This window comes from Streptomyces sp. DvalAA-14 (assembly GCF_900091855.1).
Classification (GTDB): domain Bacteria; phylum Actinomycetota; class Actinomycetes; order Streptomycetales; family Streptomycetaceae; genus Actinacidiphila.
In genome coordinates this window covers 1-50,457 of record NZ_FMCH01000185.1, presented here as the reverse complement: position 1 = coordinate 50,457, position 50,457 = coordinate 1, and the positions used below count along the sequence as shown (strand labels likewise).

At 71.8% G+C, this 50,457-nt stretch carries 44 protein-coding genes and 2 pseudogenes; 12 read left to right on the top strand and 34 right to left on the bottom strand.

Annotation, left to right across the window (positions count from 1 at the left end; genetic code table 11):
• Window positions 1-179: 179 nt before the first annotated feature.
• The 10 genes and pseudogenes from tatC to GA0115240_RS09270 form a co-directional block, all read right to left on the bottom strand.
• The gene (gene tatC, locus GA0115240_RS09315) at window positions 180-1,112 is read right to left on the bottom strand and encodes a twin-arginine translocase subunit TatC (RefSeq protein ID WP_093736185.1); all 933 of its coding nucleotides are present in this window, start codon (window positions 1,110-1,112) and stop codon (window positions 180-182) included.
• A gap of 110 nt (window positions 1,113-1,222) precedes the next feature.
• Complete coding sequence (gene tatA / locus GA0115240_RS09310; protein ID WP_093736184.1) at window positions 1,223-1,507, bottom strand: Sec-independent protein translocase subunit TatA; 285 nt, start codon at window positions 1,505-1,507, stop codon at window positions 1,223-1,225.
• Window positions 1,508-1,722: 215 nt separating this feature from the next.
• On the bottom strand, window positions 1,723-1,926 hold the full coding sequence (locus GA0115240_RS09305; RefSeq protein ID WP_093736183.1) for a hypothetical protein: 204 nt from the start codon (window positions 1,924-1,926) through the stop codon (window positions 1,723-1,725).
• Between the two features lie 18 nt (window positions 1,927-1,944).
• On the bottom strand, window positions 1,945-2,205 hold the full coding sequence (locus tag GA0115240_RS09300; protein ID WP_093736182.1) for a hypothetical protein: 261 nt from the start codon (window positions 2,203-2,205) through the stop codon (window positions 1,945-1,947).
• A gap of 10 nt (window positions 2,206-2,215) precedes the next feature.
• Window positions 2,216-3,142 (bottom strand): helix-turn-helix transcriptional regulator, encoded by a 927-nt coding sequence (locus tag GA0115240_RS09295; protein ID WP_093736189.1) that lies wholly within the window; start codon window positions 3,140-3,142, stop codon window positions 2,216-2,218.
• Window positions 3,143-3,184: 42 nt separating this feature from the next.
• Window positions 3,185-4,126, bottom strand: coding sequence for a helix-turn-helix transcriptional regulator (locus tag GA0115240_RS09290; RefSeq protein ID WP_093736181.1), 942 nt, complete (start codon window positions 4,124-4,126; stop codon window positions 3,185-3,187).
• Window positions 4,127-4,266: 140 nt separating this feature from the next.
• Complete coding sequence (locus GA0115240_RS09285) at window positions 4,267-4,638, bottom strand: FKBP-type peptidyl-prolyl cis-trans isomerase (RefSeq protein WP_093736180.1); 372 nt, start codon at window positions 4,636-4,638, stop codon at window positions 4,267-4,269.
• Between the two features lie 49 nt (window positions 4,639-4,687).
• A complete protein-coding gene (locus tag GA0115240_RS09280; RefSeq protein ID WP_093736179.1) occupies window positions 4,688-5,704 on the bottom strand; it encodes an FKBP-type peptidyl-prolyl cis-trans isomerase in 1,017 nt (338 codons plus the stop codon).
• An 84-nt stretch (window positions 5,705-5,788) separates the two neighbouring features.
• Window positions 5,789-7,150, bottom strand: a complete 1,362-nt coding sequence (gene pafA / locus GA0115240_RS09275) for a Pup--protein ligase (RefSeq protein WP_093736178.1) — start codon at window positions 7,148-7,150, stop codon at window positions 5,789-5,791.
• A 9-nt stretch (window positions 7,151-7,159) separates the two neighbouring features.
• Window positions 7,160-8,411 (bottom strand): annotated as a pseudogene (locus GA0115240_RS09270) (MFS transporter).
• Between the two features lie 175 nt (window positions 8,412-8,586).
• On the opposite strand from GA0115240_RS09270, the gene GA0115240_RS09265 reads away from it, so the two are divergent.
• The gene (locus tag GA0115240_RS09265) at window positions 8,587-9,750 is read left to right on the top strand and encodes a LacI family DNA-binding transcriptional regulator (protein ID WP_256069628.1); all 1,164 of its coding nucleotides are present in this window, start codon (window positions 8,587-8,589) and stop codon (window positions 9,748-9,750) included.
• A gap of 155 nt (window positions 9,751-9,905) precedes the next feature.
• On the opposite strand, the gene prcA is transcribed toward GA0115240_RS09265, so the two are convergent.
• The 5 genes from prcA to arc all read right to left on the bottom strand — a co-directional run bounded on the left by prcA (window position 9,906) and on the right by arc (window position 15,467).
• A complete protein-coding gene (gene prcA, locus GA0115240_RS09260) occupies window positions 9,906-10,652 on the bottom strand; it encodes a proteasome subunit alpha (protein WP_093736176.1) in 747 nt (248 codons plus the stop codon).
• A gap of 110 nt (window positions 10,653-10,762) precedes the next feature.
• Window positions 10,763-11,608 carry a proteasome subunit beta gene (gene prcB / locus GA0115240_RS09255; protein ID WP_093736175.1) on the bottom strand — a complete coding sequence of 282 codons (846 nt, stop codon included), beginning with the start codon at window positions 11,606-11,608 and terminating at the stop codon, window positions 10,763-10,765.
• A 107-nt stretch (window positions 11,609-11,715) separates the two neighbouring features.
• On the bottom strand, window positions 11,716-11,934 hold the full coding sequence (locus tag GA0115240_RS09250; protein WP_093736188.1) for a ubiquitin-like protein Pup: 219 nt from the start codon (window positions 11,932-11,934) through the stop codon (window positions 11,716-11,718).
• 161 nt (window positions 11,935-12,095) lie between these two features.
• Entirely contained in the window at window positions 12,096-13,607 is a 1,512-nt protein-coding gene (gene dop / locus GA0115240_RS09245; protein WP_093736174.1) for a depupylase/deamidase Dop, read from the bottom strand.
• 93 nt (window positions 13,608-13,700) lie between these two features.
• Window positions 13,701-15,467 (bottom strand): proteasome ATPase, encoded by a 1,767-nt coding sequence (gene arc / locus GA0115240_RS09240; protein WP_093736173.1) that lies wholly within the window; start codon window positions 15,465-15,467, stop codon window positions 13,701-13,703.
• Between the two features lie 241 nt (window positions 15,468-15,708).
• On the opposite strand from arc, the gene GA0115240_RS09235 reads away from it, so the two are divergent.
• Window positions 15,709-15,999, top strand: coding sequence for a ferredoxin (locus GA0115240_RS09235; RefSeq protein WP_093736172.1), 291 nt, complete (start codon window positions 15,709-15,711; stop codon window positions 15,997-15,999).
• Window positions 16,000-16,077: 78 nt separating this feature from the next.
• Here the strand turns inward: GA0115240_RS09235 and GA0115240_RS09230 are convergent, their stop codons facing one another.
• The 3 genes from GA0115240_RS09230 to GA0115240_RS09220 form a co-directional block, all read right to left on the bottom strand.
• The gene (locus GA0115240_RS09230) at window positions 16,078-16,662 is read right to left on the bottom strand and encodes a hypothetical protein (protein WP_093736171.1); all 585 of its coding nucleotides are present in this window, start codon (window positions 16,660-16,662) and stop codon (window positions 16,078-16,080) included.
• Between the two features lie 280 nt (window positions 16,663-16,942).
• Window positions 16,943-17,854 carry a tRNA (adenine-N1)-methyltransferase gene (locus GA0115240_RS09225; protein ID WP_093736170.1) on the bottom strand — a complete coding sequence of 304 codons (912 nt, stop codon included), beginning with the start codon at window positions 17,852-17,854 and terminating at the stop codon, window positions 16,943-16,945.
• Between the two features lie 61 nt (window positions 17,855-17,915).
• Window positions 17,916-19,151 (bottom strand): site-2 protease family protein, encoded by a 1,236-nt coding sequence (locus tag GA0115240_RS09220; RefSeq protein WP_093736169.1) that lies wholly within the window; start codon window positions 19,149-19,151, stop codon window positions 17,916-17,918.
• A 131-nt stretch (window positions 19,152-19,282) separates the two neighbouring features.
• On the opposite strand from GA0115240_RS09220, the pseudogene GA0115240_RS09215 reads away from it, so the two are divergent.
• Together GA0115240_RS09215 and GA0115240_RS09210 are read left to right on the top strand one after the other, a co-directional pair.
• A pseudogene (locus tag GA0115240_RS09215) lies at window positions 19,283-20,205 on the top strand (RecB family exonuclease).
• A 13-nt stretch (window positions 20,206-20,218) separates the two neighbouring features.
• Window positions 20,219-20,890: a response regulator gene (locus tag GA0115240_RS09210; RefSeq protein ID WP_093736168.1), complete on the top strand. Its 672-nt coding sequence runs from the start codon at window positions 20,219-20,221 to the stop codon at window positions 20,888-20,890.
• Window positions 20,891-20,939: 49 nt separating this feature from the next.
• Here GA0115240_RS09210 and GA0115240_RS09205 read toward each other — a convergent pair whose 3' ends face one another.
• The 3 genes from GA0115240_RS09205 to metH all read right to left on the bottom strand — a co-directional run bounded on the left by GA0115240_RS09205 (window position 20,940) and on the right by metH (window position 27,369).
• Window positions 20,940-22,538, bottom strand: coding sequence for an ABC transporter substrate-binding protein (locus GA0115240_RS09205; protein ID WP_093736167.1), 1,599 nt, complete (start codon window positions 22,536-22,538; stop codon window positions 20,940-20,942).
• Between the two features lie 286 nt (window positions 22,539-22,824).
• Entirely contained in the window at window positions 22,825-23,526 is a 702-nt protein-coding gene (locus tag GA0115240_RS09200; protein ID WP_093736166.1) for an HAD family hydrolase, read from the bottom strand.
• A gap of 303 nt (window positions 23,527-23,829) precedes the next feature.
• A complete protein-coding gene (gene metH / locus GA0115240_RS09195) occupies window positions 23,830-27,369 on the bottom strand; it encodes a methionine synthase (protein WP_093736165.1) in 3,540 nt (1,179 codons plus the stop codon).
• A 242-nt stretch (window positions 27,370-27,611) separates the two neighbouring features.
• Here metH and GA0115240_RS09190 point away from each other — a divergent pair, with 242 nt between their 5' ends.
• The 4 genes from GA0115240_RS09190 to GA0115240_RS09175 all read left to right on the top strand — a co-directional run bounded on the left by GA0115240_RS09190 (window position 27,612) and on the right by GA0115240_RS09175 (window position 32,564).
• Entirely contained in the window at window positions 27,612-28,376 is a 765-nt protein-coding gene (locus GA0115240_RS09190) for an IclR family transcriptional regulator (RefSeq protein WP_093736187.1), read from the top strand.
• Window positions 28,377-28,523: 147 nt separating this feature from the next.
• Entirely contained in the window at window positions 28,524-29,312 is a 789-nt protein-coding gene (locus tag GA0115240_RS09185) for an MIP/aquaporin family protein (RefSeq protein WP_093736164.1), read from the top strand.
• Between the two features lie 80 nt (window positions 29,313-29,392).
• On the top strand, window positions 29,393-30,946 hold the full coding sequence (glpK, locus tag GA0115240_RS09180) for a glycerol kinase GlpK (protein ID WP_093736163.1): 1,554 nt from the start codon (window positions 29,393-29,395) through the stop codon (window positions 30,944-30,946).
• A 7-nt stretch (window positions 30,947-30,953) separates the two neighbouring features.
• Complete coding sequence (locus GA0115240_RS09175) at window positions 30,954-32,564, top strand: glycerol-3-phosphate dehydrogenase/oxidase (RefSeq protein ID WP_093736162.1); 1,611 nt, start codon at window positions 30,954-30,956, stop codon at window positions 32,562-32,564.
• A gap of 29 nt (window positions 32,565-32,593) precedes the next feature.
• Here GA0115240_RS09175 and GA0115240_RS09170 read toward each other — a convergent pair whose 3' ends face one another.
• Window positions 32,594-33,355, bottom strand: coding sequence for a hypothetical protein (locus tag GA0115240_RS09170; RefSeq protein ID WP_141708785.1), 762 nt, complete (start codon window positions 33,353-33,355; stop codon window positions 32,594-32,596).
• A gap of 231 nt (window positions 33,356-33,586) precedes the next feature.
• Here GA0115240_RS09170 and GA0115240_RS09165 point away from each other — a divergent pair, with 231 nt between their 5' ends.
• The gene (locus GA0115240_RS09165; RefSeq protein WP_093736160.1) at window positions 33,587-34,258 is read left to right on the top strand and encodes a FadR/GntR family transcriptional regulator; all 672 of its coding nucleotides are present in this window, start codon (window positions 33,587-33,589) and stop codon (window positions 34,256-34,258) included.
• A gap of 67 nt (window positions 34,259-34,325) precedes the next feature.
• Here the strand turns inward: GA0115240_RS09165 and GA0115240_RS09160 are convergent, their stop codons facing one another.
• The 7 genes from GA0115240_RS09160 to GA0115240_RS09130 all read right to left on the bottom strand — a co-directional run bounded on the left by GA0115240_RS09160 (window position 34,326) and on the right by GA0115240_RS09130 (window position 42,122).
• Window positions 34,326-35,168: an amidohydrolase family protein gene (locus GA0115240_RS09160; protein ID WP_093736159.1), complete on the bottom strand. Its 843-nt coding sequence runs from the start codon at window positions 35,166-35,168 to the stop codon at window positions 34,326-34,328.
• A 2-nt stretch (window positions 35,169-35,170) separates the two neighbouring features.
• A complete protein-coding gene (locus GA0115240_RS09155) occupies window positions 35,171-36,196 on the bottom strand; it encodes an aldo/keto reductase (protein ID WP_093736158.1) in 1,026 nt (341 codons plus the stop codon).
• An 82-nt stretch (window positions 36,197-36,278) separates the two neighbouring features.
• Window positions 36,279-37,316 carry an ABC transporter permease gene (locus tag GA0115240_RS09150; protein WP_093736157.1) on the bottom strand — a complete coding sequence of 346 codons (1,038 nt, stop codon included), beginning with the start codon at window positions 37,314-37,316 and terminating at the stop codon, window positions 36,279-36,281.
• Window positions 37,313-38,839, bottom strand: coding sequence for a sugar ABC transporter ATP-binding protein (locus GA0115240_RS09145; protein WP_093736156.1), 1,527 nt, complete (start codon window positions 38,837-38,839; stop codon window positions 37,313-37,315). The genes GA0115240_RS09150 and GA0115240_RS09145 overlap by 4 nt, the downstream gene beginning before the upstream one ends.
• A gap of 3 nt (window positions 38,840-38,842) precedes the next feature.
• Window positions 38,843-39,880 carry a sugar ABC transporter substrate-binding protein gene (locus tag GA0115240_RS09140; RefSeq protein WP_093736155.1) on the bottom strand — a complete coding sequence of 346 codons (1,038 nt, stop codon included), beginning with the start codon at window positions 39,878-39,880 and terminating at the stop codon, window positions 38,843-38,845.
• Window positions 39,881-39,990: 110 nt separating this feature from the next.
• Window positions 39,991-40,809: an SDR family NAD(P)-dependent oxidoreductase gene (locus tag GA0115240_RS09135; RefSeq protein ID WP_093736154.1), complete on the bottom strand. Its 819-nt coding sequence runs from the start codon at window positions 40,807-40,809 to the stop codon at window positions 39,991-39,993.
• Window positions 40,806-42,122 carry an L-fuconate dehydratase gene (locus GA0115240_RS09130; RefSeq protein WP_093736153.1) on the bottom strand — a complete coding sequence of 439 codons (1,317 nt, stop codon included), beginning with the start codon at window positions 42,120-42,122 and terminating at the stop codon, window positions 40,806-40,808. Before GA0115240_RS09130 ends, GA0115240_RS09135 begins: the two co-directional genes overlap by 4 nt.
• 486 nt (window positions 42,123-42,608) lie before the next feature.
• Here GA0115240_RS09130 and GA0115240_RS09125 point away from each other — a divergent pair, with 486 nt between their 5' ends.
• Window positions 42,609-43,742: a PAC2 family protein gene (locus GA0115240_RS09125; protein WP_093736152.1), complete on the top strand. Its 1,134-nt coding sequence runs from the start codon at window positions 42,609-42,611 to the stop codon at window positions 43,740-43,742.
• A gap of 48 nt (window positions 43,743-43,790) precedes the next feature.
• On the opposite strand, the gene mshC is transcribed toward GA0115240_RS09125, so the two are convergent.
• The 4 genes from mshC to GA0115240_RS09105 all read right to left on the bottom strand — a co-directional run bounded on the left by mshC (window position 43,791) and on the right by GA0115240_RS09105 (window position 47,336).
• The gene (gene mshC, locus GA0115240_RS09120; protein ID WP_093736151.1) at window positions 43,791-45,020 is read right to left on the bottom strand and encodes a cysteine--1-D-myo-inosityl 2-amino-2-deoxy-alpha-D-glucopyranoside ligase; all 1,230 of its coding nucleotides are present in this window, start codon (window positions 45,018-45,020) and stop codon (window positions 43,791-43,793) included.
• A 95-nt stretch (window positions 45,021-45,115) separates the two neighbouring features.
• On the bottom strand, window positions 45,116-46,000 hold the full coding sequence (locus GA0115240_RS09115; protein WP_093736150.1) for an SCO1664 family protein: 885 nt from the start codon (window positions 45,998-46,000) through the stop codon (window positions 45,116-45,118).
• Window positions 45,964-46,554 (bottom strand): DUF3090 domain-containing protein, encoded by a 591-nt coding sequence (locus tag GA0115240_RS09110; protein ID WP_093736149.1) that lies wholly within the window; start codon window positions 46,552-46,554, stop codon window positions 45,964-45,966. Before GA0115240_RS09110 ends, GA0115240_RS09115 begins: the two co-directional genes overlap by 37 nt.
• Before the next feature lie 77 nt (window positions 46,555-46,631).
• A complete protein-coding gene (locus GA0115240_RS09105; protein ID WP_093736148.1) occupies window positions 46,632-47,336 on the bottom strand; it encodes a histidine phosphatase family protein in 705 nt (234 codons plus the stop codon).
• Window positions 47,337-47,522: 186 nt separating this feature from the next.
• Between GA0115240_RS09105 and GA0115240_RS09100 the strand changes: the two genes are divergently transcribed.
• Window positions 47,523-48,152, top strand: a complete 630-nt coding sequence (locus GA0115240_RS09100; RefSeq protein WP_256069627.1) for a hypothetical protein — start codon at window positions 47,523-47,525, stop codon at window positions 48,150-48,152.
• Window positions 48,153-48,241: 89 nt separating this feature from the next.
• Here GA0115240_RS09100 and GA0115240_RS09095 read toward each other — a convergent pair whose 3' ends face one another.
• On the bottom strand, window positions 48,242-49,291 hold the full coding sequence (locus GA0115240_RS09095) for an LLM class F420-dependent oxidoreductase (RefSeq protein ID WP_093736147.1): 1,050 nt from the start codon (window positions 49,289-49,291) through the stop codon (window positions 48,242-48,244).
• A gap of 166 nt (window positions 49,292-49,457) precedes the next feature.
• Here GA0115240_RS09095 and GA0115240_RS09090 point away from each other — a divergent pair, with 166 nt between their 5' ends.
• Entirely contained in the window at window positions 49,458-50,438 is a 981-nt protein-coding gene (locus GA0115240_RS09090) for an aldo/keto reductase (RefSeq protein ID WP_093736146.1), read from the top strand.
• The last annotated feature ends 19 nt before the right edge of the window (window positions 50,439-50,457 follow it).

Genomic DNA, 50,457 nt, shown 5'->3' with positions numbered 1-50,457 from the left:
GCCCCGGCCGCGGCCGGCGGTGGGGTTGACGAAGAGGGTGATCTCGCTGGGCACGCGCGGACCTTATCCCGGATTCGGCCGATCGAGTGAGGGCCGCGCGGAGCAGCGCGGGGGCGGCCCGGTCGGGCACCGGCGGCCCCGGGCGCCCGGCCCGGGGTCAGCCCGCCGTGGCGGCCCGGTCAGGTCGCGTCGTCGTAGCCGTCGTCGCCGTGTCGCTCGCCCTCGTCGAAGGGCTGGGTGGAGATCTGCTCGGGGATGTGGCTCAGCGCGGACGCCTCGTCCGGGTCCAGTCCGAAGTCCGGGTCGGCCGCGCGGCGGCGCAGCTTGCGGGAGTCGTTGAAGAAGCAGATCCCCATCGCCATGAAGTACAGGAAGACGATCGGCGCGGCCAGCAGGCACATCGTCAGCGGGTCGCCGGTGGGGGTGGCGACCGCGGCGAAGACGGTGATGCCGATCACCATGCCGCGCCACCAGCCGAGCATGCGGCGGCCGGTGACGATGCCGGTGAAGTTCAGCAGCACCAGCACCAGCGGCAGTTCGAAGGCGAGGCCGAAGACGACGATCAGGCGGACGACGAGGTCCAGGAAGTCGTCCAGCGGCAGCAGGTTGGTGGTGTCGTTCGGCACGAAGCCGATCATGATCTTGGCGGTCTGCGGCAGGATCTCGTACGCCAGCCAGGCACCGGCCAGGAACAGCGGCACCCCGGCGCCGACGAAGCCGAGCGTGTAGCGCTTCTCGTTCTTGTGCAGACCCGGGGCGAGGAAACCCCACAGCTGGTACAGCCAGACCGGTGACGAGACGACCACGCCGGCCATCAGCGAGACCTTCAGCGCGATCGAGAAACCGCCCAGCAGACCGCTGACCGTCATCTGGGCACAGGACGCGTCGGCGTCGTGCGGCTGGTGGTCGGCGCCGTTGACACAGCGGACGTTGGTCGGAATCCGGTGTTGGAGCAGCTCGATGATGTTCTTGTAGAAGAACGCGGCCACGATGGTCACGACGATGATCGCCAGGACCGATTTGAACAGCCGGTTGCGCAGCTCACGCAGGTGGTCCGCGAGAGGCATCCGCCCCTCGGGGTCCCTTTCCTGCTTGCGGGCAGTCTTGAGCACCCACGTCCTCGTCTCGTACGGCAGCCTCAGCGACGCGCGCCGGCTTCGTCCTTCACCAGGGGGCGGCCGTCACACCGGGGGTGGCAGGCCGGTCTGGATCGCGGTCTGGGTCAGGCCTGCGTCGTGGTGCGGTCGGCCGGCTCCGCGACCGGGCGGGCGCTGGCGGTGTCGCCGGGCGCGGCCTGGATCGTACGGGCCGCGACCTGCTCCTGCGCGGGCTGTTCGGCGGGGGCGGGGGTGCCGCCGTCGTTCTTCATCGCCTTGGCCTCGCTCTTGAGGATGCGGGCCGACTTGCCGAGCGAGCGGGCGACGTCCGGGAGCTTCTTGGCACCGAAGAGAACAACGATGACGAGAAGGATGAGGACGATCTCGAGGGGCTTGAGATTGCCGAGCATAAAAGGTCTACCTTCTCACCTGGGGGCGGCGTGGTCCTTGCGTCTTCGGCTGCCCGGCGCCGGACCGGTGTCCGGCGGCCACGCAGGCTGTGATCGTAGCGTGCACCGGTGAACACCGGGGAATGCTCCGGAATCCACCCGGTTGCGGCCCCCGCCGCGCTCCGTGGTCGGGCCGCCCGGCCAGACTACCCTCCTGCCGCGCCGGCGCGGCAGGCTCAGCGGCGGGAGATCTCGCCGGCCCGCTCGGCCATCGGGGTCGCGGCCCGGCTCAGCCGCTCGCCCGCCCGGGTCAGCGCCTCGGTGCCGAGCGCGACCTGACGGGACAGTTCGCCCACCGCCAGGAAGACCCGGACCGCCAGCACTCCCAGCACCAGGAGCCCCGCGGTCGACAGGCCGACGTACAGAAAAAGCCACCACATGGCGCGTGAGCCTACCGTTCAGCGGGCGGCGTGCAGCCGCATCGTCCGGACGCCGCCGGTGGTGAGGAGTTCCACGATCCGATCGCCGGCCGGCTTGCGGACCGCCTCGCCGCACGCGGGGCAGCTGAAGGAGTAGAAGGTGGTGCGGGCCGAGCCGCCGATGGCCAGCCGCAGGGCGCCCGCGGTGAGTTCGAAGTTCTCCCGGCAGTGCGGGCAGCCGGCCCGGAACAGCACCGGACCCGGTGCGGACTGCGGCGGGCAGGCGGTGGTGATCGTCATCGTCGCTCCCTCACTCCCCGTAGGCGGCCAGGGCCTTGACCGCCGCGTCACGCGCGTCACCGGCCAGGTCGGCGGGCGAGACAATCCGGCCGTCGCGGCCCAGGCGCAGCGCGAGGCGGCGCAGCGAGCCGGGATCGGGGGTGCGCAGCGTGATCCGCAGGCCGCCGTCGGGCAGCTCGTCGGCGCTGTCGTGCGGATAGTATTCGGCGACCCACCGGCCGCCGGGCCCGACCTCGATCACCACTTCCGGGTCGTCGCCGGCCGGCTGCACCAGGCCCTGCGACAGGTCCCGGGGCTCCAGGCGCGGCGGGTCGGACGGCTCGTCGAGCAGCTCGATCTCGGCCACCCGGTCCAGCCGGAAGGTGCGGTGGTCCTCGGAGAGCCGGCACCAGCCCTCGAAGTAGGTGTGGCCGACGGTGAACAGCCGGATCGGGTCCACCCGGCGCTCGGTCAGGGTGTCGCGGGCCGGCGAGTAGTAGCGCATCCACAGCAGCCGGCGCTCGGTGATGGCCCGGTCCACGGTGGCGAAGACACTGCCCTCGGACTCGAAGGTCACCGACAGCTGGGCGCTGGAGTCGGCCACCTCGCCGGCCGCGGTCTCCAGCTTGGCGCCGGCCCGCAGCAGCGCCTGCCGGTCGCGGTCCCGCAGGCCGGGCAGGTTGGCCACCGCGCGGGCGGCGACCAGCAGCGCGGTGGCCTCGTCGGCGGCCAGCCGCAGCGGCTGCGCCACGTCGTCGGCGGTGCCCGGGTTGTGCCACCAGATGCGTTCGCCGTCGGTGTCGATGTCCAGCAGGTCGCCGCCGCGGAAGCTGGTGCCGCACAGCGGCAGCACGTTGAGGTCCCCGATCAGCTCCGCCTCGGTCACCCCGAACGCCTGCGCCACTTCGCTGACCCGCGCCCCGGGCCGCTCCCGCAGATACGTCACCAGGGACAGCATCCGGCGGGTCTGATCGATCGCGTTGCTCACAGCGAATCCCCCTCAGCCCTTCGCCACCGCGCGCAGCCGTTCCAGGACCTCGCCGCGCAGCTCTTCGGGGGCCAGCACGACCACGTCCGGTCCGAACTCGGCGAGCCAGGCGTCGAGGCCGTGGCCGTACGGGATCTCCAGTTCGTCCCATTCGGCGTCGACCGGGGTGGTGGTGACCGCCCGGGAGCGCAGCGGGTAGCCGCTGTCGCGGCGCAGCCGGATCCGGGCGGTGGCCGCGGTGACCCCCTCGCCGGCCCAGCGGGCGACGGCCTCGCGGACATCGACGTGGTCGGGCACCTCGGCGGTGAAGGCGCCGCGGCCGCGGACCTTGCCGCTGATCCGGGACAGCCGGAAGACCCGCACCGCGCCGCGGTCTCGGTCGTGCCCGGCGACGTACCAGTGGCCGCGCCAGCACTCCAGCGCCCAGGGCTCGACCACCCGGGGTTCGGGGCGGACCGCGTTGGCCTTGCGGTAGTCGAAGGCGACGGCCCGCCGCTCGCGGGTGGCCAGCATCAGCGCCTCGAAGGCCGGCTCGGGGGCGGGGATCCGGGGTTCGAGCACGCTGCTGGTGGCCTCGTAGGGCACTCCGGCGGCGCGCAGCTTCTGCAGGGCGCCGCTGGCGGCCTCGGCGAGCCGGGCCTGCTGCCAGACCTTGGCGGCCAGGCCGAGGGCGGCGGCCTCCTCGGGGTCCAGCGCGATGTCGGGCAGCCGGTTGCGGTCGCTGCGGGCGAGGTAGCCGTAGTCGCCGTCCAGGCTCTCCACGGTGTCGATGACCAGGCCGAGTTCCCGCAGGTCGTCCTTGTCCCGTTCGAACATCCGATTGAACGAGTCGTCCGAGGTCACCTCGTGGTAGGCCTCGATGGAGGCGCGCAGCTCACGCTTGCTCACCGGGCGCCGGGTGTTCATCAGGCACAGCGCGAGATTCATCAGCCGCTCCGCCTTGGCGATCGCCATCCCGCACCCTGCACCCTTCGGTCGCCCTGCCTCGATCGCTGAACCTACCGCTACCGGCTGCGCGGGCCCAAGCCGAGCACGCGGGCCGAAGCCGAGGGCCCCGCCGGTCGGCGGGGCCCTCGGTCGCGCTCAGCCGCCGCTCAGACCGCGACCAGGTCGCAGACGAAGATCAGCGTCTCGCCGGGCTTGATCGCCGCTCCGGCGCCGCTGTCGCCGTACGCGAGGTGGGCGGGGATGGTCAGCTGGCGGCGCCCGCCGACCTTCATGCCCTGCACGCCCTGGTCCCAGCCGGGGATGACCTGGCCGACCCCGAGCTGGAAGCGCAGCGGGGTGCCGCGGTTCCAGCTGGCGTCGAACTCCTCGCCGGAGGAGAAAGCGACGCCGACGTAGTGGACGGAGACGGTGTCCCCGGCGGTGGCGACCGCACCGTCGCCCTCCCAGATGTCCTTGATCTCCAGGTCGGCCGGCGGTTCGCCGCCCGGGAAGTCGACCTCGGGCTTCTCGATGCTCACTTCGGTGCTCCTTGTGCTGTTGCGGGCAACCCGGACAGTCTTGCAGACCTCACAGAACGGCCAGGATGTCGAGGCTGAAGACCAGCGTGGAGTTGGCCGGGATGCCTTGGTTGGCGGTGCTGCCGTAGGCCACGTCGGGCGGCGTCACCAGCATCACGCGGCTGCCGACCTTCTTTCCGGCCAGGCCCTGCTGCCAGCCCTTGATGAGCTGCTGGAGCGGGAAGGCGGCCAGTTGGCCGTGGGAGTAGGAGGCGTCGAAGTCCTTGCCGGTGTTCCACAGGACGCCCTTGTACTGGAGCAGCAGGGTGTCGGTGGCCTTCACCACCGGGCCGTCGCCCTCCAGGATGTACTTCGCCACCAGCTTGGTGGGGGCCTTGCCCTTGGGCACGTCGATGGAGGGGGCCTTGCCGTCGGTGTTGGTGCCGACCTTCGGCAGGCTCGCGTCGGTCTGCGCGACCTTGGCGCCGGTGGCGGAGCTCTTGGCGTTGAAGCGCTGCAGGACGTCCACCACGAAGACCAGGGTGTCGGTGCCCTTGATGCCGGCCTGGGAGTTGCCGGAGCTGCCGTAGCCGAGGGCCGGCGGGATCGCCAGCTCGACCCGGCTCTTGACCTTCTGGCCGACCAGGCCCTGGTCCCAGCCCGGGATGACCTTCCCCTGGCCGATGACGTTGGTGTAGGGCGCGCGGCCGAAGGAGGTGTCGAACACCTTCGCGGTGTCCCAGACCTGGCCGAGGTAATTCACCTGAACGAAGTCGCCGGAGACGATCGCCGGGCCGTCGCCGGAGATCAGCGTCTTGACGGCCAGGTCCTTCGACGGGGTGCCGCTGCCTTTGGCCACAGTCGGCTTCTGGTCGAAGTTCTTGCCCCCGGTGACGGCCGGCACCGGCCCGGCGACGATCTTCGTGGTGGGGGTCCCGGCCGCGGACGGCGTGGTCGTGGGCGAGACGGTGTCCGAGGGCGTATCCGAAGGTGAGGAGGCCGAATCGCTCGTGCCGTCCCCGCTGCCGCAGCCGGCGGCGGTGAGCATGAGCGCGGGCACGGCGAGCAGTACGGAGCGTCGGCGCACGGGGTTCCTCGTTCGGGTCGTGGGGAGTGGGGCCGGCGGTCTCGGATTCCGCCGCCCCACACCCTACGGGGTGCGCTCGCGCGCTCACATCCCGGCGATCAGCTTCTCCACCCGGTCGTCCACCGACCGGAACGGGTCCTTGCACAGCACGGTCCGCTGCGCCTGGTCGTTGAGCTTGAGGTGCACCCAGTCGACGGTGAAGTCCCGTCGCTGCTCCTGCGCGCGGCGGATGAAGTCGCCGCGCAGCCGGGCCCTGGTGGTCTGCGGGGGTACCGACTTGGCCTCGAAGATCTTCAGATCACTGCAGATCCGCTTGGCCTGCCCCTTGCGCTCCAGCAGGTAGTAGAGCCCCCGGCGGCGGTGGATGTCGTGGTAGGCGAGGTCTATCTGCGCGACCCGGGGGTGGGACATGGTGATGTTGTCGCGGTTGCGGTAGCGCTCGATCAGCTGGTACTTCATGACCCAGTCGATCTCGGTGCCGATCTTGTCGAGGTCGCCGCTGCCGATCGCCTCCAGGGTGCGGCCCCACAGCTCCAGCACCTGCTCGATGACACCGCTGCGGATGCCGCGGCGCTCGCAGAACTCCACCGCCTTGGAGTAGTACTCCTGCTGGATGTCCAGGGCGGACGCCTCACGGCCGGAGGCGAGCCGCACCTTGCGGCGGCCGGTGATGTCGTGGCTGACCTCGCGGATCGCCCGGATCGGGTTCTCCAGGGTGAGGTCGCGCATCACCGTGCCGGCCTCGATCATCCGCAGCACCAGGTCGGTGGCGCCGACCTTGAGCAGCATGGTGGTCTCGGACATGTTGGAGTCGCCGACGATGACGTGCAGCCGCCGGTAGCGCTCGGCATCGGCGTGCGGCTCGTCGCGGGTGTTGATGATCGGACGGGACCGGGTGGTGGCCGAGCTGACGCCTTCCCAGATGTGCTCGGCGCGCTGGCTGACGCAGAAGACCGCTCCGCGCGGGGTCTGCAGCACCTTGCCGGCCCCGCACAGCAGCTGCCGGGTGACCAGGAACGGAATCAGGATGTCCGCCAGCCGGGAGAATTCCCCGTGCCGGGCGACCAGGTAATTCTCGTGGCATCCGTAGGAGTTGCCGGCCGAGTCGGTGTTGTTCTTGAAGAGGTACACATCGCCTGCGATGCCCTCTTCGTGGAGGCGCCGTTCGGCGTCCACCAGAAGGCCCTCCAGGATGCGCTCACCGGCCTTGTCGTGCGTGACGAGTTCGGTGACGTTGTCGCACTCGGGAGTGGCGTACTCCGGGTGCGAGCCGACGTCGAGGTAGAGGCGGGCACCGTTGCGGAGGAAAACATTGCTGCTTCGGCCCCATGACACGACACGGCGGAAGAGGTACCGCGCCACCTCGTCAGGGGACAGACGCCGCTGTCCCCTGAACGTGCATGTGACGCCGTACTCGTTCTCCAGCCCGAAAATGCGGCGGTCCATGTCTGAACATTACGCCTGATGCGTGGTGCTGAAACGAGGTTCGACCCCACCGTTTCGATCTTTTTCCGAGCGAGTTTCGAGGTTTGGAATCGTCAGGATTCGGCTGGTGAGGAGCAGTACGAGCGCGGCGACCGGGCCGCTCACCGCGCTGACCGCGAATCCGGCGGCGCTGCCGCCGTGTTGGGTGACCAGGCCGGCCAGTGCGGTGCCCAGCGCCGCGCCCACGCCGATCGCGGTCACCACCCAGGAGAACGCCTCGGTCACCGTGCCCGCCGGGGCGTGCCGGTCCACCACCAGGAAGCCGCAGGCCAAGGTGGGCGCGAGGAAGAATCCGGACAGGGCGGCCAGCGGCAGCATCCAGCCGAGGGCGGGCACCAGCAGCAGCGGGGGGTAGCAGGCGGCCAGGCCCAGGGACAGCAGCCGCAGCCGCCGCTCCGGAACGCCGGCCCAGACGCGGGCGCCGTAGCCCAGACCGCCGGCCAGCGCGCCGGCCCCGTTGGCGGCCAGCACATAGGCGGTGGCGGCGTCGCCGCCGTGCGCGTCCCCGTAGGCGACGGCGGCCAGGGAGAAGGCGCCCAGCGCGATGCCGATGAACAGGCAGGCGCCGAGCAGCACGGCCAGACCCCGGGAGCGCAGCGCGCCCAGCCAGTGCGCCTCGCGGGCCGGTGCCCGCCAGCTCCGCGACGGTCCGGAGCTGACCACCACCAGGGTGCCGGCCACGCCGAGCAGCCCGGTGAGCACCACCGCGGCGGCCTCGGAGGCGGCGGCGACCGCCAGGGTGACCAGCAGCGGCCCGATGGTGAACAGGACCTCCTGGGCGGCGGCGTCCAGCGCGTACGCCTTCTGCACCTGTTCCTCGTGCCGCAGTACCGAGGGCCACAGCGCGCGCAGGCCGCCCTCCAGCGGCGGGGTGGCCAGCCCGGCCAGTACGACGGCGGCCACCGCGAGCGGCAGCGGCCGCGGGCCGGTCACGGCGAGCAGTCCGAAGCCGGCCGCCGACAGCAGCGCCGCCGCGGTCATCACCCGCGGCTGGCCGCGCCGGTCCACCGCCCGCCCGAGCAGCGGCTGCCCGACCGCCACGGCCAGGCCGAACACCGCCGACAGGGTGCCGGCCAGTCCGTAGCCGGCGCCCCCGCGAGCGCAGGAAGAGCACGATGGCCAGCGCCGCCATGGCGTTGGGCAGCCGCCCCAGCAGGGTCCCGCCCAGCAGTCGAGCGGCGTGCCGCGTCCGCAGCAGTTCGCCGTATCCCGTCGCCGCCATGCTGCTCCCGCTGAAGTGTTACGTATAACGCCCGAGCGTCATACGTACCATGTCGGCAGCTCACGGGTCCACCCGTGGGACGGCCCGGGGCCGGCTCGGCCTCCTCGGACCGGTCCGGCGGCGGCCGGGGCCGGTTCGGCGCGGGCCTCGCGGACGGCGGGAAGGGCGGGAGACGGTGACCGGGAGCGCGCGGCCGACCTCGCGGGACGTGGCGCGGGCGGCCGGGGTGTCACAGGCCACCGTGTCGCTGGTGCTGGGCGGCAAATGGCGGGGGCGGGTCTCGGAGCGGACCGCGGACACGGTCCGGGCGGCGGCCGGCGAGTTGGGCTACCGGCCGAACCTCGCCGCCCGGAACCTGCGGCTGGGCCGGACCAGGACCGCGCTGTTGGTGGTGCCGGCGCTCACCCATGAGTACTTCGCCCGGGTCTACTCGGGTGCCGAACGGGTGGCGGCCGAGCACGGCTTCGGGCTGGTCCTCTACCCCTCGCCGGAGGGCATCGGCCGGGCCCGGGACCCCTTCGGCTCGGCCCGCGCCGCGATCGACGGGGTGATCGCCTCCTCGATGGCCGCCGATGCGCTGGCCGGGATCGCCGACGGCGGGGACGCGGGCCGAGGCCGGGGCGCGGGCGGGGCCGCGGAGCGGGACCCGGACGGCGGGCTCCCGCTGGTGATGCTCGACAGCGACCCGGGGGCGCGCGGCGGCGCCCCGACGGTGAACCTGGCCGTCTTCGACGGCATCCGCCAGGTGACCCGGCATCTGCTGACGCTGGGCCACCGGCGGTTCACCCATCTGGCCAGTGCGGTGGACGCCTGGACCTTCCGGGTGCGGGCCCAGGCCGTCGCCGCCGAGCTGAGCCGGGTCCCCGGGGCCGTGCTGCTGCACACCGAGCGGTCGGCGCTGGACGTGGCGCCGGGCCGGGCGGCGGCGCTGCGGGCGCTGTCCCGGCCGGGGCCGAGGCCCACCGCGCTGATCTGCGACTCCGACGTGCTGGCGGCCGGCGCCTGCAAGGCCGCCCGGGGGCTGGGCCTGGACGTCCCCGGTGATCTGTCGATCTCCGGCTTCGACGATCTGGCGCTGGCCACCGCGATCGACCCGGAGCTGACCACGGTCCGGCTGCCCGCCGAGGCGGTCGGCGCGGCCGGGATGAGAGCGCTGCTGGCCCTGCTGGCCCGGCGCGACGGCGGCGCCCCGGGCGCGGGGCTCCCGGGGCTCCCGGGGCCGGACGGGCCATCGGCCCCATCCCCGCTGGATCTCCCGCCGGACTTTCCGCTGGACTTTCCGGTGGAACTCCCGGTCGAGCTGGTCGTCCGCGCCTCCACCGGCCCGCCCCCGCGCTGAGAGCCCGCCCGAGCATGGCCCGGCCGCCCCGCCGCTCTGCGGCCGCCCGGCCGTGAGGCTGCCCGAAACGCGGCGGTGCCCCGGCCGGAAGCCGGGGCACCGTGCTGCGCCGTCGTGGCGCGGCAGGCCGGAGACCGGGCTGCCGCCGGGGCCGACTAGGCCTCGTCGTCCGAGGGGTCGTCGGTCTGCGCGGTGGCCGCGCTCTCGGTGTCCAGCAGCCGGGACAGCTGCCGGCCCAGGATGCGCTTGAACTTCCGCTGCTGCGGCCGGGTGCGGTCCAACACCGCGACCTCCAACTGCTCGGCGGTGAGCTGCCGGTCGCCGCCGTTGGTGTCGCGACTGAGGGACTCCACCGCCAGCGCGAGCGCCTCGGCCAGGGTCATGCCGTCCCGGTGCCGCTGGTCGAGGAAGCTGCCGATCTGGTCGGAGTTGCCGCCGACCGCGACCGCGCCGTGCTCGTCGACGATCGAGCCGTCGTGCGGCAGCCGGTAGATCTGGTCGTCCTCGGGGGCCGAGCCGACCTCCGCGACGATCAGCTCCACCTCGTACGGCTTCTCGCCGACACTGGAGAAGATGGTGCCCAGCGTCTGGGCGTAGACGTTGGCCAGGCCGCGGGCCGTCACGTCCTCGCGGTCGTAGGTGTACCCGCGCAGGTCGGCGTAGCGGACGCCGCCGATCCGCAGGTTCTCGAACTCGTTGTACTTGCCGACCGCCGCGAACGCGATCCGGTCGTAGATCTCGCTGACCTTGTGCAGGGCGCGGGACGGGTTCTCGGCGACGAAGACGATGCCGTCGGTGTACTGCAGCACGACGACGCTGCGACCGCGCGCGATCCCCTTGCGGGCGTACTCGGCGCGGTCCGCCATGGCCTGCTGCGGCGAAACGTAAAAGGGCGTGGACACCGGCTAACCGTGCCTTTCTGCTGTCGGCGCTTGGGGGCACCGCGACGCCCCCGGGGCTGCGGGGGCGGGCGGGTGGTGCGGCGGCTGACCGCCGCTCGGCTGACCGGCCGTCACAGCACCTGGGCCTGGGGGCCGTCGGGGCGCTCCAGGCGGGCGTCGACCACCGCCCGGGCGATCTCGGCCACCTCGGTGTCGGCGAGCCGCCGGAAGCCGTCCTCGGTGATGACGGTGATGATCGGGAAGATCTGGCGGGTCAGATCGGGGCCGCCGGTGGCCGAGTCGTCGTCCGCCGCGTCGTAGAGCGCCTGGATGACCGCGGTGGCCAGCTGACCCTCGGTGAGGTCGCGCCGGTAGAGCTTCTTCAGGGCGCCGCGGGCGAACACCGAGCCGGAGCCGGTGGCCGCGAAGCCGTGCTCCTCGCTGCGGCCGCCGGTCACGTCGTAGGAGAAGATGCGGCCCTTGCCGCGCTCGGTGTCGTATCCGGCGAACAGCGGCACCACGGCCAGACCCTGCAGGGCCATGCCGAGATTGCTGCGGATCATCGTGGACAGGCGGTTGGCCTTGCCCTCCAGGGAGAGCGTCGCCCCTTCGATCTTCTCGTAGTGCTCCAGCTCCAGTTGGAAGAGCTTGACCATCTCCACCGCGAGGCCCGCGGTGCCGGCGATGCCGACCGCGGAGAACTCGTCGGCCGGAAAGACCTTCTCGATGTCGCGCTGGGCGATGATGTTCCCCATCGTGGCGCGGCGGTCACCGGCGAGGATCACTCCCCCCTCGAAGGTGGCGGCCACGATCGTGGTGCCGTGCGGCAATTCGATCGCCCCCTTCATCGGCGGCAGCGGCCGGCTCCCGGGCAGCAGCTCGGGCGAGTGATCGCCCAGGAAGTCGAGGAACGAGGACGAGCCCGGCGTCAGGAAGGCGGCCGGCAGTCGCCCGGTGCTTCGAGTGTTGGCTTCCACACGTTTCCTTCCACACGATCATGAAGTCGGTACGGACCCTACCCGCGGGCCGGACATCCATCCGCCCCGCGGTCCTGGGGCGCGGGGCGGACGGAGGGGGCGAGCGGCTACTCGCCGCCCTTCTGGACGAACGACCGGACGAAGTCCTCGGCGTTCTCCTCGAGGACGTCGTCGATCTCGTCGAGGACCGAGTCCACGTCGTCCGAAAGTTTTTCCTGGCGCTCCTTGAGGTCATCGGCCGCTTGGGTGTCCTCCTGGACCTCCTCGACCTCCTCCGTGGAACGCGTCGCCTTCTGCTGTCCGCCGTCGGTGTCCTTCGTGGCCATGTCCCTCACCCCGCTTGGTGTCCGTGCGCTCGGTTACCTGCCGTACTCATGGTGCAACTCACTGCCCTACAAGATCAGACCCTACAAGCACGGTCCGACATCGGCGCTCGATTACCTCAACGTACGACTGCCACTGGGTTGTTTCCCGGTTCTGAGCCGTTTCAGCCGCCCGAGAGGATACGGACCAGGTCCTCGGCGGTACGGCAGCGGTCGAGCAGCTCCTTGACGTGCTTGCGGGTGCCCCGCAGCGGCTCCAGGGTGGGCACCCGCTGCAGCGAGTCGTGGCCCGGCAGGTCGAAGATCACCGAGTCCCAGGAGGCGGCCGCCACGTCGTCCGCGTACTGCTCCAGGCAGCGGCCGCGGAAGTAGGCCCGGGTGTCCTCCGGCGGCTTGGTGACGGCCCTGAGCACGTCCGGCTCGTCCAGCAGCCGCTTGATCCGGCCGCGGGACACCAGGCGGTTGTACAGGCCCTTGTCGGGCCGCACGTCGGCGTACTGCAGGTCGACCAGGTGCAGCCGGGCCGCGTCCCAGCCGAGGTCGTCGCGCCGGCGGTAGCCCTCCAGCACTTCCTTCTTGGCCACCCAGTCCAGCTCGCCGGCCAGGCTCATCGGGTCGTTCTCCAGCCGGTTGAGCACGTCCTCCCAGCGGCCGAGCACGTCCTGGGTCTGCTCGTCGGCATCGGCGCCGTAGCGCTCCTCGACGTATTTGCGGGCCAGCTCGTAGTACTCCATCTGGAGCTGGACCGCGGTGAGCTTGCGGCCGTTACGCAGGGTGATGAGCTGTTTCAGGGTCGGGTCGTGGGAGACCTCGTGCAGGGTGCGGACCGGCTGGTCCACCGCGAGGTCCACCTTGATGAAGGAGTCCTCGATCATGGACAGCACCAGGGCGGTGGTGCCCAGCTTGAGGTAGGTGGAGATCTCCGAGAGGTTGGCGTCGCCGATGATGACGTGCAGCCGGCGGTATTTCTCCGCGTCGGAGTGCGGTTCGTCCCGGGTGTTGATGATGGGCCGTTTGAGGGTCGTCTCCAGGCCGACCTCGACCTCGAAGTAGTCGGCGCGCTGGCTGAGCTGGAAACCGTGCTCGTGGCCGTCCTGGCCGATGCCGACCCGGCCGGCGCCGGTGACGACCTGCCGGGAGACGAAGAACGGGGTCAGGTGCCGCACGATGTCCGAGAACGGTGTCTCGCGCCGCATCAGGTAGTTCTCGTGGGTGCCGTAGGACGCGCCCTTGTTGTCGGTGTTGTTCTTGTACAGGTGGATCGGCTGGGCGCTGGGGATCTGGGCCGCGCGCATCGCGGCCTCGGCCATGATCCGCTCGCCGGCCTTGTCCCAGAGCACGGCGTCCCGCGGATTGGTGATCTCCGGCGAGGAGTACTCCGGATGGGCGTGGTCCACGTAGAGCCGGGCGCCGTTGGTGAGGATCACATTGGCCAGGCCGATGTCCTCGTCGGTGAGCTGGGTGGAGTCTGCTGCCTCCCGGGCGAGATCGAAGCCGCGGGCGTCCCGCAGCGGGTTCTCCTCCTCGAAGTCCCAGCGGGCGCGGCGCGCCCGGTGCATCGCCGCCGCGTAGGCGTTGACGATCTGGGACGAGGTGAGCATGGCATTGGCGTTGGGGTGGCCGGGCACGGAGATCCCGTACTCGGTCTCGATGCCCATTACTCGCCGTACGGTCATGCGGCCCTCCTTGCCCGGCTCCGGCCCGTGCGGGCCGGAAAACACACCGGCTGCGGGTACCCGCTGGGGGGACCCGCAGCCGGAGGGTAGTGCTTACAGATACTGTCCGGTGTTCGCCACGGTGTCGATGGAGCGTCCGGTGTCCGCTCCCTGCTTTCCGGTCACCAGGGTGCGGATGAAGACGATCCGCTCTCCCTTCTTACCGGAGATCCGTGCCCAGTCGTCGGGGTTGGTGGTGTTGGGCAGGTCCTCGTTCTCCTTGAACTCGTCCACACAGGCGGCGAGCAGGTGGGAGACGCGCAGGCCCCGCTGGTCGTGGTCCAGGAAGTCCTTGATGGCCATCTTCTTGGCCCGGTCCACGATGTTCTGGATCATCGCGCCGGAGTTGAAGTCCTTGAAGTACAGGACCTCCTTGTCACCGTTGGCGTAGGTGACCTCCAGGAAGCGGTTCTCCTCGCTCTCGGAGTACATCCGCTCCACCACCGACTGGATCATGGCATCCACGGTGCCCGCCGGCGACCCGCCGTGCTCGGCGAGGTCGTCGCCGTGCAGCGGAAGGGTGGCGACCAGGTACTTGGAGAAGATGTCCTTGGCCGCCTCGGCGTCCGGCCGCTCGATCTTGATCTTCACATCCAGCCGGCCGGGCCGCAGGATGGCGGGGTCGATCATGTCCTCGCGGTTGGAGGCGCCGATCACGATGACGTTCTCCAGCCCTTCCACACCGTCGATCTCGGCGAGCAGCTGGGGGACGATGGTGTTCTCCACGTCCGAGCTGACACCGGAGCCGCGGGTGCGGAAGAGGGACTCCATCTCGTCGAAGAAGACGATGACCGGAGTGCCCTCCGAGGCCTTCTCACGAGCCCGCTGGAAGACCAGGCGGATCTGCCGCTCGGTCTCGCCGACGTACTTGTTGAGCAGCTCGGGACCCTTGATGTTCAAGAAGTAGCTCTTGCCCTGCGGCTGGCCGGTGACCTCGGCGACCTTCTTGGCCAGCGAGTTGGCGACCGCCTTGGCGATGAGCGTCTTGCCGCAGCCGGGGGGGCCGTAGAGCAGGACGCCCTTGGGCGGGCGCAGCTCGTACTCCTTGAAGAGTTCGGCGTGCAGATAGGGCAGCTCCACGGCGTCGCGGATCTGCTCGATCTGGTTGCCGAGTCCGCCGATCTGGCGGTAGTCGATGTCGGGAACCTCTTCGAGGACGAGCTCCTCGACCTCGCTCTTGGGCACGCGTTCGTAGACGTAGCCGGAGCGGGGTTCGAGCAGCAGCGCGTCGCCGGCCCGCAGGGCGCCGTCGAGCAGCGGTTCGGCGAGCCGCACCACCCGCTCCTCGTCGGTGTGCCCGACGACCAGGGCGCGCTCGCCGTCCTCCAGGACTTCCTTGAGGGTGACGATGTCGCCGACGCGCTCGAATTCCATGGCCTCGACCACGTTGAGCGCCTCGTTGAGCATCAGCTCCTGGCCGCGCCGGAGCCCGTCCAGTTCGACGGCGGGGCTGACATTCACCCGGAGCTTGCGCCCACCGGTGAAGATGTCGGCTGTGCCGTCCTCGTTGGCCTGCAGGAACACGCCGAAGCCGGCGGGCGGCTGCGCGAGCCGGTCGACTTCCTCCTTGAGGGCCACGATCTGGTCGCGGGCCTCCCGGAGGGTGTTCGCCAGCCGTTCGTTCTGCGCGGACACGCCTGCCAGATTGGTCTGCAGCTCGACGATCCGCTCCTCGAGAATTCTCGAGTGCCGCGGAGAGTCGGCGAGCTTGCGTCGCAGGACGGCGATCTCCTGCTCAAGAAAGGCGACCTGGCTCATGGGATCTTCCGATCCACGAGCGGGTCGGCCGCCACGGTTGATGTCGTCGTCGTGGGCCGCCACGGTCCTCACCTCCTCCAAGGGGAGCTGGACGTTTCCAGACCCTACCTGGACCGGTAGGGGTTGAAACCCCTAGATCACAAAGACGATCGCGGTGTGTCCGATCTTCACCCTTGCGTACGTCCCTCCGCCACTGAGATACCCGCCGATCTCCATTCGAAAGCCGCCGGTTGTATCGTCGTTCCGGTCAACCGCCTTCGACGGTGGTCTCTTCCCGAACGAACAACGGCAGGCGAGGGTTTCCGTGAGCAACGAGACGGCCGAAGCGCTCGAAGTCTGGATCGACCAGGACCTGTGCACGGGTGACGGGATCTGCGTGCAGTATGCGCCCGAGGTGTTCGAACTGGACATCGACGGGCTGGCCTACGTCAAGGGGGACGACGACGAGTTGCGGCAGTCCCCCGGTGCCACGGTGCCGGTGCCGCTGACCCTGCTGCAGGACGTCGCCGACTCCGCCAAGGAGTGCCCCGGCGACTGCATCCACGTGCGGCGCGCCGCGGACCGCGTCGAGGTCTACGGACCTGACGCGGACTGAGCCGGGCGCACTGGGCCGATCGGGGGACCGGCGGACCCGCCGGGCGCCGCGGACCGGCGGACACCGGGCCGCGGCGCCTCAGATGCTGTTCGCGGCCGGTCCCGGCAGGGCGACGTAGCGGTCGCCGCGCCATTCCCAGGTGTAGGTGCGCCGCAGGTCGGGGCAGCAGCGGGGGGTGGTGTCGCTGGAAAAGCCGAGCACCGTGGCCCGGACCGTGCGGCCGGCCAGCCGGAAGTCGCTGATCTGCCGCTGGTCCTGCGGCCTGACGAGGGTGGCGGCGATGCGCGGCTTGCCACCGGCGGCGGTCGGCGCGGCCAGGATGAAGACACCGACCGGCGGAGTGCCGACGTCGGAGTGGCAGTGCGCGACCACGACGGTCTCGGGCCGCCCGTCGCCGTCCAGGTCCGCGGAGACCTGGGAGACCACGTCGGTGGCGGTGCCGGGGGCGCAGTCCAGCGGGTAGCTGACGGCCGCCGGGTCGGGTGCGGCCACCGGGGTGGCCGGCGGCTTGTCGCCCCCGGCGGGAGCGGCCGTCTGCGAGGCGTCGGCCGGCTGCACCAGCGCGACGGCTGCGACCAGGGCGCCCAGGGCGGCGGCGGTGGTGATCCAGTGCACGGTACGGCTGCGGGTGTGCGGAAGGGCGGGACCTGTGGACGCCTGCACGCGCCTGTCTCCTGGGGTCGAACAGCGGGGGTGGCCAGCATGGTGCCATATCTCACACCGGCGCGGTACGCCGGGGCCCGCACCGGTACGCCGGGCGCTCGCCGGCCGGACGGGCCCGGAGCGGGACGACCCGGAGCAGGACGACCCGGAGCAGGACGAACGGGAAAAGCGCCGCCGCCGGTGCCCTGGAGCGGGCAAACCGGCGGCGGCGCGCGGAGATTGGCTGAAATCGTCCGCCCCCGCGGCGCGGGCGGGACGACCGGTGGCGCAACCGGGGGGCTCACTCCTCGGCGGGGGACCCTCCGCTGCCGCTGCCGGGGCCGGTGTAGTCCTCGCCGTAGGCGCCCTTGGCGGGCCGGCGGCGGCGCAGCGGCGGCTCCACCCCGTCGGCGAGCCGGCGGGCGGTGAGCAGGAAGCCGGTGTGGCCGATCATGCGGTGGTCGGGGCGGACGGCCAGGCCCTCCACGTGCCAGTTGCGCACCATCGTCTCCCAGGCGGCCGGCTCGTTGAAACTGCCGAACTCGCGGATCGCCTCGACGGTCCGGGCGAGCTGGGTGGTGGTGGCGACGTAGGCGCACAGGATGCCGCCGGGCACCAGCGCCTTGGCGACCACCTCCAGGCACTCCCAGGGCGCGAGCATGTCGAGGATCACCCGGTCGACCTCGGTGTCGGACAGGTTGTCCTGGAGGTCACCGACGGTGAGCTGCCAGGCCGGGTGCGGGCCGCCGAAGTAGCGCTCCACGTTCTGGGTGGCGATCTCGGCGAAGTCCGCGCGGCGCTCGTAGCTGTGCAGCATGCCCTGGTCGCCGATCGCCCGCAGCAGGAAGCTGCTCAGCGAGCCCGATCCCACCCCGGCCTCGACGACCCGGGCGCCGGAGAAGATGTCGGCCATCGCCAGGATCTGCCCCGCGTCCTTGGGGTAGACCACGGCGGCGCCGCGGGGCATGGAAAGGACGTAGTCGGGGAGCAGCGGGCGCAGCGCGAGATAGGCGACGTTTCCCGTGGTTCGGACCACACTGCCCTCGGGGGCGCCGATCAGCTCGTCGTGCGGGAAAGCGCCCTTGTGGGTGTGGAACTGCTTTCCGGCTTCGAGCGTGAACGTGTAGTGGCGTCCCTTGGGATCGGTGAGCTGGACCTGGTCCCCGACTTTGAAGGGCCCGCGTCGGCGGGCGGCACCGGTCGGTTCGGACATGCGCTCACCTTATCGGCTCGGTTCACCGGGTTTTTACCGAAGGCGGCGCTGCCAGGGCCCCTCAGGCCGCCGGGCGGCCCATCGCGGCGAGGAAGGCGCGCTCCACGTCGGTGGTGGACAGCACGCCGTAGATCTCGCCGGTGGGCTCGATCACCAGGTACTCGGTGGAGGGGTTGGCCCGCAGCCGGTCCAGCAGGTCCTCGCCGGACAGCTCGGCGGACACCCGCATACCCGCGGTGAGCTCCTGGGCGAGGCCGCTGACCGCGACCCAGGGGCGGCGGTGCTCCGGGATGGAGACGATCGCGGACTCACGGACCAGCGCGGTGGGGTCGCCCTGGCCGTCCACCACGACCAGGGCGCGGGCGCCGGCCTCGTGGGCCCGGCGCAGCGCCTCGGACAGCGGGGTGTCGGAGGCGACCGGGACCGCCCGGCGGGTCAGGGTGCGGGCGCGCAGGCCGGGGAGGCGTTCGCGCAGCCGGGCCATCCGCAGGCTGTTGCCGGCGCCGGTCCAGATGATGGCGGCCAGGATCGCGGCGAGCAGCGCGTCGGTGAGCGAGTCGGCGTTGCTGTGCGAGCCGTTGCCGTCGACCCCGCCGGCGTACGACAGCAGGGGCAGCCCGATCAGCACCGCGAGGGCGAGGCCGCGGCCGACCCAGGCGGCGGCCACCGTCCCGGTCATCGGGCGGCCGCTGAGCTTCCACACCACGGCCCGCAGCATCCGGCCGCCGTCCAGCGGCAGCCCCGGCAGGAAGTTGAAGATCGCAACGATCAAGTTGCTGACGAACAGCCCGGCCAGCAGCACTCCCGGCACCGTGCCCCGGTCGACCAGCTGCATCCCGCCGAAGAAGACCGCCGCCAGCACCAGGGACAGCAGCGGTCCGACAAAGGCGAGCACGAACTCCCGGCCCGGGGTGTCGGACTCCTTCTCGATCTCCGAGACGCCGCCGAAGAACTGCAGCTGGATCCGGCGGACCGGCAGGTTGAAGCGCAGCGCGGCGACGGTGTGGGCGAGCTCGTGGATCAGCACCGAGGCGTAGAAGGCGACCGCGAAGAACAGCGAGACGAGGTAGCGCAGGCCGCCGAGCCGGGGCAGTACGGTGTCGAGCTGGCCGCCGAAGACCCAGGTGATCAGCGCGGCCACCAGGAACCAGCTGGGCGCGACATAGATCGGGACGCCGAAGAACCGCCCCATCAGCACCCCGCCGCCGGGATTCCGCTTGGCCTTTTCCGAGTCGCCGTCGCCGCCCCGACCGGGATCTCGGATGTCCTGGGACGGCGGCCGACCGCTCTCGCTCACTGGTTCCCCTCGTGCTGATACAAAACCCTCGTACCGATCATGCGGGACAAGGGGCTCACCGGCCATGCTATTGCCCCGTTCCGCCGGACACGCACCGGCACTGTCGGTCGCAGGCCGTAGGGTCAGCAGCCATGGGAACACCCGCCGAGATTCCAGCGCCGCGCCCGTCCGCCGCCGCCCGCGTATCGCCCGCCGCCGCCGTGCCGGTGTCGCTGTCGCCGTCGCGCGCCGCCGACTTCATGCGCTGTCCGCTGCTGTACCGGCTGCGGGTGATCGACCGGCTGCCGGAGAAGCCCAGCGAGGCGGCCACCCGCGGCACGGTGGTGCACGCCGTGCTGGAGCGGCTGTTCGACGCACCGGCCGCGGAGCGGACCGCGCAGCGGGCGCGTTCCATGGTGGCCGGCGAGTGGGAGCGGCTGCGGACGGCGCGGCCGGAGCTGGCCTCGCTGTTCACCGCGGCGGAGGGCGCCGCCGACCCGGCGGCGCTGGCCGCCTGGCTGGAGAGCGCCGAGCGGCTGGTGGACCGCTGGTTCTCGCTGGAGGACCCGACCCGGCTGGAGCCCGCCGAGCGCGAGCTGTACGTGGAGACGGTGCTGGAGTCCGGGCTGACGCTGCGCGGCTACGTGGACCGGCTGGACATCGCCCCGGCCACCGGTGACCTGCGGGTGGTGGACTACAAGACCGGCAAGGCGCCCCGCCCCGAGTACAAGGACGAGCCGCTGTTCCAGATGACCTTCTACGCCCTGGTGCTGTGGCGGCTGCGCGGGGTGGTCCCGCGCCGCCTGCAGCTGGTCGTACCTGGGCGAGCGGGGACGTGCTGACGTACGACCCGACGGAGCGGGATCTGCTGGCCACCGAGCGCAAGCTGCTGGCGTTGTGGGAGGCGATCCGGGAGGCGACCCGCAGCGGCGACTGGCGGCCGCGGCGCTCCCCGCTGTGCGGCTGGTGCGACCACCAGGCGCTGTGTCCCGAATTCGGCGGGACTCCCCCGCCCTATCCGCTGGCGGAAATCGCGGGGCCGCCGTCGGCGGTGGGCCAGAATGGTCCGGTCTAGCGAAGGAGTCCCTGTGGCGATCCGCGTCCTGCTGGTGGACGATCAGCCCCTGCTGCGTACCGGTTTCCGGATGATCCTGGAGGCGGAGCCGGATCTGGCCGTGGTCGGCGAGGCCGGGGACGGCCAGCAGGCGCTGGACCAGGTGCGGGCGCTGCAGCCCGATGTGGTGCTGATGGACATCCGGATGCCGCGGATGGACGGGGTGGAGGCCACCCGGCAGATCACCGGCCCCGATCGCTCGGGGCCGGCCAAGGTGCTGGTGCTGACCACCTTCGACCTGGACGAGTACGTGGTGGAGGCGCTGCGGGCCGGCGCCAGCGGCTTCCTGCTCAAGGACGCGCCGGCCGCCGAGCTGGTGCAGGCGATCCGGGTGGTCGCGGCCGGCGAGGCGATGCTGGCCCCGAGCATCACCCGCAGGCTGCTGGACAAGTACGCGGGGCGGCTGCCGTCGGGCGACGAGTCGGTGCCGCAGCCGCTGCACGCGCTGACCGAGCGCGAGGTCGAGGTGCTGCGGCTGGTGGCCCGCGGGCTGTCCAACGCGGAGATCGCCGCCGAGCTGTTCGTCAGCGAGACCACCGTCAAGACGCATGTGGGCCACGTGCTCACCAAGCTGGCGCTGCGCGACCGGGTGCAGGCGGCGGTGTACGCCTACGAGAGCGGACTGGTGCGCCCCGGGGCCGGCTGAGGCCCCGGGGCGCGTCCGCCGTACGGGCGGGGCGGGTGTGCGGCGGCGGTCAGCCGCTGACGCCGCGGCCCAGCTCCCAGAACTGCACGGTGGTGGAGGAGTTCAGCGCCCACTCGACACCGGTGATGTTGCTGCGCGAGGCGATGTACTGCTTGCCCTGCCACAGCGGCAGCATCGGGACGTCCTCGGCGATCTCGTCCTGCGCCTTGCCGAAAGCGGTGCTGGCGGTGCTCCGGTCCGCCTGCCGGCGGGTGTCCGGCAGGATCTGGTCCTGGATGTCGGCGTTGTTGTACGGCAGGTTGAGGAAGTTGTCCTTGTCGAAGAACGGCGCGATGTAGTTGTCCGGGTCCGGGAAGTCGGGCAGCCAGCTGATCGCGAAGATCTGGTACTTGCGCTGGGAGGCGGCCTTCAGGAAGGCGCTCCACTCCTCGCTCTGCACCTGCACGTCGAACAGCCCGCTCGCGTCCAGCTGGGCCTTGATCGCCTCGGCCTCCGGCTTGTTGACCGTACCGCCGGTGTCCTGGCGGTAGTTGATGGTCAGCGGGATCTTGCCGTCGATGTGGGCGGCCTTCAGGGTCTGCTTGGCGTTGGCCACACTCGGGTTGTGGTAGCGGTTGAAGAACGAGTTGGTGTGGCTGGTGATGCCCTGCGGGACCACGGAGTACAGCGGGTCGGCGGTGCGCTTGTAGATGTCCTTGGTGATCGCCTGGCGGTCGATGACCTCGGCCATCGCCTGCCGGACCGCCTTGTCCTTCAGCCCGTCCGAGGTGGTGTTGAGGAACAGGTAGCGGGTCTCGCCGCCGGGGGCCTCGGTGAGCTTGATGTTCGGGTCGGTGCTGTTCTGCAGGTCGATGATCTGGTCCGGCGCCATCGTCCGGGTCATGACGTCGATCGCACCGGACTTCAGCGCCGCTTCCATCTTCGCGGAGTCGTTGAACAGCTTCAGCTCGACCTTGTCGTTGCTGATCTTGTCCAGGCCCTGGTAGTGCGGGTTCTTGGTGAACTCCGCCTGCTTGCCCTGGTCGAACGAGTCGAGGATGTACGGGCCGGAGCCGACCAGCTTGAAGCCGTCGAACGGCTTGGCCGGGTCGTAGACCTTGCTGTCCACGATCGCCGCCGCCGGGGTGGCGAGCTTGGCCGGGAAGGTCGCGTCCTGCGCCTTGAGGTGGAAGACCACCGTCTTGTCGTCCGGGGTGTTGACCGCCTTGACGTTGGCTATCAGGGACGACGGGCCGGTGGGCCAGTTGACCTTCTTCATCCGGTCGATGGAGAACTTCACGTCCTGCGCGGTCAGGTCGTGGCCGTTGGAGAACTTCAGGCCGTCACGCAGCGTGCACTGGTACGTCATCCCGGAGGTGTCCGTGAAGTGGCACTCCTTGGCGGCGTCCGGGGTGGGCGTGGTGCTGCCCCGGGTGTAACCCAGCAGCTCCTGGAACGTGTTGTAGAAGACGTTCCAGGTGGCGGTGTCGTACGAGGTCGCGGGGTCCAGCGGCGCCGGGTTGTCCTTGGTCAGCACGATGCTGTCGGTGGTGCCAACGACGATGGGATCACCACTGCCGCCGCTTCCTCCGCCGGAGCCGCCGCACCCAGTGATCATGGGTGTCATGGCGCCCAGCAGGGCGGGCAGCACCAGAAGCTTGCGGTTCATCGTCGTCGTTCTCCTCTTGTGACTGCACATCTGCCTGCGTGCTCGCGTCGCGGTGGCTCCGCCAAAGCTGAACAGGCCGCCCGTGCACCGGGGTTCCGGGCAGGGTCGGAGCCCGGGAAGACCTTACGCGCTCGGCCGCCGGTGCCTCGTCGCGGTGGTACGCCGCAGGTATTCCAGCACATCCCGCGCGCATGCTTCGGTGACGATACCGAGATTGGATGTGATCAGCACCAACGGGATGCCAAAGTTCATCGACCCGAGTCCCGGAAGGCTCCGGCGAACACGCTCAGTGAATACGCGTGTTCAAAGAGCGCAGAAAAGGGACGCTCAACTCCTCCAGCGAGGAAACGACGGTACGGCCGGCCGCCGGCGGGATCGGCACCAGCGACGGCACGGCGACCACCAGGCAGCCGGCCGCCTCGGCGGAGGTGACGCCGGTGAGGGTGTCCTCGATCACCACGCACTGCGCGGGATCGGCGCCCAGCCGGGCGGCGGCGGTCAGATACGGGTCGGGGTGCGGCTTGGTACGGGCCACCTCGTCGCCGGCCAGGGTGAAGTCGAAGTGCTCCGGGCCGAGCGAGCGCAGCATCGCGTCGATGGTGCGGCGGTGCGAGGCGGAGACCAGGGCGGTGGGCACCCCGTAGGCCGACAGTTCGGTGAGCAGCCGGCGGGCGCCCGGCATCAGTGGCGCGCCGCGGACGATCAGCTCCTCGAACCGGGTGTTGATCGCCACGGTCAGCTCGGCGAGGGTGGCGGTGGTGCCGGTGACTTCCATCAGGTGCCCGACGCTGCGGGCCATCGGGCCGCCCACCACCACGTCGCGGTGCACCTCGTCCAGCACGTGGCCGAGGTCCGCGAAGACCTCCGCCTCCGCCGCCCACCAGATCCCCTCGGTGTCCACCAGGGTGCCGTCCAGGTCCAGCAGGACGGCGCGCGGCCGGGAACCCTGCGCCGTACGGGTGTCGACGACGGAGACGCTGCTGGTCATAGGCCCCACTCCTCGGTATCCCGGGGGACACGGAGGCCGGTCGCCGGGCCTCGCGGGAGCGGGCGGGCGACCGGCCTCTGCCGGACCGACCAGTCTACGTCGGCCCGCGGCGCGGCGCCGGTCGAGCGCCGGTCGGCCGCCGGAACAGTGCGCCAACGGCCGATGAAGCCCCTCGTGCCGCCCGCAGGGCGGCGGATCGCCCCGGCCGGAGCCGGGGCGCCCGAGGGGCGGCCGAGGGCTCCGGAGGGGCTCCGGGGGCTTCTGGAGGGCTTTCCCGGCGGGCGGCGGCGGTCGCGGCCCGCCTCAGCGGGCGTTGAAGTACTTCGCCTCCGGGTGGTGGATCATGATCGCGTCGGTGGACTGCTCGGGGTGCAGCTGGAACTCCTCGGAGAGCTCGACCCCGATCCGCTCCGGTTCCAGCAGCGCGGCGATCTTGGCCCGGTCCTCCAGGTCCGGGCAGGCCCCGTAGCCGAGCGAGAAGCGGGCGCCCCGGTACTTGAGCGCGAACATGTCCTCCACCTGGTCCGGGTCCTCGCCGGCGAAACCGAGTTCGGCGCGGACCCGGGCGTGCCAGTACTCGGCCAGTGCCTCGGCGAGCTGGACGGACAAGCCGTGCAGTTCGAGGTAGTCCCGGTAGGAGTCGGCGGCGAACAGCTCGTTGGCGGCCTCCGAGACCCGGTTGCCGACGGTGACGACCTGGAAGCCGACCACATCGGTCTCGCCCGACTCCTCGGGACGGAAGAAGTCGGCCAGGCACAGCCGCCGCCCGCGCCGCTGACGCGGGAAGGTGAAGCGGGTCCGCTCGGTGCCGTCCTCGTGCAGCACGATCAGGTCGTCGCCCTTGGACACGCACGGGAAGTACCCGTAGGTGACGGCCGCCTCCAGCAGCCCCTCGGACTGGAACCGGGTGAGCAGGCCGCGCAGCCGGGGCCGCCCCTCGGACTCGACCAGCTCCTCGTACGTGGGCCCGTTGGCGCGGGCCTGCTTGAGTCCCCACTGGCCCTTGAACAGCGCGCCCTCGTCGAGCCAGGAGGCGTAGTCGGCGAGCTGGATGCCCTTGACCACCCGGCTGCCCCAGAACGGCGGCACCGGCACCGGGTTGTCCACCGCCACGTCCGAGCGGACCTGGCCGAGGTTGGGCTCGGGCTCCTGCTCGGCGACGATGTCCCGCTTCGGGACCCGGCGCTGCTTGAGTTCGGGCAGGACCGCGCCGGGGACGCCGCGCTTGACCCCGATCAGCGCGTCCATCAGCCGCAGCCCCTCGAACGCGTCCCGGGCGTAGCGCACTTCACCCTGGTAGATCTCGTGCAGATCCTGCTCGACATAGGCCCGGGTCAAGGCGGCGCCGCCGAGGATCACCGGGTACTCCGCGGACAGGCCCCGCTGGTTGAGCTCCTGCAGGTTCTCCTTCATGATCACCGTGGACTTCACCAGCAGCCCCGACATCCCGATCACGTCCGCGCGGCTGCGCTCGGCGGCGTCCAGGATCGCCGAGACCGGCTGCTTGATGCCCAGATTCACCACCGTGTAGCCGTTGTTGGACAAGATGATGTCCACCAGGTTCTTGCCGATGTCGTGGACGTCGCCGCGCACGGTGGCCAGCACGATCGTGCCCTTGCCCTCGTCGTCGCTCTTCTCCATGTGCGGCTCCAGATAGGCCACCGCCGTCTTCATCACCTCGGCCGACTGCAGTACGAACGGCAGCTGCATCTGGCCCGAGCCGAACAGCTCGCCGACCACCTTCATCCCGGCCAGCAGCGTGTCGTTGACGATGTCCAGCGCCGGCCGCTCGGCCAGCGCCGCGTCCAGGTCGGCGGCCAGCCCGTTCTTCTCACCGTCGATGATCCGGCGCTGGAGGCGCTCCTCCAGCGGCAGCGCCATCAACTCCTCGGCCCGCCCGGCCTTGAGGGACTTCGAGTCGACGCCGTCGAAGAGCTCCATCAGGCGCTGCAGCGGGTCGTAGCCCTCGGCGCGCCGGTCGTGGATGAGGTCGAGGGCGACCTGGCGCTGCTCCTCGGGGATCCGGGCGATGGGCAGGATCTTGGCCGCGTGCACGATCGCCGAGTCCAGGCCGGCCTTGACGCACTCGTCGAGGAACACCGAGTTCAGCACCGTACGCGCGGCCGGATTGAGCCCGAAGGAGATGTTGGACAGGCCCAGCGTCGTCTGCACCTGCGGGTGGCGCCGCTTGAGTTCGCGGATCGCCTCGATGGTGGCGACGCCGTCCTTGCGGGACTCCTCCTGCCCGGTGCAGATGGTGAAGGTCAGGCAGTCGATCAGGATGTCGGACTCGAGGATGCCCCAGTTGCCGGTGAGGTCGTCGATCAGCCGCTCGGCGATGGCGACCTTCTTCTCGACGGTACGGGCCTGGCCCTCCTCGTCGATGGTCAGCGCGATCAGCGCCGCGCCGTGCTCGACGGCCAGCTCGGTCACCCGGGCGAAGCGCGACTGCGGACCGTCACCGTCCTCGTAGTTCACCGAGTTCAGCACCGCGCGCCCGCCGAGCTTCTCCAGCCCGGCCCGCAGCACGTCCACCTCGGTGGAGTCCAGCACGATCGGCAGCGTGGAGGCGGTCGCGAACCGGCCGGCCACCTCCGCCATGTCGGCGGCCCCGTCCCGGCCGACGTAGTCCACGCACAGGTCCAGCAGGTGGGCGCCCTCGCGGATCTGGTCGCGGGCCAGCTCCACGCAGTCCTCCCAGCGGCCCTCCAGCATCGCGTCGCGGAACTTCTTGGAGCCGTTGGCGTTGGTCCGCTCGCCGATGGCCAGGTACGAGGTGTCCTGCCGGAACGGCACCGTCTGGTAGAGCGAGGCCGCGCCCGGCTCGGGGCGCGGGCTGCGCGGCACGAGGTCCTGGCCGCCGACCCGCTCGACCAGCTGCCGCAGGTGCTCGGGGGTGGTGCCGCAGCAGCCGCCGACCAGGGCGAGCCCGTATTCGCGGGCGAAGGTCTCGTGCGCGTCGGCGAGTTCGGCCGGGCTCAGCGGGTAGTGCGCGCCGTCCTTGGTGAGTATCGGCAGGCCGGCGTTGGGCATGCAGGTCAGCGGGATACGGGAGTGGCGGGTCAGATAGCGCAGGTGCTCGCTCATCTCCGCCGGACCGGTGGAGCAGTTCAGCCCGATCATGTCGATGCCCAGCGGCTCCAGCGCGGTGAGCGCGGCGCCGATCTCGGAGCCGAGCAGCATCGTCCCGGTGGTCTCGACCGCGACCGAGCAGATCAGCGGCAGGCTCACCCCGGCGGCGGCCATGGCCCGGCGCGAGCCGATCAGGGCGGCCTTGACCTGCAGCAGGTCCTGCATGGTCTCCACCACCAGCGCGTCGGCGCCGCCGGCGATCAGCCCGGCCGCGTTGGCCTCGTAGCCGTCGCGCAGGGTGGTGTAGGCGGTGTGGCCGAGGGTGGGCAGCTTGGTGCCGGGGCCGATCGAACCCAGCACCCAGCGGGGGCGGCCGTCGGCGGCGAAGTCGTCGGCGACCTCGCGGGCGAGCCGGGCGCCGGCCTCGGACAGCTCGTGGATCCGGTCGGCGATGTCGTACTCGCTCATGGCGCTCTGGTTGGCGCCGAAGGTGTTGGTCTCCACGCAGTCGACGCCGACCGCGAAGTACGCCTCGTGCACCGACCGGACGATGTCCGGGCGGGTGACGTTGAGTACCTCGTTGCAGCCTTCGAGCTGCTGGAAGTCGTCCAGGGTGGGCTCCTGCGCCTGGAGCATGGTGCCCATGGCCCCGTCGGCGACCACCACCCGGGAGGCGAGTGCCTCGCGCAGGGCGGCGGCCCGGGCCGCCTGCGCCGGGGCGGCGCCGGCGGAGCGGGACGAGGAGGACGGGGAAGGGGACGGCGAGGCCATGGGGATGCTCCCTGGGATGCGACGGCTGTCGGCTATGCGCCGCCCGCCCCGGGGGCAGACCGCGCACCACGTCAGCCTAACCGGCGGGAGCCGAAGGCCCCGAAGCCATTTCGAAGGGCGGACGGGTGACGTGGGGCGCGCCTCTGCGATGATGAGGTTCGACAATGTCGACCGGGCTGGCCGCTGACCGCTGCCGCCGTATCCGCCCGGCCGGCCTGCCCCACGGTTTTGGAGTGCCCGCGATGCCAGGTCCCATCCAGTCGCTGGAACGAGCGGCGGCCATCCTCCGGCTGCTGGCCGGCGGCGAGCGCCGGCTGGGCCTGTCCGATGTGGCCTCCACGCTGGGCCTGGCCAAGGGCACCGCGCACGGCATCCTGCGCACCCTGCAGCAGGAGGGCTTCGTGGAGCAGGAGCCGGCCTCCGGCAAGTACCAGCTGGGCGCCGAGCTGCTCCGGCTCGGCAACAGCTACCTGGACGTGCACGAACTGCGGGCCCGAGCCCTGGTGTGGACCGACGACCTGGCCAGGTCCAGCGGCGAGGCGGCCTACCTGGGGGTGCTGCACCAGCGGGGCGTACTGATCGTGCACCACGTCTTCCGGCCCGACGACAGCCGCCAGGTGCTGGAGGTGGGCGCCATGCACCCGCTGCACAGCACCGCGCTGGGCAAGGTGCTGTCCGCCTTCGACCCGGTGGCGCACAGCGAGGTGACCGAGGGCGACCGGCCGGTGCTGACCAAGCGGACGATCACCGATCCGGCGGACTTCGAGTCGGTGCTCGACCTGACCCGGGCCCGCGGCTGGGGCGCCGACCTGGAGGAGACCTGGGACGGCGTGGCGTCGGTGGCGGCGCCCGTCTACGACCGGCGGCGGATGCCGGTGGGCGCGGTGGGCATCACCGGCGCGGTCGAGCGGATCTGCGACCCCGAGGGCATCCGGGCGCGCCTGGTGGCGGCGGTCCGGGACTGCGCGCGAGCAGTGGCGCGCGATCTGGGCGCCGGGCGGTTCTGAAACCCACCCCGGCGCGAGTCGTGAGTCACACCCCTCTTGACCTGCTCACCACTGAGGACGAAACTCTCGGTCAGCGGTCGACAATGTCGAACACCGGACGGGACTCGGCGACGTCTCCGCTCATGGACTGAAGACAAGGGAGTCGCAGTGTCCAATGGCCACATCGTCATCGGCGAGATCTTCGGTACCGCCGTCCTCATCCTGCTCGGCGGCGGCGTCTGCGCCGCTGTGACGCTCAAACGGTCCAAGGCCATCGGGGCCGGCTGGGTCGCCATCTCCTTCGGCTGGGGCTTCGCCGTCCTGGCCGGCGCCTACATAGCCAACGGCTACTCCGGTGGCCAGCTCAACCCGGCGGTCACCTTGGGTGTGGCCATAAAGACCGATCAGTGGAGCACCGTCCCCTACTACCTGATCGGCCAGTTGGCCGGCGCGATGATCGGCGCCTTCCTGGTGTGGGCCGCCTACCTCGGCCAGTTCCAGGCGCACCTGACCGACCCGGAGGTGCTGGCCGGCCCGGGCGCCGACCCGGCGGGCCCGACCACCGAGGACTCGGCGCTGCCCGGCGGGCCGGTGCTCGGCGTCTTCTCCACCGGTCCCGAGATCCGCAACCCGGTGCAGAACCTGATGACCGAGGCCATCGGCACCTTCGTCCTGGTGCTGTTCATCCTCACCGAGGGCATGACCAAGGGCCTGGCGCTCAACGGCCTCGGCATCCTGCTGACCGCGCTGGTGGTGGTCGGGATCGGCCTGTCGCTCGGTGGGCCCACCGGCTACGCGATCAACCCGGCCCGCGACCTCGGCCCCCGGATCGTGCACGCCCTGCTGCCGCTGCCCAACAAGGGCGGCTCCGACTGGGGCTACGCCTGGATCCCGGTGGTCGGCCCGCTGGTCGGCGCGGCCGTCGCCGGCGGCCTGTACCGGCTCGCCTTCACGTAGAACGTTCCCACCGAGCGTTCACCCGGGGCGCGTACAGCAGGGACCAGGACGTCATCTCGACCCGCAGCAAGGAGCACAACGTGACCGACACCCCCACCAGCTCGCACGGCAGCGGCCCGTTCATCGCCGCCATCGACCAGGGCACCACCTCCAGCCGCTGCATCGTCTTCGACCGGGACGGCCGGATCGTGTCCGTCGACCAGAAGGAGCACGAACAGATTTTCCCCAAGCCCGGCTGGGTGGAGCACGACGCGGCCGAGATCTGGACCAACGTCCAGGAAGTGGTGGCCGGCGCGATCCGCAAGGCCGCCCAGGACGTCCCCGGCTTCACACCCGCGGACGTCAAGGCGATCGGAATAACCAATCAGCGTGAGACCACCCTGCTGTGGGACCGGCACACCGGCCAGCCGGTGCACAACGCGCTGGTCTGGCAGGACACCCGCACCGACGCGCTGTGCCGGGAGCTGGGCCGCAACGTCGGCCAGGACCGCTTCCGCCGCGAGACCGGGCTGCCGCTGGCCTCGTACTTCGCCGGCCCCAAGGTCCGCTGGCTGCTGGACAACGTCGAGGGCCTGCGCGAGCGCGCCGAGGCCGGCGACATCCTGTTCGGCACCATGGACTCCTGGGTGATCTGGAACCTCACCGGCGGGGTCGACGGCGGGGTGCACGTCACCGACGTCACCAACGCCTCCCGCACCCTGCTGATGAACCTGCACAGCCTCGACTGGGACCAGAAGATCCTGGACTCCATCGGGGTGCCCGCCGCGGTGCTGCCGGAGATCCGGTCCTCCTCGGAGGTCTACGGCACCGCCAGCATCGGCGGGCTGGTCGACGTGCCGGTGGCCTCCGCGCTCGGCGACCAGCAGGCGGCGCTGTTCGGCCAGACCTGCTTCGCCAAGGGCGAGGCCAAGTCCACCTACGGCACCGGCACCTTCATGCTGATGAACACCGGCGACACCCCGGTGAACTCCTACAACGGCCTGATCACCACCGTCGGCTACCGCATCGGCGACGACGCCCCGGTCTACGCCCTGGAAGGATCCATCGCCGTCACGGGTTCACTGGTGCAGTGGATGCGTGACCAGATGGGACTGATCAGTACGGCGGCCGAGATCGAGACGCTCGCCTCGTCCGTGGCGGACAACGGCGGCGCGTACTTCGTGCCGGCCTTCTCCGGCCTGTTCGCGCCCTACTGGCGCGACGACGCCCGCGGGGTGATCGCCGGCCTGACGCGTTATGTCACCAAGGCGCACATCGCCCGGGCGGTGCTGGAGGCGACCGCCTGGCAGACCCGGGAGATCTCCGACGCGATGACCAAGGACTCCGGGGTCGAGCTGACCGCGCTGAAGGTCGACGGCGGCATGACCTCCAACAACCTGCTGATGCAGACGCTCGCCGACTTCGTGGACGCACCCGTGGTGCGGCCGATGGTCGCCGAGACCACCTGCCTCGGCGCGGCCTACGCGGCCGGTCTCGCGGTCGGCTTCTGGCCGGACGTCGAGGCGCTGCGGGCCAACTGGAAGCGGGCGGCCGAATGGACCCCCCGGATGGACGCGGCCGACCGTGACCGCGAGTACCACAACTGGCTCAAGGCCGTCGAACGGACCATGGGCTGGATCGAAGAGGAGCACTGAGGAAGAAATGACCACGCTGCAGCGCGTTCCCGCCCTGGGGACGCATCCGACCGCCGGCGCCAACCCCGGGCGGGCCGAGACCCGGGAACTGCTGGGCCATGCCACCTACGACCTGCTGGTGATCGGCGGCGGCATCCTCGGCATCACCACCGCCTGGCACGCGGCACAGTCGGGGCTGCGGGTGGCCATGGTGGACGCCGGCGATTTCGCCGGCGCCACCTCCTCGGCCTCGTCCAAGCTGCTGCACGGCGGCCTGCGCTATCTGCAGACCGGCGCGGTGCGGCTGGTCGCCGAGAACCACGTCGAGCGGCGCGCCGTCTCGCGGGACATCGCCCCGCACCTGGCCGCACCGCTCACCTTCTACCTGCCGGTCTACAAGGGCGGCCCGCACGGCGCGACCAAGCTGGGCGCGGGAGTCTTCGCCTACTCGGCGCTGTCGGCGTTCCGGGACGGGGTCGGCCACGTCATCACCCCGGCCAGGGCCGCCCGGGACGTGCCCGAACTGCGCACCGAGCAGCTGCGGGCGGTGGCGGTCTACGAGGACGGGCAGATGAACGACGCCCGGATGGCGCTGATGACGGTACGGGCCGCGGTGGAGGCCGGCGCGACCGTGCTGAACCACGCCGAGGTCACCGGGCTGCGCTTCACCGGCGGCCGGGTCACCGGCGCCGAGCTGCGCGACCGCGCCGACGGCACCGAGTTCGGGGTGGACGCCCGGCTGGTGCTCAACGCGACCGGGCCGTGGGTGGACCACCTGCGGCGGATGGAGGACCCGGCCGCGGCGCCCTCGATCCGGCTGTCCAAGGGCGCGCACCTGGTGCTGCGGCGCACCGCGCCGTGGAAGGCCGCGCTGGCCACGCCGATCGACAAGTACCGCATCACCTTCGCGCTGCCCTGGGAGGACATGCTGCTGCTCGGCACGACCGACGAGGCGTACGAGGGCGACCCGGCCGATGTGCGGGTCACCGACTCCGACATCGGCCAGATCCTGTCCGAGGCGGCCTTGTCGGTGCGCGACCAGCAGCTGTCCCGGGACCTGATCACCTACTCCTTCGCCGGTCTGCGGGTGCTGCCCGGCGGGCCCGGCGACACCGCCAAGGCCAAGCGGGAGACCGTGGTCACCGAGGGGCGCGGCGGGATGCTGTCGGTGGCCGGCGGCAAGTGGACCACCTTCCGGCACATCGGCCGGACCGTGATGAACAAGCTCGCGGAACTGCCCGGGCATCCGCTGGGCGCCGACATGGAGCCGATGTCGCAGCTGCCGCGCAAGGCCCCGCTGCCCGGTTTCGCCAGCCCGCAGGCGGTTGCCCACCGGCTGCTCGCCGACGGTACGGCGCCGGGCCCGCTGATGGCCCCGGACACCGCGCGCCACCTGGCCACCCACTACGGCTCGCTGGCCTTCGACATCGCCCGGCTCGCCAACGAGGACCCGGAACTCGCCCGGCGCGTGCACCCGGACGCGCCCGAGATCTGGGCACAGGTCGTCTACGCCCGGGACAACGAGTGGGCCCTGGAGGTCGACGACGTGCTGCGGCGCCGGACCACGCTGACCGTCCGCGGCCTGGACACCCCGCAGATACGGGGCGAGGTGGCGCGGGTGCTGGGCGAGCGCCGCTGAGCCGGGGACACTGCCCCGGCCGGCCCGCGTCAGTTCCCGGTGAGGGCGTCCAGTTCGGCGAAGAGCGCGGCAGGCTCGGGCCGGCCGCCGCGCGCCAGCAGGGTGCGCCAGTGGGCGCGCCCCTCCCGCCAGAGCGCCGCGGGGCTGCCCTCGGCGACGGCGGCGACGGTCCGGGCGGGCAGTTCCGCCTCCGCGGCCCGTGACGGGGTCAGCCAGTGCGCGGTGCTGTCCTCGGCGAGGCGGGCCATCCACAGCAGGTGCCGGGTGGCGTGCGCGAGCGCGTCCCGGGCCCGCAGGTGCTCGCCGCGGGCGGTGACGTGCGCGGCGAGCACCAGCCAGTTGGCGAACCGGCCGCACAGGTCGGCGATCTCCGCCGGGCCGGCCGGGAGCGACGGCCGGTCCGGCAGCTTCTCCAGCACCGGCCGCAGCAGGCCCCCGCGGTCCACCACCAGCATCGCGTCCACCGCCGCGCCCCGAGCCGGCCAGTTGCCCACCGAGGCGATCTCATCGCTGGTGGCGAAGTGGAACTCGCCGCGGACCGGGCCCGGGAAGAGCGCCACATGGGTGCCGAACTCGTTGCGCAGCACCAGGTTCACCGGCGCGACGGCGGCGCACCAGGCGGCCGGATCCACCGCGGGGCGCGATTCGGGGCGGAAGAACAGCCAGAACTCCACGTCGCTGTGCACATCGCCCTCCCCCGCGGCGAAGGAGCCGTACATCAAGGCCGCGTCCAGCCGGTCGTCGGCGCGGCAGATCTCCCGTACCCGGGCGATGAGTCGGTGCTGGATCACGCGCACCAGTATGGATCCCGCCGGGGGGTGGGCCGGCTCCGTCGAGGCCGCGGGCCCTTTCGACCGGACGGGCGGGCGCGCGGCCGGCCGGGCCGGGTTTTCCGGACTGTTGGGCGCGACCCGGTATCTGGCCCATAATGAAGGCAAGACATCGGAGGTCTGGCGGCACCGCGGGACCTGAGTACGTCGCGGGCCGGCGAGCCGCACGACCGGAGCAAGGGGAGGGCGCAGATGGCGGTCACCGACGAGGCCATCGAGAAGATCAAGGAGATGATCGTCTCGGGGGCGCTCCGGCCCGGCGACCGGCTGCCGAAGGAGAGCGAACTGGCGGCCGAGCTGGGCCTGTCGCGCAACTCGCTGCGCGAGGCGGTGCGCGCCTTGTCGCTGATCCGCATCCTCGACGTGCGCCAGGGCGACGGCACCTACGTCACCAGCCTCGATCCGCAACTGCTGCTGGAGGCACTGAGCTTCGTGGTGGACTTCCACCGCGACGACACGGTGCTGGAGTTCCTCGCGGTGCGCCGCATCCTGGAGCCGGCCGCCACTGCGATGGCCGCGCTGCGCATCCCGATCGAGGACCTGGACGTGCTGGAGGGCAAGCTGGACGCGCTCGGCGCGGAGCCGCTGGTGGAGGAACTGGTCGCCTCCGACCTGGAGTTCCACCGGGGCATCGTGCAGAGCTCGGGCAATTCGGTGCTCTGCTCACTGCTCGACGGGCTGTCCGGTCCGACCACCCGGGCCCGGGTGTGGCGGGGCCTCACCCAGGAGGACGCGGTCAGCCGCACCCTGTACGAGCACCGCGCGATCCTGACCGCGCTGCGCGACCGCGACGCGGAGGCGGCCCGCTCCTGGGCGACCGTGCACGTGGCCAGCGTCGAGCAATGGCTGCGCTCGACGCTCTAGCCCGGCCCCGGCCCCCACGCGGGCCCCGGCCGGCCCGGCCGGGGCGTGGAGGGTCGCGCGGGCGGCGTCAGAGCTGGTTCAGGCCGTAGACGCGGGCCGCGTTGCCGCCCAGGACCGCGTCCCGTCCGGCCGGGTCCAGCGCGGCCACGGCCTGCTCGGCGAGGGCGTACACATCCGCGTAGCGCCCGGCGAGCGTGCACACCGGCCAGTCGGAGCCGAACAGCACCCGCTCGGGCCCGAAGGCGTCCAGCAGGTGGCGGGCGTACGGCAGGACGTCCTGCGGGCGCCAGCTGTCCCAGTCCGCCTCGGTGATCAGGCCGGACAGCTTGCAGCTGACATTGGGCAGCGCGGCGAGCGCGGCCAGCTGGCCGGCCCACGGCTCCCACTGGTCGGCGGCGATCGGCGGCTTCCCGCCGTGGTCGAGCACGAACTCCAGCTCGGGCAGGGCCTGTACGGTCGCCACGGCCGCGGTCATCTCGCGCGGGGTCACCAGCAGGTCGTAGACCAGCCCGGCCGCGGCGATCTCGCGCAGCCCCTGGCGTATCTCCGGGCGGCCCAGCCACCACACGTCGGACTCGTCCTGCACCTGGTGGCGTATCCCCACCAGCGGGCCGGCCGCGGCCAACGAGGCCAGCACCTCGGGCAGTGCGGGGTCCGCGATGTCCGCCCAGCCGACGACGCCGGCCACCGGGCTGCCGGATTCGGCCGCGCCGGCCAGCAGTTCGCGGGTCTCGTCCAGCGAGGAGCTGGACTGGACGACCACGGTCGCGTCGATGCCGTGCGCGTCGAGCAGCGGTTCGAGTTCGGCCGCCTCGAACGTGCGGTTGATCGGGTCGAGCGCCTCCCCGGTGAGCCACGGCTGCGGTCGCCGGCCGAGGTCCCACAGATGGTGGTGGGCGTCGATGCGCATGGTCACTCCCCGGCGTTCCGGTCGGTGGTCAGGGCGGCGTTGGCGGCCGCGTTGCGGGCCACGGTGGTGCCCAGGGGCAGCGGTACGTCGTCGTCCAGCAGCCCGCGCTCGACCAGGGCGTGCCACAGGTCGTCGGGAATGTCGTAGTCGAACATGGCCGCATTGTCCCGCATCTCGTCCGGGCCGGCCGCGCCGACCACCGCGGAGACCACCGCGGGGTGGGCGAACGGGAAGCGCAGCGCGGCGGCCCGCAGCGGCACCCCGTACTCGGCGCAGACCTGGGCCATGTCGAGCGCCCGGCGCAGCAAGTCCTCCGGCGCGGCGACGTAGTTGTAGTGGGCCCCGGGCCTGGGGTCGGCCAGCAGGCCGGAGTTGTAGACGCCGCCGACCACCACCTGGGTGCCGCGGCGCTCGCACTCGGGCAGCAGGTCGTCCAGCGCGGTGCGCTCCAGCAGCGTCCAGCGGCCGGCGCAGAGCACCACGTCGACATCGAGGTCGGCGACCAGTTTGGCCATCGCCCCGCTGAAGTTCATGCCGAAGCCGATGGCCTTGACGACGCCCTGGTCGCGCAGTTCGGCCAGCGCCGGGAAACCGCAGGCGTAGACCTCCCGCAGGTGGTCCTCGACGTCGTGCAGATAGACGATGTCGACGGCATCCACGCCGAGCCGCCGCAGCGACCCTTCGAGCGTGGCGCGGATGCCGTCGGCGGAGAAGTCCCACACCCGGGCCCGGGCGGGGGTGTCGGTGAAGCCCTGCCCGTCCGCCGTCTCGCCCGGCCCGAGGTCGCGCAGCCGCCGGCCGGCCTTGGTCGACAGCACGTAGGAGGAGCGGTCGCGGCCGGCCAGCGCCCGGCCCAGCCGCTCCTCGGAGCGGCCGAGGCCGTAGTGCGGCGCGGTGTCGAGGTAGGTGGCGCCCGCGTCGAACGCGGCCGCCACGGTGGCCTCGGCCTCCTCGTCGGTGATGGCGCGGTAGAGGTTGGCCAGTGGAGCGCAGCCGAGGCCGAGCCTGGGCAGTGCCGGAACGGGCATGGGCAGTCGCTCTCCTTGTGCGTTTCGTACGGTACGGCTCGGTACTGCTCTTGGTGCTGTGCTGTGCTGCTCTGCGGGCCGGTCAGTCCTGTTTCTCGCCGCTGGCGAAGCGGGAGATGATCAGCGCGACGATGATGATCGCACCGTAGAGGAACTTGTCCCACAGCGGCGGGACTCCGCCGAGCGTGGTGACGTTGACCACGAGTTGGAGCGCGACCACGCCGGTCAGGGCGCCGAACAGGGTGCCCCGGCCGCCGTTGAGGCTGACGCCGCCGATCACGGTGGCGGCGAAGACCTGGAAGATCCAGCCGTTGCCCTGGGTGGAGGAGACGGCCCCGTAGTGGCCGACGTAGAGCACACCGGCGAAGGCGGCCAGCAGCGAGGCGATGCCGAGGACGGCCCAGGTGATGAGGTCCACCCGGATACCGGCCGCGCGGGCCGCCTCCTTGTTGCCGCCGATCGCGTAGAGCGCCCGGCCGTGCCGCAGGTATCCCAGGGCCAGGCCGCCGATCACGAACAGCAGCAGGCAGATCCAGACCGCCGCCGGAGCGCCGATCCAGGACGCGCCGCCCAGGTAGGAGAAGGACTTGGGCACCTCGACGATGGACTTGCCCTGGGAGATGCCGTCCTGCAGCCCCCGGAGCATGGTCAGCATGCCGAGAGTGGCGATGAAGCCGTTCACTCTCAGTTTCAGGATCAGGAAGCCGTTGAAGCCGCCGATCAGCAGGCCCGCCAGCAGGCACAGCGGGATCGAGGTCCAGCCGGGCATCAGTCCGATGCCGTGGTAGGTGGCCGAGCCGGTGCGCGGCATCACCAGCCACATCGCGATCACCGGGGCCACACCGATGGTGGACTCCAGCGACAGGTCCATCCGGCCGGTTATCAGGATCATGGCCTCGCCGAGGACCAGCAGGCTCAGCTCGCTGCACTGCTGGAGGACGCCGATGAGGTTGTCGGACGTCAGGAAGGTCGGCGACACGATGAAGCCGATGACGCCCAGCAGCAGGATCACCGGGAGCAGGGACAGGTCCCGGTAGCGGGTGAGTTGCAGGCGCGGCACCGCCCGCCCGGTCTTTTCAGGTGCCGCCGCGTCGGCGGTCAGTTGGCTGGTGTCGGTCATTCCTCGGCTCCCTCGTCGCCGCCCGCGGGCAGCCCTTCCATCGCCGAGACCAGGTCCCGGTCGCTCCATCCGCTGCCGAACTCGGCGATCACCCGTCCGTGGAACAGCGCGATCACCCGGTCGCAGACCCGCAGGTCGTCCAGTTCGTCGGAGACGATGACGGCCGCGTCCCCGCGGTCGGCGACGCCCCTGACCACGCCGAGCAGCGCGTCCTTGGACTTCACGTCCACGCCCGCGGTGGGCCGGATGGCCACCAGTACCCGCGGCTCGCGGGCCAGCGCGCGGGCGATGACGACCTTTTGCTGATTGCCGCCGGACAGGTCGGCGACCGGCTGCGCGGGCCCCGAGGTCTTGATGTCCAGCGAGCTGATCATCCGTTCGGCGAACGCCCGGGTCCGCGACGGCAGGACGGTGCCGTACGGGCCGAGCTGATCGGTCACCGACAAGGTGGCATTCTCGGCGACGCTGCGGCCGAGCACCAGGCCCTGCCGGTGCCGGTCCTCGGGGACGTAGCCGATGCCGGCGCCCAGCGCGTGCGGGACGCTGCCCGGCCGCACCGGCTTCCCGGCCACCACGGTCCGGCCGCCGGTGGGCCTGCGCAGCCCCACCAGGGTCTCGCCGAGCGCGGTGTTGCCGCTCGCGGTGGCCCCGGCCAGGCCCAGCACCTCGCCGGATTCGACCGCGAAGTCGATGGTGTCGAAGGCGCCGTCCAGGGCCAGACCCTCGGCCCGCAGCACGGCCTCGGTGTCCTGCGGTGCGGCGCCCTTGGCGTGCCAGGCCGCCTCGCCCTGCGCCGCCTCACCGGTCATGGCCTCCACCAGCGCGTCCTTGCCGAGTTCGGCGACGGGCGCGGTCACCACATGGCGTGCGTCACGGTAGACCGTGACGGTGGTGCACAGGTCGTAGACCTCCTGCAGGTGGTGCGAGATGAACAGGAACGCCACGCCCTGCCGCTGGAGGTCGCGCAGCTTGGTGAACAGCCGGTCGATGCCGGCCGCGTCGAGCTGGGCGGTGGGCTCGTCGAGGATGATGAAGCGGGCCCCGAAGGACAGCGCCCGCGCGATCTCCACGAACTGCCCCTGTTCGACGGTGAGATCACCGGCCCGCGCGTTGGGGTCGACATCGACCCCGTACTCGGCGAGCAGGTCGCTGGCCCGCGCGCGCAGCGCGGACCAGCGGATCCGGCCGCGCTCGAACCGGTTCAGGAACAGGTTCTCCGCGACGGTCAGATCGGGCACCACCATCGACTTCTGGTAGACGCAGGCCACCTTGGACTGCCAGGCGGCGGTGTCGCCGGGCGCCGGCGCGGGCTCCCCCAGGAAGGAGACCCGGCCGGCGTCGGGCGTCTGCAGCCCGGTCAGTACCGAGACCAGGGTGGACTTTCCGGCGCCGTTGCGGCCGACGAGCGCGTGCGAGTCGCCGGCCGCGACGGTGATGCCCACCCGGTCCAGGGCCACGGTGGCCCCGAACCGTTTGACGATGCCCTCCGCGTGGACCGCGGCGGGCGGTACGGCCTGTTCCATGGGTCAGCTCTTCCCGAGCTGGTTGGCCCACAGGTTGGGGTCGTCCACGTTCGCCTTGGTCACCAGCGGCGCGGGCAGCTGGTCCTCCAGGCCGTTGGGGATGGCGATGATGTTCGAGTCGTGGTCGGTCGGACCGGGCGAGAACTTCTTGCCGGCCAGCGCCTCCTTGGCGTAGTACAGCGCGTACTTGGCGTAGAGGTCGGCGGGCTGGGAGATGGTGGCGTCGATCTGCCCGGCCTTGATCGCCTTGAACTCCTCCGGGATGCCGTCGTTGGAGATGATGGTGATGTGGCCGGGCGTGCCGGGCGGCTTGAGCAGGTGCTTCTGCTGGAGCAGCGCCAGGGTGGGCTGCAGGAAGACGCCGCCGGCCTGCATGTAGAGGCCGTTGAGGTCCGGGTCCGAGGCGAGCGTGGTCTGCAGCTTGGCCGACGCGGTGGCGCCGTCCCAGTTGGTGACGAGCGGGATCACCTTGATGGCCGGGAACTTGGTCTTCATGCAGGACGCGAACGCCTCTGAGCGGTCGCGGCCGTTGATGGAGGACAGGTCGCCCTCGAACTCGGCCACCTTGCCCTTGCCCTTGAGCTGGGCGCCCAGGTATTCGCAGGCCTTCTCGCCGTACGCCTTGTTGTCGGCGCGGACCACCATGTACACCTGCCCCTTGTCCGGACGGGTGTCGACGCTGATGACCGGGATCTTCTTCTTGGCCATCTGGTCGAGGGTGGAGGCGATGGCGCCGGTGTCCTGCGGCGCCATGATGATCGCCTTGGCGCCCTCGTTGGCGAAGCTCTGCACGTTGGCGACGAGCTTGCCGATGTCGTTCTGCGAGTTGGTGCGGGGCAGGGCCGACACGTCGCCGGCCTTGACGCCCTTTTCTATGTAGCCGTTGTAGGAGTTCCAGAAGTCGCTGTCCGCACGGGGCAGGTCGATGCCGACCTTGCCGGAGGTGCCGGCCTTGCTGTCGCTTCCTCTGTTGCAGCCCGCGAGCGCGGTGACCGCGAGCAGAGCGGCACAGGCGGCCACGGTCGTCGTGCGCAGTCTCATCGTCGAGTCCTGCCCTTCCAAGTTGAATATCGGCGATACGGGTGGTTTCGGTGCTGCGATGCGCTGTGATGCCGAACTGCGGTACTGGTGGAGCGGTGGTGCGTGCCGGGTCAGCCTGCTGCGGGTCGCAGGCGGAGCCCTTGCATACCGCCGTCGACGGCGAGCGCGGTTCCGGTCACGCTCGACGCGGCGGGGGAGGCGAGATAGACGATGGCGGCGGCCACTTCGTCGGCGGTGACCAGCCGGCCCATCGGCTGGCGGGCGCCCAGGGCCGCTCGCTCGGCGGCCGGGTCGTCGGCCTGATCGAGCAGCCGGCCGATCCAGGGGGTGTCGGCGGTGCCGGGGTTGACACAGTTGACCCGGACACCCTCGCGGACGTGGTCCGCGGCCATCGCCAGGGTGAGCGCGAGGACCGCGCCCTTGCTGGCGCTGTACAGCGCGCGCTGCGGCAGCCCCGCGGTGGCGGCGATGGAGCAGGTGTGGGTGATGGAGGCGGTGCCGGGGCGGGCGGCGGCGGCCTCGCGCAGGTGCGGCAGGGCCGCCCTGGCGGCGCGGACCATGCCGAGCACGTTGATGTCGAGCACGCGCTGCCACTCGTCGTCGGCGTTGTCCTCGACAGTGCCGATGGCCCCGATCCCGGCGTTGCTCACCAGGATGTGCAGCCCGCCGAGTTGGCGGACGGCCTCCCCGACGCCGGCCCGTACGGCCTCGTCCGAGGTGACGTCGGCGAGCACCGGCACGGTGCCCTTCGGGGCGCCGGACGGGTCGCGGTCGAGTACGGCGACACGGGCGCCGCGGGCGGTGAGCAGCGCGGCGGTGGCCGCGCCGATCCCGGAGGCGCCGCCGGTGACCAGGGCGGTGAGCCCGGCGAAGTCCTGGGCGTGCTGGGGCTGCTGGGCGGCGCCGGGAGCGCCGGGGGTGGTCGTCATCGGGTGAGCTCCTGTCGGGCGGTCCAGACGGGCCCGTCGGGGTAGCGGTAGTCGGTGAGCGTGTCGGGGACCATACGGGCGGAGAAGCCGGGGGCGTCGGGGGCCTTGTACCGGCCGTTCTCCACGACCGCCGGATCGGTGAAGTGCTCGTGCAGGTGGGGAACGTACTCGATGATGCGGTCGTCCAGGCGGCCGGAGACGGCCACGTAGTCGAACATCGACAGGTGCTGGACCAGTTCGCACAGGCCCACCCCGCCGGCGTGCGGGCAGACCGGCACCCCGAACTTGGCGGCGAGCAGCAGGATCGCGATGTTCTCGTTGACGCCGGCCACCCGGGCCGCGTCGATCTGCACGAAGTCCACCGCGCCGGCCTGCAGCAGCTGCTTGAACACCACGCGGTTGGCGATGTGTTCGCCGGTGGCGACCGGGACCGGCTGCCCGGCGCGGATCGCGGCGTGCGCCAGGACGTCGTCGGGGCTGGTGGGCTCCTCGATCCAGTAGGGATCGTGCGGGGCGAGCGCGCTCATCCAGGCGATCGCCTCGGCCACGTCCCAGCGCTGGTTGGCGTCGACCGCGATCCGGATGTCCGGGCCGACCGCCTCGCGGGCCAGCCGCATCCGCCGCAGGTCGTCGTCCAGGTCGGCGCCGACCTTGAGCTTGATCTGGTTGAAGCCGGCCGCCACCGCCTCCTTGGCGAGCCGGGTCAGCTTCTCGTCGGAGTAGCCGAGCCAGCCGGGTTCCGTGGTGTAGGCCGGGTAGCCCTCGCGGCGCAGCAGCGCGGCGCGCTCGGCGCGGCCGGGTTCGGCCCGGCGCAGGATCTCCAGCGCCTCGTCGCGGGTGAGGGCGTCGCTGAGGTAGCGGAAGTCCACCAGGTCGACGATCTGCTCCGGGGTCAGCGCCGCGAGCAGCTCCCAGACCGGCTGGCCGGCCTGACGGGCGGCCAGGTCCCAGGCCGCGTTGACCACCGCACCGGCGGCCATGTGCATGACGCCCTTCTCCGGGCCGAGCCAGCGCAGTTGGGAGTCATGGGTGAGCAGGCGGTAGAAGGCGCCCAGGTCGCCGATGACGCTGTCCACCGGGCGCCCGACCACATAGGGTCGGAGTGTTCGGATCGCGGCGGCGACGACGTCGTTGCCGCGGCCGATCGTGAAGCACAGTCCGTACCCCGCCAGGCCGCCGGGCGCGTCGGTACGGAGCACGACATAGGCGGCGGAGTAGTCGGGGTCGGGGTTCATGGCGTCCGAGCCGTCGAGCTGCTCCGAGGTCGGAAAGCGGATGTCGTAGACGTCGACCTCGGTAATGGTCGGACTCATGCACACTCCCGTCGCGAGACATCGGACTTTTTTCGATGATCCGATGTATAGCGGCGAAGGCTGCCATCCGTCCAGGGGGAAGTCAGAATTTTGTGGATTACAGATCGGATGTCTCGCTATGCCGCGGGGTGGGACTCGGCCAGTGTCTGCAACGGCTGCGACCTGCGGTGACAGCGGGGAGCGTGCTGTCGGTGGGGGCGGTCGTCGGCGCGGCGGAACGGCCGGGCCGCGGCGCGGACCGACCGGATCGCCGTGATGGCCTACGCCCCCGCGCCGCCCACCGCGTCGCTCCACCGCGCTGTGCCGCCCGGCGGACCGGGGTGGCTCGGTAGGCCGCCGTCTGCGCCGCCGACGCCGACCGGGCGGCCTGCCGGTCCGGCTGGGGCGCACCGTGACCCCCGGTAGCCGTAGGCTGGTGCCGCACGTGAAGGAACAGCAGCCGGCAGGGGACGGCACCGCCCCCCTCCGGCCGGAAGGAGGCGCTGGGTGATCGAGCTCGAGGGAGTACCCGAGCTGATCGACCCGGTCATGGTGGCCGCGTTCGAGGGCTGGAACGACGCCGGGGACGCCGCGTCCACCGCGGTCGGCCATATGGACCGGGAGTTCAAGGGCGAGGTCTTCGCCGCGCTCGACGCGGAGGACTACTACGACTTCCAGGTCAACCGGCCCACCGTGTGGATGGACGCCGGAGTCCGCAAGATCATCTGGCCGACGACCCGGCTGTCCGTGGTCCGTATCTCCTCGCCCAAGCCGCGCGACCTGGTCCTGGTCCGCGGTATCGAGCCCAGCATGCGCTGGCGTTCGTTCTGCAACGAGATCCTGGGCTTCGCGCACGAGCTGGGCGTCGAGATGGTCGTGGTGCTCGGCGCGCTGCTCGGCGACACCCCGCACACCCGGCCGGTCCCGGTCACCGGGGTCACCTCGGACCCGGACCTGGCCGCCGCGCTCAGCCTGGACGAGTCCCGCTACGAGGGGCCCACCGGCATCGTCGGCATCCTCCAGGAGGCCTGCACGCACGCCGGCATCCCGGCGGTGAGCCTGTGGGCGGCGGTGCCGCACTACGTCTCGCAGCCGCCGAACCCCAAGGCCACCCTGGCGCTGCTGAACCGGCTGGAGGACCTGCTGGACCTGCGCATCCCGCAGGGCGAGCTGCCGGAGGACGCCCGGGCCTGGCAGGTCGGCGTGGACCAGCTGGCCGCCGAGGACAGCGAGGTCGCCGAGTACGTGCAGACGCTGGAGGAGGCCCGGGACACCGTGGAGCTGCCCGAGGCGTCCGGCGAGGCGATCGCCAAGGAGTTCGAACGGTATCTGCGCCGGCGGGACCCGCAGGCCGGCGGCAGCTACGCCAGCGAAGGCGGCGACGGCGTACCGCAGTTCCGGGACCGCGCCCAGCAGGCGCGGGAGGACAGCGGTGACGAGCGGGAGGTACCGGACGACGGCCGGGACCTGCCGGACTCCGGCTCGGGACCGGGCCCCGGCCCCCGCACGACCCCCGGCTCCGGCTCCGGCTCCGGCTCCGGCTCCGGCTCCGGCTCCGGCTCCGGCTCCGGCTCCGGCGAGGATCCCGGTCCGGGCGCCGACTCCGACCCAGGACCGGGTGACGACGGCGCCGAGGCGTGACAGCTTCGCGGACGCCCCGCCGGGGCGTCCGCGGAAGCACCGGTCAGCTCACAGCGCCACGCCGAGCAGCGCGTCCACCGCGCGCGAGGCCAGACCCGGCGCGCCGGTGTCCGTGCCGCCGTCCGCCTGCTGAGCGACCGCCCAGCGGTCCACCGCGGCCAGCGCCCGCGGCGCGTCCAGGTCGTCGGCGAGCGCCTCGCGGATCTCCTCCACCAGCGCGTCGGCCGGTGGCCCGTCCGGCCGGGAGACCGCGGCCCGCCAGCGGGCCAGCCGCTGGACCGCCTCGTCCAGCACCGCGTCGGTCCACTCCCAGTCCGCCCGGTAGTGGTGGTCGAGCAGCGCCAGCCTGATCGCCGCCGGATCCACGCCGGCCCGGCGCAGCGCGGAGACGAAGACCAGATTGCCCTTGGACTTCGACATCTTCTCGCCGTTCAGGGCGACCATCCCGGCGTGCACATACGCCTGGGCGTAGGGGTACTCGCCGGTGAGCACCTGGGCGTGCGAGGCGCCCATCTCGTGGTGCGGGAAGGCCAGGTCGGAGCCGCCGCCCTGGACGTCGAAGCCCATGCCGAGGTGCTCCAGGGCGATGGCCACGCACTCGATGTGCCAGCCGGGCCGCCCGCGGCCGAGCGAGTCGCCGTCCCAGCTGGGCTCGCCGGGGCGCGCGGCCAGCCACAGGATCGGGTCCAGCGGGTTCTTCTTGCCGGAGCGCTCCGGGTCGCCGCCGCGCTCGGCGGACAGCAGCCGCATCGAAGCCGCGTCGAGCCGGGAGACCTTGCCGAAGTCCGGGTCGGACTCCACCGAGAAGTAGGTGTCGCCGTCGAGTTCATAGGCGGCGCCGGCCTCCCGCAGCCGCTCGATCAGCGGCACGATCGCCGGTATGGCCTCGACCACGCCGATGTAGTGGGCGGGCGGCAGCAGCCGCAGCGCGGTCATGTCCTCCCGGAACAGGGCCGTCTCGCGCTCGGCGAGCTCGGTCCATTCCACCCCGGTGGCCGCGGCCCGCTCCAGCAGCGGGTCGTCGACATCCGTCACGTTCTGCACGTACTGGACCTGGCGCTTCGTGTCGAGCCATACGCGCTGCACGAGGTCGAACGCGTTGTACGTGGCCGCGTGCCCCAGGTGGGTCGCGTCGTAGGGGGTGATCCCGCAGACGTAGAGGCGCGCGACGGGACCGGGGTCGATGGTCACCGGACCGCCGGTCGAGGTGTCGTGGAGACGGAGGACGCGTCCCGTGCCGGGAAGGGCGGGGACGTCGGAAGCTGGCCAGGCATGCATGTCTTGAGATTAACCGGGCAGCTCACCGTCAAAACGACCGGGCGTGCCGCGCGGTCCGGGCCGCCGCCGTACCCGGCGCCCGACGGCTCCGCAGGTCAGACCGGCGGCCAGGGGATCGAGGGCCATTCGCCGCTGGGCTCCGGGTGCACGCCGGCCTCCCGCAGCCGGTGCACCCTTGCCCGCAGCGCGGCGGTCTCCGCCGTGGTCAGCAGGGTCGCGAGCCGCTCGCCGAGCGCGCCGGCCAGCTCGGCGGCGAGCTTGTCCAGCACGGTCACCGCCTCGGCCGGCAGGGGTTCGCCGGCCCATCCCCACAGCAGGGTGCGCAGCTTGTCGTCCGTGTGGAAGGTCACTCCGTGGTCGATGCCGTAGATCCGGCCGTCGGCGGCGGGCAGCAGGTGGCCGCCTTTGCGGTCGGCGTTGTTGATCACCGCGTCGAGCACCGCGATCCGGCGCAGGCGTATGTCGTCGGCGTGCACCAGCAGCGCGGTCCGGCCGCCGTCCAGCTCGGCCTCCACCACCGCCTTCCAGCCGGGGGCGGGCTCGGGGTCCTCGGTCAGCGCCAGCAACTGCGGCTGCCCGCTTCCGGTCTCGGCCGACTCCTGCTCCTCGGCGGGCAGTTCGATCCAGCGCTGGACCATGCCCAGGCCGTACGGGCCCTCGCGCAGCACGGTGGGCGGGACCAGGCCCCAGCCGGTGGCCTCGGAGACCAGGTAGGCGGCGACCTCCCGCTCGGCCAGCGTGCCGTCGGGGAAGTCCCACAGCGGGCGCTCGCCGGTGACGGGCTTGTAGACGCAGGCGACCGTACGCCCCGGGAGGGCGCTCTCGCAGTACAGCACCGCGTTGGAGGCGCCCTGCACCCGGCCCTTGACGGTCAGCTCGCCGTGGACGAGGGCCTCGGTCACGGCCGGATCGACGGCCGGGGAGTCATCGGGCCCGCCGGCGTTCAGGCCGACCTCCGGTACCCGTTCTGACGCGGGCATACGTGTCCTTCCGGGTCCAGGGGGAGGCTGCACAGCGGGCAGGGCGGCCGGCCCGCGGACACCACGTCCAGCGCCCGTTTGGCGAAGGAACGCGCCTGGGCGCCGGAGAGCAGCACCCGCAGCAGCGGCGGGCCGTTCTCGTCGTCCTGGAGGAGTTCCTCCTCGGCCGTCTCCAGGTCGTCCTCGTCGTCGCCGGCCAGCTCGACCAGCGCCTGCGCCTCGATGACCATCCGCTCGTGGGCGCCGTCCCAGGCCAGTGCCATGGTGCCGACGCGGAACTCCTCGTCGACCGGCACTTCGAGGGGCGCGGAGTCGGCGAGCTCGGCGGGAGCGACGGCGGGCACGGGGGCGCTGCCGCCGGTGCGGCGCACCACCTCGTCCAGCAGCTCGTCGATCCGCTCGGCGAGCGCGGCCACCTGGGTCTTCTCCAGGGCGACGCTGGTGGTGCGGCCGGCGGCGGTGGCCTGCAGGAAGAACGTCCGCTGACCGGGTTGGCCGACGGTCCCGGCCACGAAACGGTCGGGATGTTCGTAGAAGAAGACCTGACGGGGCACGCCTTGCTCCGTTTGCTCGTCCGAATGCGCTTTTCAGCGGTTGTGCTGCCGGTCCCCCACCCTACTGCGGAAGCTGATCACGGGGTGCCGGTGGACCCTCCGACCACGGCGTCGTCCGCGCTCTCCCCCGTCTGCGGGCGGGGCGGCGGGACGAGGCCGGTGAGGTCGCCGGTGTCGCCGAGCCGCAGCAGGAAGGGGCGGTGCGGGGTGTAGCGGATCGCGGTGACCGAGCAGGGATCGGTGCTGATCCGCTGGAAGAGGTCGAGGTGCATGCCGAGGGCGTCGGCGGCCAGCGACTTGATGATGTCGCCGTGCGAGCAGACCAGGTACAGCGCGTCGGGGCCGTGCTCGGCCTCGATCCGCTCGTTCCAGTCCCGGACGGCCTCGACCGCGCGGGCCTGCATGGCCCGCAGCGACTCGCCCTGCTCGCCGGGGAAGACGGCGGCCGACGGATGGCGCTGGACCGTGCTCCACAGCGGCTCGTCGGCCAGCTCGCTCAGTTTGCGTCCGGTCCAGTCGCCGTAGTGGCACTCGCCGACCCGGTCGTCGGTGTGCTGGGGCAGCTCCGGCCGGGTGTCGAGCAGCGGCTGCACCGTCTCCCGGCAGCGCTGCAGCGGACTGCTGACCACGGCGGCCAGCGGGAGGGCGGCGAGCCGGCCGGCGAGCGCGGCGGCCTGGGCCCGGCCGGTGTCGTCCAGGCTCACACCCGGACTCCACCCGGCCAGAACGCCGTCGGCGTTGGCGGTCGAACGGCCGTGCCGGACAAGGATCAGGGTGGGCATGCCCGCCACCGTAACCCTTCCCGGCCAGGTCCGTTGTGCTGGGGGACGGCCGTGGCGGGGAAGACCCCCGAGCCCCCACCACGGCCGTGGAATTCCGCGATCCGCCGTCCCCCGCGCACTCCTCGCTGGCCGAAGCCCTGGGTAGGGTGCAGCAGGGGGTCGTCACGGACCCGGGGAATCGGCGGCGTGAAGCGGGTGGAGATGTTCAGCAAGGCGACGAGGAGCCGTCCGCGGGCCGCCGGCGGATCGGGGACCGCCGGGGCGGACTGGTCTCCCTACGGCCGCCTGGCGGACGCGGCCAGCGCCTACTTCCTGCACGCGGATGTCGCGCTGGACGCGATCGAGGGGGTGCTCGGGCGCCGCCGGGTGCGGGGTTTCACCCTGGAGCGGGTGGTGGACCTCACCGAGGCCGGGGCCTCGGTCTGGCAGGAGGCGGCGGTCTGCGACGGCCGGCGGCTGGTGCTCTGGCACAGCGAGGAGCTGGCCGACGACAAGGCGCCGGGCGGGACCGTACTGGACTCGTCGGTGCAGGTGCTGCCGCTGCGGTCGATCGGCCATCTCGGGATGCGCACCCTGGTCGGGCGGGACGAGGCGGGCCGGCGGGTCGACCGCGGCGTCTATCTGGTGCTGGCCACCGCGATGCCGCACGAACTGACCGCGGTGGCCGCCGATCCGGAGGGCCCGCTGCCGGTGACGTCGGCGAAGTTCCGGCCGGAGACCTTCCGCTTCAGCAAGTCGCTGGACGACGGCGGAGCCGGCCAGATAGCGCGGCTCATCGCGTTCGGCCGCCTGCTCGGGCGGTTGGTGCCGGGCTGACGGCCGCGCCGGGCGGGAATCCCGGCCCGTGGTCCCCGCCGGGCCGCGGCCTGCTGCGGGGCAGCCGCAGGCCGGGCCCACGGGGCGGCTCAGGCCAGGCCCGCGCGCTCCAGCGCCTCGACACCGGCCCGCAGTCCCGCCAGGCGCTCGTCCAGCGTGAAGCCGGCCGGGCTCAGGTTGAGGGTGTCCACGCCGGCCGCCGCGTACTCCGCCATCCGGTCCGCGATCCGGGCCACCGGGCCCAGCAGGCTGGTGGAGTCGATGAGTTCCTGCGGCACCGCGGCAGCCGCGCCCTGCTTGTCGCCGGACAGGTACTTGTCCTGGATCTCCGCGGCCTGCTGCTCGTAGCCCATCCGCGCCGCGAGCCGGTTGTAGAAGTTCTGCTTGCGGCTGCCCATGCCGCCGACGTAGAGCGCGGTGTAGGGGCGGAAGACGTCGGCGAGCGCGGCCACGTCGTCGCCCACGGCCAGCGGCAGCGTCGGGCTGACGTCGAAGCCGTCCATCGTCAGGCCGGCCTTCACCCGGCCGGCCCGCAGGTGGCGCAGCGCGGTCTCCTCCAGCTGGGCGGCGGACGGGAAGAGCAGCAGCGCGCCGTCGGCGATCTCGCCGGTCTGCTCCAGGTTCTTCGGGCCGATCGCGGCGATGTAGAGCGGGATCTGCTCGCGCTGCGGGTGCACGGTCAGCTTGATCGGCTTGCCGGGTCCGCCGGGCAGCGGCAGCGTCCAGTGCTCGCCGTCGTAGCTGAGCCGCTCCCGGCTCAGCGCCTTGCGGACGATCTCGACGTATTCGCGGGTCCGGGCCAGCGGCTTGTCGAACCTGACGCCGTACCAGCCCTCGGACACCTGCGGACCGGAGACGCCCAGGCCCAGCCGGAACCGGCCGCCGGACAGCGAGTCCAGGGTCGCGGCGGTCATCGCGGTCATCGCCGGGGTGCGCGCCGGGATCTGGAAGATCGCCGAGCCGACGTCGATCCGCTCGGTGTGCGCGGCGACCCAGGAGAGCACGGTGGGGGCGTCGGATCCGTAGGCCTCCGCGGCCCAGCAGACCGTGTAGCCGAGCCGGTCCGCCTCCTGCGCGACGGCGAGGTTGTCCGCGTCCATGCCGGCGCCCCAGTAGCCGAGGTTGATCCCGAGCCGCATACCGCTCCCCTTTGCCCGTTCACCGACGTACCCGTGCGGCCGTGGTGATGTACTGGTGAGTAACGTCCTTGTCCCCACGGACTGTAGCGCCCTGACGCGGCCCGGGTGCCTGTCGGGTACGTCACTGCTGCCCATTCCGGGCGTGCGGGCGCTAGCCTCAGCGTCCATGGAGCAAAGGCACCTCGGCCGCACCGGGTTGCGCGTGTCCCGGCTGGGGCTCGGCACGCTCACCTGGGGGCGCAACACCGGCGAACGCGACGCCGCCGATCAGCTGAAGGCGTTCTGGGACGCCGGCGGCACCCTGATCGACACGGCCGACGTGTACGCCGACGGGGGCGCCGAGTACCTCCTCGGGCGGCTGCTGGAGGACCTGGTGCCGCGGGCCGACCTGGTGATCGCCACCAAGGCCGGCAGCGTGCCCGACCCGTACCGGAGGTTCAACACCTCGCGCGGGCACCTGCTGTCCGCGCTGGACGCCTCCCTCCAGCGCCTCGGCACCGACTACGTCGACCTGTGGCAGGTGCACGCCTACGACCCCGGCACGCCGCTGGAGGAGACCCTCCAGGCCCTGGACATCGCCGTCAGCTCCGGCCGGGCCCGCTACGTGGGTGTGTCGAACTTCTGCGGCTGGCAGCTGGCCAAGGCCGCCGCCTGGCAGCTCGCCGCCCCCGGCCGGACTCCGCTGGCCAGCACCCAGATGGAGTACTCCCTGCTGCAGCGCGGGGTCGAACGCGAGGTGCTGCCGGCCGCGCTGGACCTCGGCGTGGGGCTGCTGCCCTCCTCACCGCTCGGCCGCGGGGTGCTCACCGGGAAGTACCGGCTCAGCACCCCGCCCGACTCCCGGGGCGGCTCCGCCGACATGGCCGGATTCGTGGCCCCCTATCTGGACGAGACGGCCCGGCTGATCGTGGACGCGCTGGCCATAGCGGCGGACGGCCTGGCCGTGTCCCCGCTGCATGTCGCCCTCGCCTGGGTCCGCGACCGCCCCGGTGTCGCCGCCCCGGTGCTCGGCGCCCGCAACGCCGCGCAGCTCACCCAGGCGCTGTCGGTGGAGACCCTTACGCTTCCGGAAGAGATCTGCCTGGCGCTGGACGATGTCTCGGCGCCTTTGCACCGCTACCCCGACCACGACTGGAGCACGCTCTGAGTCGCGGTCGCGCCGCTCC

Excerpts from the sequence above, each read along its gene's own strand:
- GA0115240_RS09135 (WP_093736154.1), bottom strand. The coding sequence starts at position 40,809 with ATGACGACCACCCCCGGCGCTCCCGGCGCCGCCCAGCAGCCCCAGCAC.
- GA0115240_RS09305 (WP_093736183.1), bottom strand. The coding sequence starts at position 1,926 with ATGTGGTGGCTTTTTCTGTACGTCGGCCTGTCGACCGCGGGGCTCCTG.
- mshC (WP_093736151.1), bottom strand. The coding sequence starts at position 45,020 with ATGCATGCCTGGCCAGCTTCCGACGTCCCCGCCCTTCCCGGCACGGGA.
- GA0115240_RS09115 (WP_093736150.1), bottom strand. The coding sequence starts at position 46,000 with ATGCCCGCGTCAGAACGGGTACCGGAGGTCGGCCTGAACGCCGGCGGG.
- GA0115240_RS09140 (WP_093736155.1), bottom strand. The coding sequence starts at position 39,880 with ATGAGACTGCGCACGACGACCGTGGCCGCCTGTGCCGCTCTGCTCGCG.
- pafA (WP_093736178.1), bottom strand. The coding sequence starts at position 7,150 with ATGGACCGCCGCATTTTCGGGCTGGAGAACGAGTACGGCGTCACATGC.
- metH (WP_093736165.1), bottom strand. The coding sequence starts at position 27,369 with ATGGCCTCGCCGTCCCCTTCCCCGTCCTCCTCGTCCCGCTCCGCCGGC.
- GA0115240_RS09205 (WP_093736167.1), bottom strand. The coding sequence starts at position 22,538 with ATGAACCGCAAGCTTCTGGTGCTGCCCGCCCTGCTGGGCGCCATGACA.
- GA0115240_RS09145 (WP_093736156.1), bottom strand. The coding sequence starts at position 38,839 with ATGGAACAGGCCGTACCGCCCGCCGCGGTCCACGCGGAGGGCATCGTC.
- GA0115240_RS09155 (WP_093736158.1), bottom strand. The coding sequence starts at position 36,196 with ATGCCCGTTCCGGCACTGCCCAGGCTCGGCCTCGGCTGCGCTCCACTG.
- GA0115240_RS09150 (WP_093736157.1), bottom strand. The coding sequence starts at position 37,316 with ATGACCGACACCAGCCAACTGACCGCCGACGCGGCGGCACCTGAAAAG.
- GA0115240_RS09225 (WP_093736170.1), bottom strand. The coding sequence starts at position 17,854 with ATGTCCGAACCGACCGGTGCCGCCCGCCGACGCGGGCCCTTCAAAGTC.
- GA0115240_RS09190 (WP_093736187.1), top strand. The coding sequence starts at position 27,612 with ATGCCAGGTCCCATCCAGTCGCTGGAACGAGCGGCGGCCATCCTCCGG.
- GA0115240_RS09105 (WP_093736148.1), bottom strand. The coding sequence starts at position 47,336 with ATGCCCACCCTGATCCTTGTCCGGCACGGCCGTTCGACCGCCAACGCC.
- GA0115240_RS09250 (WP_093736188.1), bottom strand. The coding sequence starts at position 11,934 with ATGGCCACGAAGGACACCGACGGCGGACAGCAGAAGGCGACGCGTTCC.
- GA0115240_RS09130 (WP_093736153.1), bottom strand. The coding sequence starts at position 42,122 with ATGAGTCCGACCATTACCGAGGTCGACGTCTACGACATCCGCTTTCCG.
- GA0115240_RS09200 (WP_093736166.1), bottom strand. The coding sequence starts at position 23,526 with ATGACCAGCAGCGTCTCCGTCGTCGACACCCGTACGGCGCAGGGTTCC.
- GA0115240_RS09090 (WP_093736146.1), top strand. The coding sequence starts at position 49,458 with ATGGAGCAAAGGCACCTCGGCCGCACCGGGTTGCGCGTGTCCCGGCTG.
- GA0115240_RS09095 (WP_093736147.1), bottom strand. The coding sequence starts at position 49,291 with ATGCGGCTCGGGATCAACCTCGGCTACTGGGGCGCCGGCATGGACGCG.
- GA0115240_RS09295 (WP_093736189.1), bottom strand. The coding sequence starts at position 3,142 with ATGCTGTCCCTGGTGACGTATCTGCGGGAGCGGCCCGGGGCGCGGGTC.
- GA0115240_RS09165 (WP_093736160.1), top strand. The coding sequence starts at position 33,587 with ATGGCGGTCACCGACGAGGCCATCGAGAAGATCAAGGAGATGATCGTC.
- tatA (WP_093736184.1), bottom strand. The coding sequence starts at position 1,507 with ATGCTCGGCAATCTCAAGCCCCTCGAGATCGTCCTCATCCTTCTCGTC.
- GA0115240_RS09160 (WP_093736159.1), bottom strand. The coding sequence starts at position 35,168 with ATGCGCATCGACGCCCACCACCATCTGTGGGACCTCGGCCGGCGACCG.
- dop (WP_093736174.1), bottom strand. The coding sequence starts at position 13,607 with ATGACCGTACGGCGAGTAATGGGCATCGAGACCGAGTACGGGATCTCC.
- GA0115240_RS09175 (WP_093736162.1), top strand. The coding sequence starts at position 30,954 with ATGACCACGCTGCAGCGCGTTCCCGCCCTGGGGACGCATCCGACCGCC.
- GA0115240_RS09300 (WP_093736182.1), bottom strand. The coding sequence starts at position 2,205 with ATGACGATCACCACCGCCTGCCCGCCGCAGTCCGCACCGGGTCCGGTG.
- GA0115240_RS09290 (WP_093736181.1), bottom strand. The coding sequence starts at position 4,126 with ATGGCGATCGCCAAGGCGGAGCGGCTGATGAATCTCGCGCTGTGCCTG.